We start from the raw sequence: 57,671 nt of genomic DNA, 5'->3' as shown, positions 1-57,671 counted from the left end.
TGGGGCTGCTGGCCGAGGGCGGAATCCCGGTCTCGCTCTACAACCTGCCCTTGTGCGCCTTGGACCGATCGCTTTGGCCCTACGCCGTGCAGAGCATTTCGCCTTGGAAGAACGACTACCTGCCCGCCTGTGACGGCTGCTCGGTTCGGCAGCGGTGCGGCGGCTTTTTCTCGTGGGTCACACCGGCTTGGACCAGCCGGTCCATCTCTCCCGTCCTGGAAACCTGATCATGTCCAACGCACTGATGATCGTCGGCGCCGCCACCTTGGGAACCTTGGGCACGGAGCCGCCAAAGGGCCAGTCCGACCTTTCCAGGCTCTCCGAGATGGACGGGAAATACGCGACCGTCCTGAGCACCTCGTTGAATGCAGGCCGGCACAACCTGTATGCGGGGCACCGCAGCCACAGCTCCCATCGATCACACAGTTCCCATCGCTCCCATTCGTCCGGATCGGGAAGCTCGTATCGCTCCTATACCCCGCCACCGGCGACCTATACGCCACCGCCCACCCGTTACACCACGCCAGCGACACCGGCGGCGCCCGCAGCTCCACGGCCCACTGGCACGGGCAGCAGTGGCAGCAGCCATTTGAATAGCTACCCGACCCAGAATTTGGAGCCGGCCACCCGAGCAAACTCCCGATCTGCGAACAACCTGACCTTGGAGCCCGGCACCTACGACAAGCCGGTGACGGAGGGACGGGACGCCGATGCACTGAAGCTACTCATCATGCGCGTCCAGGCAGCGCTCTACTCCAAGGGCTACGATCCGGGCGCCATCGACGGGGTCCTCACTCCTGAGACCCAATCGGCTCTGCGGATGTTCCAATTGGCCCACGGCATCCGGGCCACCGGAACGATGACGACTCCCACCCTGGACGCGCTTGGGGTACGACTCTAGCCAGCACGCAGCCACCGACGTCCCCCCGGCCTGAGTAGAGTTGAGGTTTAGAGTCCGGTGCTGATGTTATCTCTCGTGCCGGCCAACTGCGCGGCGTACTGGGCGGGCGTCAGCCCGCCAAGTGCTCGTTTAGGCCTTTCTTCGTTGTAGTCACGTCGCCAGCTTTCGATGCTGGTCCGGGCATGGAGCAACGTCGGGAACCAATGCTCGTTCAGACATTCATCGCGTAGCCGCCCGTTGAAGGACTCAACGTAAGCGTTCTGGTTCGGCTTGCCCGGCTCAATCAGGCGCAGGGCAATTCCCTTCTCGTGAGCCCACGCCATCATCGCTTTGCCACAAAATTCCTTGCCATTGTCTGTCCTGATCACGTGCGGCAAACCGCGCTGAACGGCCAATCTGTCCAGCACCCTGGCAACGCCTTGCCCTGAAATGGCCCGTTCCACCTCGATGGCCACGGCCTCGTGGGTGGCGTCGTCAACGATGGTCAGGCACTTGATTACTCGGCCTTCCGCGGTGCGGTCGAACACGAAATCCATCGACCACACCTGATTGGCGGCGGACGGGCGCAGCAAGGGGTGCCGCTCACCGACAGGCACCTTCTTGCGCTTCCTGCGACGCACCTGCAGGCCCGCTTGCTGGTACAGCCGCTCCACGCGCTTGTAGTTCACGACAAGCCCCTTCTGTCGCAACTTCAGGTGGATCATGCCCACGCCGTAACGTCGATGCCGGTGTGCCAGTGCAGCGATCTGCTCGCGCAGCTCAACGTTGTGGTCCGGCCTAGGCTCGTAGCGCAGCGCGCTGGCGCTCATGCGTGCAATCACCAACGCACGCCGCTCGCTCAGCCCTTTCTCGATCATACTCCGCACCAGCAACCTGCGCGCCGGTGCGGTCACCACTTTTTCGCAGCGCATCCTTGATGACGTCGTTCTCGAACACCTGCTCGGCCAGCAACTTCTTAAGGCGTGTGTTCTCGGCTTCCAGGTCCTTGAGCCGCTTGGCGTCGGGAACGCTCATGCCGCCGAACTTGCTACGCCACAGGTAATACGAAGCCTCACTGAAGCCATGCCGGCGGCACAACTCTTTGATCGGCATGCCCGACTGGGCCTCGCGCAGGAAGCCGATGATCTGCTCTTCGGAAAAACGCTTCTTAACGTCCAATCTCCTTGTCGTTGAGGATTGGACTCCAAACCGTCACGCTACTCAATCTCAGGGGGACGTCGGGCCTTCGAATTGGTGCGGCTCAGGCCGCCGGGGTCAGGTAGCGCCCGTCCACGGCCAGGGTGGCTTCGGGGTGACCGACAATGCTTCCCTTGGCGCTAAAGCCAAACGTTGTATCACTGCCCCGAAACTCCAGCTCGAACTGGTCAAGGCCACCAAAAATGGATTCAGAGCTGGGGTCCCATCGCTTGATGGTCAACCTCGCACTGAACCCTCCATCAGCGGTCGCCAACGTTCCTGAATACGTGTACCCGGAATCGCCACCATTGACCGCTCCCGCCTTGAACACTGCTATCCCCTCGCCCACTCCCTGCATGTTCGACGAGAAACGAACATGGTAAATGCCGTCCTTCATTGCCGCACCTCCACTGGGTTGGAGTAACCATTGGATCACCCTTGAGTCTCACCAGCCGAGACAGCAATAAGTCAGAGTTCGGATTGTGAAGGGATTGAACGCCCCCACGTGCTTTTAGATAGACTCCATCCCACGGATGTTTGACCAGCGCCTTGAGGAGTTTGACCTTGCCCAGCGTTTTCTTTTCCTACTGCCATGCAGACGAGGAGCTCCGCGACCAGCTCGAGAAGCAGCTCGCCATGCTCAAGCGCCAAGGCATCATTGAAACCTGGCACGACCGGCGCATCATTGCGGGTCAGGAGATAGATAAGACGATCAACGGGCACGTTAACAACGATGACATCATTCTCCTGCTTGTAAGTCCTGACTTCATTGCGTCGGACTATTGCTACGAAAGGGAGATGATGCGAGCACTGGAGCGGCATGAGTCCGGGGAAGCCACTGTCATCCCTGTCATTCTACGAGCGTGCGACTGGCACCACGCTCCCTTCGGAAAGCTGATGGCCACCCCCAAGGATGGCAAACCGGTGAAGAAGTGGGCCGATGCTGACGAAGCGTTCTTAGAAGTGGCCCAAGCCGTGCGCGCTGCAGCCCAACATCACGGTGCCAAGCAAACCGTACCAGGCCCCTCTAGTAGAACCTCCTCCGAGGAATTTCCTGCAACGCCCCGTCCGACGGGCTCGGACAGCAGCACCCGCCCCGTACCGGGCCGGAGGTCTAGCAATTTGCGTCTCGCCAAGGCCTTCACTCAGCGGGACAAAGATCAGTTCAAGGCTGACACTTTCGATTACATCGCGAAGCACTTCGAGAACTCGCTCAACGAGCTTGGAGCACGTAACCCCGGCTACGAAGGATCGTTTCGAAGAGTCGACGCAAACCGCTTCTTCTGCACGATCTATCACGATGGGAACGACGTCGCTCGTGCAACGGTCTACCTAGGCGGAATGCTCAAGGGCATCAATTACAGCCAAGGGGAGACGTTGGATAGCAACTCCTACAACGAGTCCCTATCGGTTGACTGCGATGATCAAGCCCTGTTCCTCACCAGCATGGGCATGTCCGCGTATGGTTCAAACCGAGGACGAAAGCTAACGCCAGAAGGAGCTGCGGAGTTGCTCTGGGAACAGCTCATTGGTCCCCTTCAAAGTCGCAGCAACCATCCAAGCAGGCGCTGACATGATTTCGACCAACGATTTTTCCGTAGGGAGTGCGAGTTCATGCACTCATCTTTCGCTCATCCTACCGAGACATGATTCAGAGACAGCCATGCTCATCGGCACGTCGCCAGCAGGCAAGATTGCAGCCTTCATCCTGACGGGCAGCCACCAGTTTGCGTGGTTCGAGGCCGAAGGGGCGAACCGCTGGACTGGGCTTGTGTTTGCTGGCGTTCGCATCGAAGTCGACGAGACGAGCGTGTTCAGCGCAGAGTATTCACGCGCTGTTCCTGGCAACCTCGTCAGAGAGGGAACAACACTGGCAGTGAGGGCTAAGGCCCAATCGTTCGGCGGTTCTGATTCGGTTGTGCTGGAAAGCAATCTGCCATCGACGGGAGATCTTTCCACCGGTTTCTCGAAGTGGCAGATCGTTCTGGGGAGTGGGAGCGAAAAGCGGGTGCTCTATCGGGCTGGTTTAGCAGCTGAAACTGTTTGAACTCTGGTTCGGGGGCAACGGGGCTGTGCCCGAAAACAGCCCCAAGCAGAAGCAGCTTGAGCACGACGCACCTTACCGGTGTCAGCATGACCGGCCTGCCCTAGCAGGGCACCTCTGCGCTTTGCCGTGCTGCGGCTTTCAAAGCCGCTGCCAGCCCGTCGGACAGGGACTGAATCGCAAGATTGTGGAAGAGCTCCCGCTCTCGCGAGCTCTTCCAGGGCCGACCCAGCGCTTCGCTGATACATAGAGGTGTGGCAGGAAGCTGGGAGTGAAAGCTTGCTAACCCCCTGATGCGGCCAGCGGGTTGCGCACCTCGGCGCGCTCGTAGTGCCGGCGAAGTGCTTGCGAGTCCCGCAGCATGTCGTCGTCGTGGATGACTTGGAACGGGTTGTAACGCAGCACCGGCTCCCGCTGCTGCTGAGCCGCCGCTTTGCGTTCCCGCTTCAGCACCAGGTCGACCGCCCTCTTCGCGTCTGTGAACGCGTGCTCGGTCGACGCCAAACCGGCCGCTTTGACTCGCTGGATGTACTTCCCGGTCACGCCCAACGCTTCGAGCTGTTGCGTGGAAAGCGCGGCCCAATCCGGCTGATCAGCAAGCGCTTGGCGCATCGGGGTGGGGATCCGGTTGGAGCGCACCATGGACGATCGCCGCAAGCTGTCGAACGCACGGTGGATGTCCTTGTCCAACAGCTGAAGGATCGGCTTGTCGGCCAGCTCGACTTCAGGGCGGGCAAACCGCGCCAGGCTGTCTTGGATGGCCCGGATGCTTGCGGGCTTGGCCTTCTTGTTGCGCACGCGCTTCTGCAGGTCTTCAACGTAGGCCGTGAAGCAGTTCGTCAGCGTGAGCCCCTTCAGCTCAACCAACTGCTCGGCTCGGGCCTCTTCCTTCGATGGATGTTCGCCCGTTTCTCGAACCACGGCCAACTTCCGCTGCGCCAGCTCGTAGGCTTGCTCTGGACCGATGTCGGTGACGCTGCCCAGGGAGAACCGACGGACCCCGGCCGGGCCTCGGACCACGACTTCGTAAGTGGTGCGGGTCGTGCCCACGTAGAAGCCAAAGCCCGTTGGCGCGCCCTGATTGCCGTCCAGGAAGCGGTAAGGCTTCCCGGCGTCTTCGGGCAGTCGAGGGGCGATAACCACCCTTCCCTGCTTGCCTTCGACGGGGCCTTTGGCCACGCTCAGTTCGCAGATTTGCCGGTAGGTCAGCTTAAACTTGGTGCCTCGGCGGCGCGGGGCCTCTGCCTGCGCCGCAACAACCGTATCCATGGTCGATCCGCTGTCTGTCCGTCGCAACATCGATTTGATCCTCTTTGATTGATCAGCGCAACCGCGGCGCAACGAAGAACCCCGTTACTTGCCGTCGGCTGCCGCGATCGACCGCTACAACCCGTAGGAAGTTCTCTTGCAAACCACTGATTCAAAAGCGAAACCGTCTGCATCGAAGGCCAGTGCAGAGCACACGCCCCTCATGAAGCAGTTCTTCGCAGCCAAGTCCGATTATCCGGACCTGCTGCTGTTCTTCCGCATGGGCGACTTCTACGAGCTGTTCTACGACGATGCGCGCAAGGCCGCGCGCCTGCTCGACATCACCCTGACCCAGCGCGGCAGCTCCGGCGGCGCGCCGATCCCGATGGCCGGTGTGCCGGTGCATGCCTACGAGGGCTACCTGGCCCGCCTGGTCGCGCTGGGCGAATCGGTGGCCATCTGCGAACAGATCGGCGATCCGGCGCTGGCCAAGGGCCTGGTCGAGCGCAAGGTGGTGCGCATCGTCACCCCCGGCACGGTCACCGACGAGGCGCTGCTGGACGAACGCCGCGACACCCTGCTGATGGCCCTGTCGCGCACGAAACAGGGCTACGGCCTGGCCTGGGCCGACCTGGCCGGTGGCCGTTTCCTGGTCAACGAAGTCGAGACCGATGACGCACTGGAAGCCGAACTGGCGCGGCTGGAGCCGGCCGAGCTGCTGGTGCCCGACGAAGAGAACTGGCCGGAGTTCCTGCGCCAGCGCACCGGCGTGCGCCGCCGCGCGCCGTGGCTGTTCGACGCCGACAGTGGCCGCCGCCAGCTGCTGGCCTTCTTCAAGCTGCATGACCTGAGCGGCTTCGGCATCGACGACAAGCCGCGCGCCACCGCCGCCGCTGGCGCCCTGCTCGGCTATGTCGAGGAAACCCAGAAGCAGCGCCTGCCGCACCTGACCTCGATCGCGATGGAGACCGCCGGCGAGGCGATCGCGATGAATGCCGCCACCCGCCGCCATCTGGAACTGGATACGCGCGTCGATGGCGACACCCGCAACACCCTGCTGGGCGTGCTCGACAGCACCGTGACGCCGATGGGTGGCCGTTTGCTGCGGCGCTGGCTGCACCGCCCGCTGCGCCTGCGCGAGGTGCTGATACAGCGCCACCATGCGGTGGAAACGCTGATCGATCGCGGCAGCGACGCCGACATCCGCGAGCAGTTCCGCCGCCTGGGCGATCTGGAACGCATCCTCACCCGCGTCGCACTGCGCTCGGCGCGCCCGCGCGATTTCTCTACCCTGCGTGACGGTCTGGGCCTGCTGCCGGCGGTGCGCGAGGTGCTGGCGCCGCTGGATTCTCCACGCCTGCAGGCGCTGCACGCCGCGCTGGGCGAACATGACGAATGCGCGCAGCTGCTGGCCAGCGCCATCGCCGAGATGCCGCCGCTGAAGCTGAGCGATGGCGGCGTGCTGGCCGACGGCTTCGACCAGGAGCTGGACGAGCTGCGCCGCCTGTCCACCCATGCCGACCAGTTCCTGGTCGACCTGGAGCAGCGCGAGCGCGAGAGCAGCGGCATCGCCACCCTGAAGGTGGGCTACAACCGGGTGCACGGCTACTACATCGAAATCAGCAAGGGCCAGTCCGACCGCGCGCCGGTGCACTACACCCGCCGGCAGACGCTGACCAACGCCGAGCGCTACATCACCGAGGAACTGAAGGCGTTCGAGGACAAGGTGCTGTCCGCGCGCGACCGTTCGCTGTCGCGCGAGAAGTACCTGTACGAGCAGCTGCTGGACACCCTCGGCGGGCAGCTGGAACCGCTGAAGCAATGCGCGGCAGCGCTGAGCGAGCTCGACGTGCTGGCCAGCTTCGCCGAACGCGCGCAGGCACTGGACTGGGCACGCCCGGAACTGCAGGCCGAGCCGTGCCTGAAGATCGAGCGCGGCCGCCACCCGGTGGTCGAAGCGGTGCGCGAACAACCGTTCGAGCCGAACGACCTGGACCTCCACCCGGACCGCCGCATGCTGGTGATCACCGGCCCGAACATGGGCGGTAAATCGACCTACATGCGGCAGAACGCCCTGATCGTGCTGCTGGCCCACATCGGCAGCTTCGTGCCGGCCAGCCGTGCGCTGATCGGCCCGATCGACCGCATCCTGACCCGCATCGGCGCCGGTGACGACCTCGCCCGCGGGCAGTCCACCTTCATGGTCGAAATGGCCGAGACCAGCTACATCCTGCACCACGCCACCGCGCACTCGCTGGTGCTGATGGACGAGATCGGCCGTGGCACGTCCACCTACGATGGCCTGGCCCTGGCCGACGCGGTGGCCCGCCACCTGGCCTACCAGAACCGCTGCTACACGCTGTTCGCCACCCACTACTTCGAGTTGACCGCGCTGGCCGACGAACAGCACGAAGGCGGCCGCAGCGGCATCGCCAACGTGCACCTGGATGCGGTCGAGCATGGCGAAGCGCTGGTGTTCATGCATGCGGTGAAGGACGGCCCGGCCAACCGCAGCTTCGGCCTGCAGGTGGCAGCACTGGCCGGCCTGCCGCGCGCCACCGTGGCGCAGGCGCGCCGTCGCCTGGCCGAGCTGGAGCAGCGTGGCGGTGAAAGCCATGCCGCCGAGCTGGCACCGCAGGCGCTGGATGCACCGCAGCAGTTCGGCCTGTTCGCAGCGCCATCCAGCAAGGCGCAGGAAGCACTGGCGGCGATCGATCCCGACGAGCTGACCCCGAAGCAGGCGCTGGAAGCGCTGTACCGGCTGAAGGCGCTGCTGTAACCGCAGCGCACGCACATGGCCTCCCGCCTGGCCGCGGGAGGCCAATTGAAAGACCCCACAAATCCGATTCTGCCTTTCAATTGACGGAATCTATCAACCTGAACGAATCATTCGATTATTCATTTCATCTGGCCCTAGCTACAGTCGAGTGAAGATGTTTCCCACGTCTTCACCGCCACCAGGAGCCAGCCGATGAGCCAGTCCGACAACAACAACGCCAAGTGCCCTTACCACAGCGCCCCGACGCCTGAGGAAGGCGCCCAGCAGCAGCGCGAGCTGAGCACCACGCCGAAGCAGAAGCACGGTGACGACCCGGTTACCCCGATGACCACGGCCTTCGGCGCGCCGGTGGTGGACAACCAGAACAGCAAGACCGCCGGCCCGCGCGGCCCGCTGCTGATGGAAGACGTGTGGCTGCTGGAGAAGCTGGCCAATCTCAACCGCGAGATCATTCCCGAGCGCCGCATGCACGCCAAGGGCTCGGGCGCATTCGGTACCTTCACCGTCACCCACGACATCAGCAAGTACACCCGCGCCAAGCTGTTCGAGAAGGTTGGCAAGCAGACCGAAATGTTCGCCCGCTTCACCACGGTGGCCGGCGAGCGTGGCGCCGCCGACGCCGAGCGCGACATCCGCGGCTTCGCGCTGAAGTTCTACACCGAAGAAGGCAACTGGGATCTGGTCGGCAACAACACGCCGGTGTTCTTCCTGCGCGACCCGCGCAAGTTCGCCGACCTCAACAAGGCCGTGAAGCGCGATCCGCACACCAACCTGCGCAGCGCGCGCAACAACTGGGATTTCTGGACGCTGCTGCCCGAAGCCCTGCTGCAGGTGACCGTGGTGATGAGCGACCGTGGCATCCCGCGCAGCTTCCGCCACATGCACGGCTTCGGCTCGCATACCTACAGCTTCACCAACGCCGACAGCGAGCGCTTCTGGGTGAAGTTCCACTTCGTCAGCCAGCAGGGCATTGAATCGCTGACCGACGCGCAGGCGCAGATCCTGGTCGGCCATGACCGCGAAAGCCACGGCCGCGACCTGTTTGCCGCGATCGAGAAGGGCGACTTCCCGAAGTGGAAGCTGTTCATCCAGGTCATGCCGGAACTGGATGCCGAGACCTACCGCGTGCATCCGTTCGACCTGACCAAGGTGTGGCCGAAGAGCGACTACCCGCTGATCGAGGTCGGCCAGTTCGAACTGAACCGCAATCCGGTCAACTGGTACCAGGACGTGGAGCAGTCGGCGTTCGCACCGAGCAACCTGGTGCCGGGCATCGGCCCGTCGCCGGACAAGATGCTGCAGGCGCGCCTGTTCGCCTATTCCGACGCGCAGCGTTACCGCCTGGGCGTCAATCACCACCAGATTCCGGTGAACGCCGCGCGCTGCCCGGTGCACAGCAACCACCGCGATGGCGCGATGCGCGTGGACGGCAACTACGGCGGCCTGCCGCACTACGAGCCGAACAGCTACGGCCAGTGGCAGGAGCAGCCGGAGTACCGCGAGCCGCCAATGAAGATCCGCGGTGACGCCGACTTCTGGAATTTCCGTGAGGACGACGCCGACTACTTCAGCCAGCCCGGTGCGCTGTTCCGCAGCTACAACCAGGCGCAGAAGGACCGCCTGTTCGCCAACACCGCCCGTGCCCTGGGCGATGCGCCGGACTTCATCAAGCAGCGCCACATCGACAACTGCAGCAAGGCCGACCCGGCCTACGGTGCCGGCGTCGCAGCAGCCCTGAAGGCGCTGGCCAGCCAGCCGTCGGACCCGTTCAAGCCGGCGCAGCCGGAAACCGACTTCCCCGCCGCCACCCCGGGCGCGGAAGACATCGAGCTCTGATCGCCCTCCCCCGCGTACGGCACGCCGCCTCCCCGTGAGGCGGCGTCGCCGTTTTAACGGTCCGCGTCGTACCTTCTGCACGCCCCATCCCAATCGAGGATTCCCCTGATGAGCCTGACCGATGAACTTCTCGCCAAATTGCAGGGCGCTCCGCTGCAGCAGGTGTCGCAGCAGCTCGGCATCAGCGATACCCAGGCCTCCGGCGCGATCAGCGCCGCGCTGCCGGTGCTGATGGGCGCGCTGGGCAACAACGCCGCGCAGCCGCAGGGGGCGCAGGCGCTGCTCGGCGCACTGCAGAACAACCACAGCGGCCTGGACCTGGGCAGCGTGCTCGGTTCGGTGCTGGGCGGCGGTGGTGGTGGTGCCGCCAGCGATGGCGCCGGCATCCTCGGCCACATCTTCGGCGGCAGCCAGCAGAAGGTGGAAACCGGCCTGGCTCAGGCCACCCAGCTCGACAGCGGCCGCACCAGCCAGCTGCTGCAGATCCTCGCGCCGATCGTGATGGCCTTCCTCGCCCAGCGCCTCGGGGGTGGCCAGGCCGATGCCGGCTCGCTCAGCCAGGCGCTCGGCCAGGAAAAGCAGCAGGTGCAGCAGCAGGGCGGCATTGCCGGTGGCCTGCTCGGCAGCGTGCTGGACCAGGACGGCGACGGCCAGTTCGGCATGGGCGACCTGCTGAAGCTGGGCGGCAACCTGCTCGGCGGCAAGCGCTGACCGATGCTGTCGCCGGGGGTGACCCGGCATGATCAGCATCGCCAGGGAAAACGCCGGGCCCTGCCCGGCGTCCTACCGGTTCCCGGCCTTCAGCCGCTGCAGGATCGGCGCGAACAACGGCGCCTGCATCGAGCGCGGCGGCACCGCTGACTTTCCCTGTTCCTGTGCCTGCCAGTACGACCACGACAGCGCCTTGTCGCCCAGTTCGTAGTCCATGCCATCCCAGCCATCTTCGCGGAAGGCGTAGAAGGCCCAGTGCACCTTGTCCTGTTCCAGCACCTGCAGCACGTCCTGCAGGTAGCGGCTGCAGTCGGGCCAGCGGCGCATGCAGCCGAATTCACCGACCACCATGCGGTTGGCCCCCACCCCGTGCGTCTTCGCCCAATCCATCGGCTGCTGCAGGTAGCTGCGTACGCGGTACTTGTCCCAGCGTTCGCTGCCCGCGCCGAATGGCACCTCTGCCGGGTAGCGGTACGGCGTGGGACGCTTCTGGTTGGGCGCGCTGGTAGCGGCGTACGGCTCGTACATGTGCACGCTGTACAGCAGCTTCGCGTCGTCCAGCGGTGCCGGCCAGTAATCAAACGCGTCCGCCGCCGCGTACCAACCGGCATCGAGCATCAGCGGCATGTCCGCATCCACCGCACGCACGCTGGCAATCAGCCCTCGGTAGAGCACGCGCAGATCGCGCGGGCCGTCCTGCACCCCGGCATACCACTTCCGCATCGCCTCACGCGGGGCGTGTTCGGCCAGCGCGGTGCCATATTCCGGTGCCGGTTCGTTGATCAGGTTGTAGGCGGCCAGTGCGGGATGCCCTTTCAGTGCAGTGGCCAGATCACGCCAGAAGCGCTGCGCAGGCAGATGGTTGTCCATCGACTGCCACAGGCGCTGGTCGACCTTGTCACCGTTCTTCTGCTTCCAGCGCAACAGGGGCAGCGACAACGGCACCAGCACCACCTTCAGGCCCGAGGCATTGGCGTCATCCAGCGCACGCCGCAGGGTGGCCACGTCGGCCTGCACCAGCCCCTGGTAATGGTCGGCATCGCCGATCAGGAAGTCGCGGCCGCCGGCGCTTTTCCACTTGTCCGGGCTCAGCCGTACCCAGGTCGCGCCAGTGGCACGCAGCGCCTGGAAGTAGGCACGGTCCGGCGGATTCTCGTTGAAGCTGTTGCCGCCGCGCTGCGGCGTATCCCAGAAGGTGATGCCGGCGGCGAACGCCGGGGCGGCGGTGGCGAGGGCCAGGCACAGCAGGCTGCGGCGCAGGAACATGAGGGTCTTCCATGAGAAGGACGATCCAACGTGCAGGGCACACACCGAACGCAGCCTGAGTGCGCGCGGCACAGCGCGTGACGCCCGGCCACGAACCGGTAGATGCCCACCTTGGTTGGCAACCGGGCACAACGCCCACCAAGGTGGGCGACTACCCTCAAAGCGCGTCCAGATCGCCCAGCGCACGTATCAACCGCCGCGCGCGCTTGTCCGGCTTGTGCTCCGGCGGCTGGAAGCCATCGCGGGCAGCGATGCGCAATGCACGCTGCTCGGCACGACGCGCCTTCGAGGCTTCGCTCTCGGCGTACAGCTGCTGCGCCGCCGGGGCCGGTCCGCGCTGGTCGCTCAGGCCCAGTACCTGGATCTCGAAATGCTCTTCACCGCGATCGATCTGCAGCTGCTCACCCACACGCACCGCGCGCGAGGATTTCGGGCGCTGGCCAGCCACGCTGACCTTGCCGGTCTCGATGGCCTGCTTGGCCAGACTGCGGGTCTTGAAGAATCGGGCCGCCCACAACCAGATGTCCAGGCGGACACTGGGCGACAGCGGGGAAAGCTCATGCATCGGTGCGTACTACTCCGGTGGCTTGTTCAGGGGACGCGGGTTGTCCGGATCAGCCCGGCAGCCGGTGCCGCCGATCAGCGGTCGAACGCCGGACGCAAGATCCTGGCGCTGACTGCCGACCAGGCATTCGGGCCGGTCGGTCGGTCGGATCTGGGTATCGCCCAGCCGGTCGTCCATCGAACATGCGGCCAGTACGACGCCGATCAAGGCCAGCGCCATGCTCCGTCCCACCCGTAGTCGTTGATGCATTGCCACATCCCGCAAACCGGCTTGGTGCTAGTGTGCGCCTCCCGGGAATCGATCACCACTCCATGGCCAAAGCGCCGCTTGACCTGACCTCCGGCCCGATCGGCCGCAATCTCCTGCTGTTTTCCCTGCCGATCCTGGCCGGCAACATCGCGCAGTCGCTGAATGGTTCGGTGAATGCGGTGTGGGTGGGGCGTTTCCTCGGCGAGGCGGCGCTGACCGCCACCGCGAACGCCAACAACATCATGTTCTTCCTGATCGGCTCGGTGTTCGGTTTCGGCATGGCCTCGACCATCCTGATCGGCCAGGCCATCGGCGCACGCGACATCGCCCAGGCGCGGCGCGTGGTCGGTACCAGCGCCACCTTCTTCATCGGCCTGTCGGTGATCATCGCCATCGCCGGCTGGTTCATGGCGCATCCGCTGCTGGCGGCGATGGGCACGCCGGCCGCCTCGCTGCCGCTGGCCGAGGCCTACCTGCAGATCATCTTCCTGGCGATGCCGACGCTGTACGCGTTTGCCTTCCTCACCGCCGCGCTGCGCGGTGCCGGCGATTCGCGTACGCCATTCCGCTTCCTGATGGTGTCGGTGGCGCTGGACATCGTGCTGAACCCGGTGCTGATCTTCGGCATGGGGCCATTCCCCGCGCTGGGCATCGCCGGCTCGGCCTGGGCCACATTGGTCGCGCAGACCCTGTCGCTGGCCGGCCTGCTGCTGTACATGCGCCACAAGCGCCACACGCTGTGGCTGGGGCGTGCCGACATGCGCCTGTTCAAGCTCGACCTGACCATCCTCAAGGCGCTGGTGCTCAAGGGCGTGCCGATGGGCCTGCAGATGGTGCTGATCTCGCTGTCGGTGATCATGCTGATGACCATGGTCAACCAGTACGGCACCGCGACCGGCGCGGGCTATGGCGCCTCGCTGCAGCTGTGGAACTACCTGCAGATGCCGGCGATGGCGATCGGTGCGGCGTGTTCGTCGATGGCCGCGCAGAACGTGGGCGCACAGCGCTGGGACCGCGTGCGCGGTACCGCACGCCAGGGCGTGCTGTTCAATTTCCTGCTGACCGGCGCGTTGATCCTGCCGCTGGTGGTGTTCGATCGCCAGCTGCTGGCGCTGTTCCTGCCGCCGGCCAGCGAGGCATTGGGCATCGCCCGCCATCTCAACCATGTGGTGATCGGCTCGTTCCTGTTCTTCGGCGTCAGCTTCGTGATCTCCGGCGTGGTGCGCTCGACCGGCGCGGTGATTCCACCGCTGCTGATCCTGGCCGGCTCGCTGTGGGGCGTGCGCGTGCCGTTCGCCGAACTGCTGCAGCCGTACTGGGGCGCCGATGCGATCTGGTGGAGTTTCCCGGTCAGCTCGTTCGTGTCGATGCTGCTGTCGCTGGCGTATTACCGCTGGGGCGGCTGGCGCAAGGCGAAGATGATCGGCAAACCTTCGCACGCCGAGCAACTGGCCACGCCCTCGGAAATTCCGGCCTGCCCGCCGTCACCAGTGGCCGACCCGGATGCGGCGCTGGAGTCAGCCCCGCCACGGTAGTGCCGGCCGCTGGCCGGCGTGCAACAGCCGGCCAGCGCCCGGCTCTACCGCTTCTTCTTTTTCGCCGCGTTGAACGTTGCGGCCTCGCGCAGCAACGCCTTGAACGCGGCGGCATTGGGCATCACGCCTTCATGGATGTCGATCGCGCGCCGCGTGTTGCCGTCCAGGCTGGCATTGAACAGACCCTTCGGGTCCGCCAGTGCCGCACCGTTGGCGAAGGTCAGTTTCACCGCTTTCCTGTAGGTCTCGCCGGTACACAGGATGCCGTTGTATTCCCACACCGGCGTGCCGCGCCACTTCCAGGTCTCCTGCACCTCCGGCAGCGCTTCATGGATCAGCGCGCGCACGCGTGCCAGCGTTTCGCCACGCCAGTCGCCCAGTTCGGCGATGCGCGCATCGATCAGTTCGGCCGCCGGGGTTCCGGCATCGGCAGGGTTGGGTGCATGCGTGGCCATCAGGTGCTCTCGTCGGGAAGAAGATCGAAACGTCGGGCTTACATGCGCTCGCCGGGCAATGCGGCCGCCTGCCGCACCCAGTCGAGGAAGCGTGCTTCATCCAGCACCTCGTCCTGCGGGAGGTGCAGGTAGCGCGTATCGGCGCTTCTGGATGGCTCGGGCGGCACCGGCTTCAATGCAGCGCCGCGGAAGAACGCGACCTTGATGTAGCGCGTGAAGCAATGGAAGCTGAGGAACCAGCCTGCGCCCGGGGCCACCGCATACATCGGCGAGTTCCATTTCACCGCTTTGTGCACGCCGGGCACGGCCTGCTCGATCAGCGCATCCAGGCGCTCGCCGATCGGTCGTTTCCAGTCCGGCATCGCCGCGATGTAGGCCTGCACCGTGGCATCGCCCTCGCCCCTGGCGATCTGCGGGTTGCCGCCGGACAGCAGCCTGGGAACGGCGGAAGGTGCGGTTCGCTTGGCAGGCATCGCACGGCACGTCCATCTGAGTGGAAAGCGCAGCCTAGCGCGGCGCCTGCCCGCCGGTCACGGCGCGCTGCGCCATCGGTTCAGTCCGTCTGGCCGGCCAGGAATTGGCGCCAGCCCGGCAGCTTGCGCTGACGCCGCAGCGAATGCATCAGCGCCGCCATCACCACGCCGAACAAGGCACCGGCCAGCAACCCGGCCGCCAGCAGCAACGCCAGCGGGCGCTCGCTGCCCTGCCACAGCATCAGCCACATCAGGCCGGTCCAGAACAGCCCGAACAACAGGCCCTGCACCAATGCATTGGTGCCGAAGCCAGCCAGGATCGGCGGCGGCAGTGCGACGCCCACGCGCCACAGCAGCCGATGCAACAGCGGGGCCGATTGCGCACGCGCCAGCCCCTTGCCGTCGAGAAAGCGCAGCGCCGACTGGATTGCGGCGGGATAGCGCGGATTGATGTCGCTCATCACCTGATCGTGACCGATGCACTGCCGGAAACGCAAACGGCCACCCGAAGGTGGCCGTCGCGGCAACAACCGAAGTTGTCTATCAGGCCTTTTCGGCCAGACGGGCAGCCTTGGCGGCAGCAGCAGCAGCCAGGTCTTCCTTGATGCGGGCAGCCTTGCCTTCCAGGCCACGCAGGTAGTACAGCTTACCGGCGCGGACCTTACCACGACGCTTCACTTCGACCGAGTCGATGATGGCGCTGTGGGTCTGGAAGACGCGCTCGACGCCGTAGCCGTGCGAGATCTTGCGGACGGTGAACGAGGAGTTCAGGCCGGCATTCTTGGTGGCGATCACAACGCCTTCGTAGGCCTGCACGCGCTCGCGGCTGCCTTCCTTCACCTTCACGTTGACGACAACGGTGTCGCCCTGGCTGAACTTCGGCAGTTCGCGGGTGATCTGGGCGGATTCGAATTCCGCGACGATGGACTTGTTCAGCTTGCTCATGGGTTACACCGATTCTTGTTCGGGTGGGTGTGTCGTTTCGACAACGTAGGCTGATGCAGTCACTGGACTGTGCTGCACGTTTGTTGTGGGTACTGCGCGCGCCGGCCGGGGCTGGCGGGAATTGGCCATCATAGCCGATAAAGCCAGCCCTGCGCTAGGGGCCGGCCTTCTGTTTCAGGGCCTGCCGGGCCTGGTCCAGCAGTTTGCGGTCGGCCTTGCCCAGTGCCTGTTCATCCAGCAGGTCCGGGCGCCGTTGGGCGGTACGGACCAGCGACTGCTGGCGACGCCATGCAGCGATGGCCGCGTGGTTGCCCGAGCGCAGCACCGCCGGCACGTCACCCAGCGGATGCTGGGCCGGCTGGCTGTAGTGCGGGCAGTCGAGCAGGCCGAGGTCGCCCTCGAAGCTGTCCTGCGCCGCCGATTCGGCGTCGTTCAGGGCGCCGTCCTGCAGGCGGGCCACGGCGTCGATGATGACCGCCGCGCCCAGCTCGCCCCCGGACAGCACGTAATCGCCGAGGGAAATCTCCTCGTCGACATTGGCTTCCAGGAAACGCTCGTCGATGCCTTCATAGCGGCCGCAGAGCAGGACCATGCGCGGCAATGCCGCCAGTTCCCGCACCTTGGCCTGGGTCAGCGGTGCGCCCTGCGGGCTGAGGTAGATCACCCGCGCCGGGGTCGGGTCGGCGTCGCGGATCGCCTGCAGGCAGGCCTGCAGCGGCTCGATCAGCATCACCATGCCCGGGCCACCGCCGAACGGACGGTCGTCCACCCGGCGGTAGTTGCCTTCGGCGTAATCACGGGGATTCCAGCCATGCAGGCTGAACAGGCCCTTCTCCTGCGCACGCCCGACCACGCCCAACCCAGCGGACTGGGCGAGGAACTCGGGGAACAGGGTGATGACGTCGAAACGCATGCTCACACTCAGAACTCGGGATCCCAGTCGACCACGACCAGGTTGGCCTCGAAGTCGACCGATTTGACGAAGTCCGGCTGCACGAACGGAATCATCCGCTCGCGGTCACCACGGACCACCACCACGTCGTTGGCGCCGGTGCTGAACAGGTGCGAGACCTGGCCCAGGGCGACGCCCTCGGTGGTCTTCACGTCCAGGCCTTCCAGGTCCACCCAGTAGTACTCATCGGGCTTCGGCGGCGGCAGCGCACTGCGCGCCACGTAGATCTCGGTGCCGTGCATCGCTTCGACGGTATCGCGGTCCTCGACGCCGGGGAAACGGGCGACCATGTGCTTGCCGCTGTCGCGGCCACGCACACCTTCAATCGTGGTTTCCACGCCGGACGGGCTGCGCACGATCCACGGCTGGTAACGGAAAATGGCGGAACGTGGCTCGGTCCAGGACTCGAGCTTGATCTCGCCGCGCACACCAAAAGCGCCGACAACCCTGCCCAGCAGGATGCGGCGCTCGATATCTTTCATCTGCTTCAACCAAGAGGGCCACGCCGAAGCGTGGCCCGTCAGGATCAGGCCGCAGCGGCCTGGGACTTGGTCGCTTCCTTGATCAGGTTGCGGACCTTGTCGGTCGGCTGGGCGCCGTTCTTGACCCAATGGTCAACGCGGGCCAGGTCCAGCTCGATGCGCTTCTCGGCGCCCTGGGCGACCGGGTTGTAGAAGCCAACGCGCTCGATGTTGCGGCCGTCGCGCGCGCTGCGCACGTCGGTGACGATGATGTGGTAGAACGGACGCTTCTTGGCGCCGCCGCGGGTCAGTCGAATCTTGACCATGGTGTTTTTCCTATTGCCCAGTCGCCAGGATGGCGAGGTAAGCGGGCGATTATAGCGGCAGAGCCGGGCCGAGCCAACCCCGGGGGTGCCCGACCTTCACGGTAGCGCCGGGCCCTGCCCGGCGGGGCTTTCAGCCCAGATCGTCCCAAGGCACCCCTGCCAGCACCGCCCTACCCTGTTCAGCCAGCGCCTGCGAACCCGGCAGGACATGCCCATCGATGGCCTCCAGCGCCCACAGGCCGCTGGCATTGCAGGCGAAGGCCGCCTTCACGCCAGCCAGGGCCGCCCGCGGGAGAGGCCGGCTGACCTGCGGGCCGGGCCAGTGCTGCTTCAGCAGGCTCTCGGCGGTACCACGCAGGGCGGGGGCGCGCGGCCAGAGCAACTGGTGACCGTCGTGGACGGCCAGGTTCCAGGTCGTGCCTTCGCTGATGCAGTCGTCGCTGCCGACCAGCAAGGCATCGTCGAAGCCCTCGGCCATCGCCGCACGCCGCTCGGCGAACAGGCCAAAAGTGCCTACATGCTTGATCTGCGGCAGCTCGCGCTGCCAGGCCACGCTGCGCACCCGCTTGGGTGCGCTCAGCGCCACCGGCGTGGAGACGGCCACCAGCACGTCCACCGGCACCGCCGCCAGCGGGCTGCGGAAATCGAAGTGGCGCGAGTACACCGTCACCCGCAGCGAGGCATCGGCCCGCGCCGCCTGCTGCAGGGCCTGCGCCATCCACGCCCGTACCTGCGCCGTATCCAGTTCGGTGCCAAACAGTTCGCGCGTGGCCTGCGACAGCCGCGCCAGATGCAGATCGAGCCCCTGCACCGCACCGCCGCGCACCTGCAGCGAGGTGAAGTGGCCATAGTTGACCAGTGCCGGCAGCAGATCTTCGACCTGCGCCGGCTGGCCGTTGCAGGTCACCGTCATCGCAGCAGCGCCTGCGCCTGTTGCCAGATGCCACGCAGCACCTCGGCGGCCGGCTGTGCCGGGGCCATCCATGCCGACTGCCCGGCCCAGGCCTGCATCGCCGCCAGCCGGTTTTCCTGCACGGCCTGCCTGCGCATCGGTGCGGTCAGCCCGCGCTGCACCGGGTACGGGCGCGGCGCAGGTGCGCCGTCCGCGGCGGCGGCGCGCACATAAGGGGTGGCCAGGCCACGGCCGAGGCGGCCACTGAAGGCACGGGTCGGCCAGGTATCCTCCGGCTCGCTGGCGGCCAGCCCATCGGCCCACGCCGAGGCAATCGCCGCTTCGGGCGTGCGCAGGAAGGCGGTACCGATCTGCACGGCACTGGCGCCGAGGGTGAGCGCGGCGGCAATGCCACGGCCATCGGCGATGCCACCGGCAGCGATGACCGGAATCCGCAGGTGATCGGCCAGGCGCGGCAGCAGCGCGAACAGCCCGACCAGCTGGCGCTCGGCCATCGCCGGATCAAAGGAGCCGCGGTGGCCACCCGCTTCCACGCCCTGCGCCACCACCGCATCGGCGCCGGCGTCCTGTGCGGCGCGTGCTTCGGACAAGGTGGTCGCACAGGCGATCCAGGCGATGCCGGCATCCTTCAGCTGCTGCACGTGGCGTGGCTGCAGCACGCCCATGATGGTCGAGGCCACTGCCGGGCGCGCCGCCAGCAGCGCGGCGAACTGTTCTTCGAAGTCGGCAGGCGTGGCATCGGCGGCGCTGGCCGGCACGTCCGGGCCCCACTGCGCAAGGAAGGCGCGGCTGGCAGCCTCGGCGGCAACATCCCGGGTCGGCGCCGGGTCCGGCACCCACAGGTTCACCTGCGCCGGACCGGTGGAAGCGGCGCGGAAGTCGTCCATCCATCGGCCGATATCGGCCGATGACGACAGCACCGCGCCCATCGCGCCCATGCTGCCGGCGTTGGCCAGCGCAGCCGACAACGGCACCGGGCAGGCGCCGGCCATCGGTGCCAGCAGGATCGGAAACTGCAATGAAAAACGCCGACAGAAGGCGTCGGCGCGTTCAAGAATCGGCGATGCGTTCACGCGACATACCTGCGGGAGAAGTCGCCGCCCAGCATACGCCAGTCGCTGCGGCCAGAACCCGAGGGGCTGGCCGCGCGAGGATCAGCGCGCCACCACTGCGTAGGTGCGCACCAGCTGGCTGTCCATTTCCTCGTTGAACTGGAAGGTGACATAGCGTGCGTCGTCGGCGGCGAATTCCGCCTCGGCCGATGCACGGCCGATTTCGGTGCCCTCGGCATCCAGCGCACGCGCAACCAGCTTGCCCTTGAAGGCCTTGTCGGCCACCACATACACGGCCGCTTCCTTGGAACCCATGCCGCGGCTCTTGCCCAGGGTCACGGTCAGGCCCCGCGCCGCCAGGCCCGGATCGGCCTGCAGCGTCACGTTCATGCGCTTGTCCACGCCTTCGCCCAAGCCAGCGACGAAATCGGCTGCGGTACCGCTGATGGCACTGCCGGCCTTCTGCGATACCGAGGTGTCGTCCTTGCAGGCGGCCAGCGCCAGCACCAGCGCCGCTGCCACGATCATCTTCTTCATGTGCATTCCCTTGTCAGATCAACTCGTAGTCAAGCAACAGGGGGCTGGCCACGCAAGTGCCGGTCCCGGCCCCCTGCGCCCTCCCCCTTTCAGGCATCAACGGAACGGCATGCCGCGGCCGCCCATGGCGCCCATCATGCCCTTCATGCTGCGCAGCATGCCCTTCATGCCGCCGCCCGCCATCTTGCTCATCATCTTTTCCATCTGCATGTACTGCTTCATCAGCTTGTTGACGTCGGCCGGGGTCACGCCCGAGCCCTTGGCGATGCGCGCGCGGCGCGAGCCGTTGAGCAGGTTCGGGTTGCGCCGTTCCTTCTTGGTCATCGAGCTGATGATGGCGATCATGCGCGGCACTTCCTTGCCCTGGCTGACCTGCTGCTTCAGATGGTCGGGGATGTTGCCCAGGCCCGGCAGCTTGTCCATCAGGCCGCCGATGCCGCCCATGTTCTGCATCTGCTCCAGCTGGTCGCGCATGTCATTCAGGTCGAACTTCTTGCCCTTGGCGACCTTCTCGGCCAGCTTGGCGGCCTTGTCCTTGTCGACCTGCTGCTCGACCTGCTCGACCAGCGACAGCACGTCGCCCATGTCCAGGATGCGGCTGGCGATGCGGTCCGGGTGGAACACGTCCAGGCCTTCCGGCTTTTCGCTGACACCGACGAACTTGATCGGCTTGCCGGTGATGTAGCGCACGCTCAGCGCGGCACCGCCACGGGCGTCACCGTCGGTCTTGGTCAGCACCACGCCGGTCAGCGGCAGCGCATCGCCGAAGGCCTTGGCGGTGTTGGCCGCGTCCTGGCCGGTCATGGCATCGACCACGAACAGGGTTTCGGCCGGGTTCACGGCAGCGTGCAGGGCCTTGATCTCGGCCATCATCGCTTCGTCGATGGCCAGGCGGCCGGCGGTATCGACCAGCAGCACGTCGACGAACGACTTGCGCGCATCGTCGATGGCGGCACGCACGATGGCTTCCGGCTTCTGGTCGGCGCTGGACGGGAAGAACAGCACGCCGACCTGCTCGGCCAGGGTCTTCAGCTGCTCGATCGCGGCCGGGCGGTAGACGTCGGCCGACACCACCATCACCTTCTTCTTGCGCTTTTCCTTCAGGTGCTTGGCCAGCTTGCCCACGGTGGTGGTCTTGCCGGCGCCCTGCAGGCCGGCCATCAGGATGATGGCCGGGGCCGGAACATTGAGGTTCAGGTCGCTGGCTTCAGCGCCCATCACCGCGGTCAGCTCATCGCGCACGACCTTGATCAGGGCCTGGCCCGGGGTCAGCGACTTCAGCACTTCCTGGCCGACCGCGCGCACCTTGATGCGCTCGATCAGGGCCTGCACCACCGGCAGCGCGACGTCGGCTTCGAGCAGTGCGATGCGGACCTCGCGGGTCGCCTCGCGGATGTTCTCCTCGGTCAGGCGGCCACGGCCACGCAGGCGCTCGATGGTGCCGGAAAGGCGCTGGGTCAGGGACTCGAACATGCGGTACGACCTGTCTGAAAACGGGGGACAATAAGGCAGACAGTATAACGGGTCCGCCCCACCTGCCGGGCTGCGACGCCGCGGCCGTCGCCACCACCGCGGGGGTATGCGAAACTGCAACGATGACAATCGTTCTCATCGCCGTCCTGCTCTACCTGGCTGCCAGTGCCCTGCTGGTGCGCGCGCTCGGCCGCGATGAAACCACCGGTTCCCCCACCTGGCTGTGGCCGGCCCTGCCGGCGATGCTGCTGCACGGCGGCTACCACGTGATGGTGGCGATGCGCACCAATGGCGGGCCGGACATGCACTTCTTCGCCGCGCTGTCGCTGGTCGGCCTGGGCATGGCCTGGCTGACCTCGCTGGTCGGCGCACGCGGGCGGATGTCGGCGCTGGGCGTGGTGGTGTTCCCGCTGGCCGCCGTGCTGCTGCTGGCCTACCACGGCTACGGCCACGAACCGAGCAAGGTGCTGGGCTGGCGCCTGGCCAGCCACGCCTGGCTGGCGCTGCTGGCCTACGCCACGCTGAGCATCGCCGCACTGCTGGCGATCATGCTGTGGCTGCAGGAGCGTGCGCTGCGCCGCCGCGAATTCCGCCCGTGGCTGCGCGCACTGCCACCGCTGGCCGACCTGGAATCGCTGCTGTTCCGGGTCATCACCGTCGGTTTCGCGCTGCTGACCCTCACTCTGGTCACCGGCGTGCTGTTCGTCGACGACCTGCTGGCGCAGAAGCTGGTGCACAAGACCGTGCTCAGCGTGCTGTCGTGGATCGTGTTCGGCGTGCTGCTGATCGGCCGCCGCCGCTATGGCTGGCGCGGCATGAAGGCGGTGCACTGGACGCTGGCGGCGATGCTGTTGCTGCTGCTGGCGTTCTTCGGCAGCCAGTTCGTGATCGAGCTGGTGTTCGGGCATTCGCGATAGCGGCGTGCCGACCCAGGTCGGCACCCACCCCAACATCACATGGTAGTGCCGGCCGCTGGCCGGCAACTGGACAGCACCCTGCGTGGATGCCGTAGGCGGTTCAGGGCACCGGCTGGGCCAGGATCTTCCGCACCGACCGGCCGCGACTGGTAACGATGTCATCGACCTGCCAGCAGCCGTTGCCCTGCCGGACCATTGGTACGCGGGTCAGGCGCGCCTGCTTCCACACGGTGTAGCGCATCTCGACCATGCCGGCGCTGGCCGAGCCCTGCTGCCAGCGGTAGTCCACCGCGCTGTCGATGTCACCGTCCTGGCCATCCAGCCAGGGGTCCGAATCGATCGTGCAGATGCCCTCCTCGCGCACCTGGCAGGCACGTTCGCCGCGCAGCGCCTTGCCGAATGCCGGGCTGACCAGCGCAGGCGGCGGCTCCAGCAGATCCCCCTTGCCCGTCGTCGCCTCGTAGAACGCGCGCGCCACGGCCACCGGCGCCTGGCAGGCCGGTGCGGCCTGCACGGCGGGGGCCAGCAGCAGCCCGGCGAACACCCACATCCCTGTCTTTCGCATAGGTCTCTCCTTGGGGTAGTGCCGGCCGTTGGCCGGCAACACAGGATCGCATGGCGCTGCAGGCCAGCGGCCGGCACTCTCCGATACCGGGCTTACAACCCGTAGCGCTCGATCACGTCCAGGTGCGGCTGGCGGTCCTGGTCACAGGCTTCGGCCAGGCGAAGCCAGCAGTGCGGATGCGGCCACGTCGCGGTCTGCTGCTGCAGGAAGCGGTGCAGCGCCAGCGGCGCATGGTCCTGTGGCTGTGCCACGGTAAACAGGATGCCCGGCAGGGTGCCCTCGTCCGCGTCCGGATCGGTCACGGTGTAGTCCGGGCGGCTGTGCGACCAGACCTGCCAACCCTGTGCTTCGGCGGCTTCAACAAAGGCGTTCCAGGCCGCTTCACCCGGGTGCGCGCCATCGATCAGCCAGCTGCGGGCAAAGCCGCCGCGCTCCAGCACATGCACCTGTGCGTAGGTCGGGATGAAGTGCTCGCGCGCTTCCTCCTCTTCCGGTGCCGGATGCACCAGCGCGGCATCGAACACCACCCAGTCGCCCACCTGCTGGGCGCGATTGGCCGGTGCGTTCTCGACGATGCGTGCGGTGACCGGGCCGCTGCGACGCGCGTAGTACTCCATCGGCTCGCCATGCTCTTCGCTGCGGATGATCACCCACCCCCACGGCTCCTCGACCACGCCGTCCTGGCTGGTCAGCTCCATGCCGATCGCCGCCGCCGAGCGACGCACCGCGTCCCAGTCGCGCGCCGCGCTGGCGGCGCTCATGTGATCCCAGTGCGCGGCGTTCGGTTCTTCCAGCAGCTCCACCAGCTGCGCATAGCAGGCCTGTGCTTCGCTGAAGCGGCCGGTTTCCATGTACATCCGCGCCAGCGTACCGCGCGCACCGTGCGAGCCCGGCGATGCCTCCAGCAGAGCCAGCGCGGCCTGCTCCAGCGCCGGCCAGTCGGACACGCGGCGTGCGCGTTGCACCTCGCACCAATGCGCGAACACCGGAACGCTACCGCGATAGACGTCGGCCAGGCGACGCAGGCCGTCGTCATCGCCCTGCTCGGTCAGCCAGCGCATCAGGGTGTAGGCCGCCGGGCCGTCTTCCTGCGCGTGCGCCTGCACGAACTGCCACAGCAGCGCGCGCGCCTCGGCCTGCGCACCGCAGGCAGCAAGCGCAGAAGCCGCCGTCTCGGCCAGTGCTTCGTCATCGGGCAATTGCGCCTGCGCCTGCAGCAGCCATTGCGCCTCGCGTTCGGGGTCACGCGACTGGTTCTGCTCGCCCTGCTCGCTCAGCCACGCCAGCAGGTCGCCCGCGGGAACCGGCAGCGGCGCCACCTCCGGCAACGCCTCGATGCGCGCGGCCAGGCCAGCCACCAGCGCCGCCGCACCGCGGTCCTGGCGCAATTGCGCCAGATGGGTGCGGGCCAGTGCCAGCTGGCGCTGCGCGACCCAGCGCGCACCGCGCTGCAGGGCCAGCTCCAGGCTCAGCGCCGCCACTTCGATCAGCAGGCGGTGCGAACCCACCTGGGCGAAGTGCTCGATGATGGTGGAGTAGCGCGTGCCCAGATCCCAGGTGTTGCGTGCCGGATTGCGCTGGCACAGCGCCGCGGCAGTGTTTGCCCACAGCCGCCAGTAGGTGGGGGTCAGTTCACTCCAGGGCACCAGCTGCTGCAGCGCTTCTTCATCGCGTCCCAGCTGGGCCAGCGCCCAGGCCTTGGACAGGCGGCGCGGCACCGTGCAGTTGGCCGGCTCGTACTCACCGGACGCGGCCACTTCGGCCTCGCGCTTCTCGATCAGCAGCAGCGCCTCGTCGGCGCGCCCCATGCCCAGCAGGATCTTGATCTGCATCTCCGGGAAGCTGTCGAACACTTCCTTGCCACAGGCCTCGATCGCATCGGACTGCACCTGCAGGTAGTCGAGCGCATCCTGGCCGCGACCATCATCGAGCAGCGCGTCGGCCTTCTCGCAGCTCAGGCACTGGAAGCAGGCCCAGCCGGGATTGATGCGCGCCAGCGTTTCATCGCACACCTCGATGCGCTCGGGCACCCAGCCCGGGCCATCGATGTTGCCGTAGCAGGCGGCCAGGTCCTGGGTCACGCAGATCGACTGCGGGCACTCCAGCGTGTCCTCGCGGTGCGCCCGCTCGAACAGCGCCACCGCTTCGCCCAGCGCGCTCTCGCCTTCCACGCGATTGCCGACGCGGTTGCGCAGCGCCCAATGGCCGACGTAGACGTCGACCCACGGGTTGTCCAGCGCCTTGCCCAGCGCGCGCGCCTCGGGCAGCAGCGCGTCGACGCGGTCGACACGCAGTTCACTCACCTCGTCGGCGAGGCGGTTCAGCAGGTGCGCGTTCTGCGCCTGGCCGGCCTGGCGCAGGTCGCCCTGCAGTTTTTCGACCCAGTTCCAGATGTCCATGGGATAAGTGCTCCTGTCTAGCGAAGGCTGGATGAGAGGGGGCGGTGCTCAGCGCAGCATCTGCTGCAGGGCACCGGCAATATCGGAGAAAGCGCCGTTGAGATCCGGGCCCGGCGTGGCGGTCGCGCGGGCCAGCGGGCGGCCCTGCGCGGCAACGATGATCTTCAGCGAGCGCAGCAGGCGCGCCGCGGCTTCGGCCTGCGGATGGCCCTCGCGCTGGGCGCGCAGCAGCGCCTGCACCGCCGGATTGTCGAGATTGAGATACAGCCGCGACGGCGCGCGCGATTCGATGCGCGCGGTGAACTGCCGCGCCAGGCGCAGCGCCGCCATCGACACACGCTTGTCGTTCTCGTCGTCTTCCAGCCGTTGCTTCAGCTCGGCCTCGCGGTCGGGCACCACCACCACCGGCAGCGCCTCCGGGCTGAAGCGCGCCGGCAGCAGCTGCTCACCGTCGCCCAGCTGCTCACGCAACCATGCCAACTGTGCTTCATCGAGGCTGTCGTCGCTGCGGAACAACGCACGGTTGCCCTGCTCGGTGCCGAGTTCGACCAGGCGCAGGCCCTTGGCCTGGGCCCAGCGCCGCAGGAACGGCACCACCGCATAGCGATGGCCATGCGCGACCGGCACGCCCATCGCGCGGAACAGCATTTCCTCGAAGCCGCCGCCGTTGTCGAGGATCACGTGCACGGCACCGCGTGCCGGCAATGCACTGGCCGGCAGGTCGCCCTGCGAGGTCGGCACGCGCACGTGTTCCAGCAGCAGGTCGAACAGGCGGTCATCACAGAGCGCCGCGCCCAGCAGCGCCTCGTTGTGACGGGTCAGTACGCGCCGCCACGCTTCCGGCTGCTGCCGCGCGATGTCGGCCAGGCCGTCAATCAGCGCTTCCAGCAGCGCGTGTTGCACGGCGCGGTACTGGTCATCGCGTTGCAGGTCTTCGCGGCTGGCGGTAGGTGTCAGCCGCGAGGATTCGATCACCCCGCCGATGAACCCGGCCCACGGCGGCAACAGGTCGCGTGCATCATCGTCCAGCAGCATGCCGCGCACGAACACCGACAGGTTGCGGTTGTCGCTGGTGCCATAGGTGGCACCGTCCTGCACCCACAGCAGGCCGGTGGCATCACTGTGGCCATCGGCACGCAGCGGCACGGTGACGATCGGTTCGAAATCGTGCTCGAAGCGCGCAGCAAACTGCAGCGCCTGCCGGCGCGCCTGCACCGGATGCAGCGCGACATCCTGCTGGCCGCGCCACGGCGGCGGCTCAGGGTTGAGCGCCTCGGCTGCGGCGCCGATGAAGATCGGCTCGGACAACAAAGCGCAGTAGCGTCCCAGCACCTCGTGCAGGCGCGCCTCGTTGGCCAGTGGCAGGAAATCCGGATGCAGCTCCAGTTCCACCTCGGTACCGACCGCACGTGCCGGCACTTCGCTGACCGTGTACTGCTCGGCGTTGCTGGACACGTACAGATGGCCAAGCGCCGGCGTCTGATAGGAGGTGGTGCGCACGCTGACCCGGCGCGCCAGCACGAACGCCGACAGGAAGCCCAGGCCGAACATGCCGATCAGGCCGTCGTCGTCCTCGCCACCCTGGCGCAGGCCACGGGTGTAACCGACGCCGACGGTGGCGAGGTAGTCATGGATTTCCTGGCGGGTCAGGCCGGCGCCGGTATCGGTGATGCGCAGCACGCCGGCACCGGCATCGACCTGCACCGCGATGCGCGAGGGTACGTCGACGCCGGGCTGCTCGATGCGGCGACGGATGATCGAGTCGTGCGCGTTCTGCACCAGTTCGCGCAGCGCCACCATCGGGGTGGAATACAGGTGCTTGCCCAGCACCGTCATCAGTCCATTGAGATCGACCCCGGCGCGACGGATTTCGGCGTTGGGGGCGGTGAGCGCGGTGTCCTGCATGTAATCGTTTACTCCTGGGCACGGAAAGGCGCCAGAGGGCGCCTTCGTCGAGCGGGAAAAACTAGCACAGCAAGCCTGACCAGTGCCGTGTCGGCCGCCGCATCCACGTAGAGTCGAGCTTGCTCGACTGCTGTTCTACCGGCAGTCGAGCAAGCTCGACTCTTCAGAACCTGCATCACGCCGCGTCGATGGCCTCGGACAACCGCTCCACCGCGATCACTTCCATGCCCTTCACCGAGCCGCCCTTGGGCGCGTTGGCCTTGGGCACGATGGCGCGCTTGAACCCATGGGTGGCGGCCTCGCGCAGGCGGTCTTCGCCATTGGGCACCGGACGGATCTCGCCGGACAGGCCGACCTCGCCAAAGGCAATCGTCTTCTCCGCCAGCGGCCGGTCCTGCAGCGAGGACAGCACCGCCAGCAGCACCGGCAGGTCGGCGGCGGTTTCCTGCACGCGGATGCCACCGACGACATTGACGAACACGTCCTGGTCGCCGACCAGCACGCCGCCATGACGGTGCAGCACCGCCAGCAGCATGGCCAGGCGGTTCTGCTCCAGGCCAACGGCGACACGGCGCGGATTCGACAGCGGCGAGGCATCGACCAGCGCCTGCACCTCCACCAGCAGCGGCCGGGTGCCCTCGCGGGTGACCATCACGCAGCTGCCCGGCTGGTGGGTGCTGCCCCCGGACAGGAAGATCGCCGACGGATTGGAGACCTCCTTCAGGCCCTTGTCGCCCATCGCGAACACGCCCAGCTCGTTGACCGCGCCGAAGCGGTTCTTGAACGCGCGCAACAGGCGAAAGCGGCTGCCGCTCTCACCCTCGAAGTACAGCACCGCATCGACCATGTGCTCCAGCACGCGCGGGCCGGCGATGCCGCCCTCCTTGGTCACGTGGCCGACCAGGAACACGGCGGTGCCGGTCTCCTTGGCGAAGCGCACCAGCCGTGCCGCGCTCTCGCGCACCTGGCTGACCGAGCCGGGCGCGGCGGTCAGGCTTTCGGTCCACAGGGTCTGCACCGAATCGGCCACGATCAGCCGCGGGCCGGCCCTGGACGCATGCTGCAGGATCGATTCGACCCCGGTCTCGGCCAGCGCATTGACGCCGTCCAGCGGCAGTTCCAACCGGTGTGCACGGCCGGCCACCTGGGCCAGCGATTCCTCGCCGGTGACATACAGCACCGGCAGCTCCGCCGCCATCTTGGCCACCGCCTGCAGCAGCAGGGTCGACTTGCCGATGCCCGGATCGCCACCCACCAGCACCACCGCACCTTCGACCAGGCCGCCGCCCAGCACGCGGTCGAACTCGCCGATGCCGGTGGAAACCCGACGGTGCTCGGTCTGCTCGACATCCTTCAGGGCGGTGATCTTCGGCGGGTCGATCTTGCCGGCCCAGCCGGCCCGGCGCGAGGCCGGCGCCTTGGCCGCCGCCGCGCTCTCCAGCACGATCTCCGACAGCGCGTTCCAGGCATTGCACTCGGTGCACTGGCCCTGCCACTTGCTGTATTCGGCGCCGCATTCATTGCAGACGTAGGCGGTGCGGGCTTTGGCCATCGGATGATTTCCAGCAACGGGAACAGGCGTGGCAGGATAGCCGAGCCGGGTCGCAGGTGCTGCGACCGCTCAAGTCCCGCCCACCCGCGCCGATAGGGGTCGCGGGCGTGCGCCTTGCGGGCGCCCCTCCTTTCTCCCACTGGATTCAACATGACTGGCAGTTACAGTCAGAGCCTGGTTGCCATCTCGCTGCTGGTGGCCATTCTTGCTTCGTACACCGCGCTGGACATGGCCGGCCGCCTGGCCACCGCCGAAGGCCGCGTGGCCCGCTGGTGGCTGGCCGGGGGCGCGGCGGCGATGGGCCTGGGCATCTGGTCGATGCACTTCATCGGCATGCTGGCCTTCGACCTGCCGATTCCAGTCGGCTACGACCTCGGCATCACCCTGTACTCGCTGGCGGTCTCCATGGGTGCCTCGGCCTATGCGCTGTGGCTGGTGTCGCGGCCCAGCCTGCCGTGGCGACGGCTGCTGGCCGGCGCGGTGCTGATGGGGCTGGGCATCGCCACCATGCACTACCTGGGCATGGCGGCGATGCGCATGCAGCCCGGCATCGATTACCACCCGGGCTGGTTCGCCGCATCGATCGCGGTGGCCATCGGTGCCGCCGGCGCCGCGCTGTGGATCGCCTTCCGCCTGCGTGCCGAGCAGCGCAACACCCTCCTCCTGCGCGCGCTCGCTTCGCTGGTGATGGGCCTGGCCATCGTCGGCATGCATTACACCGGCATGGCCGCAGCGCGCTTCCCCGAAGGCAGCATCTGCGGCGCGGTCGGCAGCGGCGCCATCGACACCCGCTGGCTGGCGGTGCTGGTGATCGTCACCACCGTGGCCACGCTGGGCATCGCGCTGGTTGCCTCGCTGTTCGACCGGCAGATGCGCGTGCGCACCGGGCTGCTGGCCGATTCGCTGGCGCGCGCCAACAACAAGCTGATCCAGGCCGCGCTGCACGATCCGCTCACCCAGCTGCCCAACCGCATGCTGCTGCAGGACCGCATCGAGCAGGCCATCGAGAAGGCGCGCCGCCGCGGCCACACGGTGGCGGTGATGTTCTGCGACCTGGACGGCTTCAAGGCGGTCAACGATGCCTACGGCCACCAGCTCGGTGACCGCCTGCTGGTGGCGGTGGCGCAGCGCATCGGCGGCCTGCTGCGGCCGCAGGATACCTTCGCCCGCCTCGGCGGCGACGAGTTCGTGATCGTGCTGGCCATCGACATTCCCGACGATGCGGTGGTGGTGGCCGAACGCATCATCGCCGCGGCCGGCGAGCCGTTCACGCTGGATGCGGCCGAACTGCAGGTCAGTGCCAGCCTCGGCATCGCACTGTACCCGGACGATGCCGGCAACGAGCGCGAACTGATGGCGCACGCCGATGCGGCGATGTACCACACCAAGGAAACCGGCCGGAACGGCTACACCTTCTTCACCCCGTCGATGCAGCTGAGTGCCAACCGCCAGCTGCGCCTGCTGCAGGACCTGCGCAAGGCCATCGCCCGCGACGAACTGATCCTGCATTACCAACCCAAGTTCCCGGCCGCCGGCGCACCGGCCACCGGCGCCGAGGCGCTGCTGCGCTGGCAGCACCCGGAGCTGGGCCTGCTGGCCCCGGATGTGTTCATCCCCATCGCCGAGCGCAGCGGCCTGATCCTGCCGATTGGCGACTGGGTGCTGGACCGTGCGTGTGCGCAGCTGCGTGCGTGGCACGACGCCGGGCACAGCGAATGGTCGATGGCGGTGAACCTGTCGCCACTGCAGTTCGCCTCGCCCGCTCTGCTGGACAGCGTGCGCGAGGTGCTGCAGCGGCACCGGATCGAACCGGCACGGCTGACCCTGGAGATCACCGAGACCACGGCGATGAAGGACGTCGATGCCAGCCTGGCGATCCTCAACGACCTCACCGCGATGGGCGTGCACATTGCCATCGACGATTTCGGCACCGGCTATTCCAGCCTGCTGTACCTCAAGCGCATGCCGGCCACCGAATTGAAGATCGACCGCGCCTTCGTGCACGACCTGGAATGCAATGACGAGGATGCCGCCATCGTCTCGTCAATCATCGCGCTGGGCCGCACCCTGCAGCTGCAGGTGGTGGCCGAAGGCGTGGAGACCCAGGCGCAGCGCGAGTACCTGAGCGAACTGGGCTGCGACCAGCTGCAGGGGTACCACCTGGGCCGGCCGATGGAGGCCGAGGAGTTCCTGCGCAAGGTGGCGGGGTAGAGCCGGGCGCTGGCCGGCAATTGCGGGGAGCCGGCCAGCGCCCGGCACTACCGCATCAAACAAAAAGGCCGCCCGGGGGCGGCCTTTCTGCGTGGCAACGTCGCGAGGACGTCAGTGCATCATGTGCACGTTCATGTTGTGCATGACCCACAGGGTACCGACCACGATGATGCCGATCACCACCACGGTGAAGGCCGCAGCGTTGACGTTCCAGCGGCTTTCCGAAGAGCGGTCCAGGTGCAGGAAGAACACCAGGTGGACCAGCATCTGCAGCACCGCGGTGATCGCGATCACCACACCGTTGACGGTGCGCGAGAAATCACCCGACATCACCATCCAGAACGGGATGACGGTCAGCACCACCGCCAGCACGAAGCCGATCAGGTACGACTTCACGGTGCCATGGCTTTCGCCGCCGGTGCCGTGGTCGTGTGCATGGTTGTCATGTGCCATTACAGCGCTCCATTGAGGTAGACGACGGAGAACACGCCGATCCAGATCAGGTCCAGGAAGTGCCAGAACAGGCTCAGGCACGCCATGCGGGTCTTGTTGGTCGGGGTCAGGCCGTACTTCTTCAGCTGCACGAACATCACCAGCAGCCACAGCAGGCCGGCGCTGACGTGCAGGCCGTGGGTGCCGACCAGGGCGAAGAACGCCGACAGGAAGGCACTGCGGTCCGGACCGTAGCCCTGATGGATCAGGTGCTGGAATTCCCACACTTCCATGCACATGAAGCCGAAGCCCAGCAGCCAGGTGATGGCCAGCCACAGGTACATCTGGCCCATCTGCTTGCGGTGCATGGCAATCATGCCCAGGCCGAAGGTCAGCGACGAGGTCAGCAGCAGCGCGGTTTCCCACGCCACGAACGGCAGCTCGAACAGGTCCTTCGCGCCGGGGCCGCCATCGGTACCGCCGGACAGCACCACGTAGGTGGCAAACAGCGAGGCGAAGATGAGGCAGTCGCTCATCAGGTACACCCAGAAACCGAAGACGGTGTTGCCGCCGGTGTCGTGGTGCTCGTGGTCGTCATGGCCATGGGCCGCCGCATGCGCGGCGTGCCCGTGGCTCAGGGTCGAGGTATTGGTGCTCATGCCTTCAGCTCCGACTTCACCAGGCCCTGGGCTTCCAGGTGCTTGCGGTGTTCGTTCTCGATGCGTTCCACCTCGGCGGCCGGGACCCAGTAGTCCACGTCCTGGTCGAAGGTGCGGTAGATGAACGTGGCGATCATGCCGACGAAGCCGACGATGGCCAGCCACCAGATGTGCCAGATCATCGCGAAGCCGAACACCAGGCTGAAGGCACCGATGACAACGCCCGTGCCAGTGTTGCGCGGCATGTGGATGTCGGTGTACTTGGCCGGCTTCGGCCAGGCTTCACCACGCTGCTTGCGCTCCCAGAAATCGTCCAGTTCGGTGACTTCCGGCAGGGTGCCGAAGTTGTAGAAGGCCGGCGGCGAAGAGGTTTCCCACTCCAGCGTACGGGCATCCCACGGGTCGCCGGTCAGGTCGACGGTCTTCTTGCGGTCGCGGATCGACACGGCCACCTGGATGATCTGGCACAGGATGCCGGCGCCGACAATGAAGGCACCGCAGGCAGCCACCAGCAGCAGCGGCTCATACGCCGGGTTGACCGTGCTCTGCAGACGACGGGTCATGCCCATGAAGCCCAGCACGTACATCGGCATGAAGGTCACGTAGAAGCCGATGAACCAGCACCAGAACGCGCACTTGCCCCAGAACTCATTGAGGCGGAAGCCGAACATCTTCGGCCACCAGTAGGTGATGCCGGCGAACATGCCGAACACCACGCCGCCGATGATGACGTTGTGGAAGTGGGCGATCAGGAACAGGCTGTTGTGCAGCACGAAGTCGATCGCCGGGATCGCCAGCATCACGCCGGTCATGCCGCCGATGGTGAAGGTGACCATGAAGCCGATGGTCCACAGCACGGGCGTGGTGAACTGCACGCGACCGCGGAACATGGTGAACAGCCAGTTGAAGATCTTCACGCCGGTCGGGATCGAGATGATCATCGTCGTGATGCCGAAGAAGGCATTGACGTTGGCACCCGAGCCCATGGTGAAGAAGTGGTGCAGCCACACGATGAACGACAGCACGCCGATGCAGGCGGTGGCGTAGACCATGCCCTTATAGCCGAACAGCGCCTTGCGCGAGAAGGTCGCGATGACTTCGGAGAACACACCGAACGCCGGCAGGACCAGGATGTACACCTCCGGGTGGCCCCAGATCCAGATCAGGTTGATGTACAGCATGGCGTTGCCGCCACCGTCATTGGTGAAGAAGTGCGTACCCAGGTAACGGTCCAGGGTCAGCAGCACCAGGGTGATGGTCAGCACCGGGAAGGCGGCGACGATCAGCACGTTGGTCACCAGGGCGGTCCAGGTGAACACTGGCATCTGCATCAGCTTCATGCTGGGGGTACGCATCTTCAGGATGGTAATGAAGAAGTTGATACCGCTCAGCGTGGTACCCAGGCCTGCGACCTGTAGACCCCAGATGTAGTAGTCCATGCCGACGCTTGGACTGTACTCGATGCCCGACAACGGCGGGAACGCCAGCCAGCCGGTGGCAGCGAACTCACCGATCCACAGCGACAGCATGATCAGCACCGCGCCGGACACGAACAGCCAGAAGCTGAGCGAGTTGACGAACGGGAACGCGACGTCGCGCGCACCGATCTGCAGCGGCACGGCCAGGTTCATCAGGCCGGTGATCAGCGGCATCGCCACGAAGAAGATCATGATCACGCCGTGGGCGGTGAAGATCTGGTCGTAGTGGTGCGGCGGCAGGTAACCCTCGGACCCGCCGACGGCGAGCGCCTGCTGGGTACGCATCATGATGGCGTCGGAGAAACCGCGCAGCAGCATGACGAAGGCGACGATGAGGTACATCACGCCGATCTTCTTGTGGTCCACCGAGGTGAACCACTCCTTCCACAGATAGCCCCACAGCTTGAACTTGGTGATCAGGGCCATCACGCCCAGGCCACCCAGCACCGCGCCGACCAGGGTGGTCAGCACGATCGGATCGTGGGGGATCGACTCAATAGAGAGTTTTCCCAACATGTTCATTCTCCCGAACCCGCGTGGCCGGCATGGCCTGCGTGTTCGTGTTCGTTGGCATCCAGGTTTTCACCCGATTCCTTGGAATCATGCGCGTCACTGGGGGCGTGGCCCTCGTGCGCTTCATGGCTGGCGGCATCAGCAGCGGCGGCACCGGCGTGTTCGTGCTTCATGCCGTAGTGCTTGTTGTCGCCCATGTGCTTGGCGATGACCCAGTTGAACAGGCCCTCTTCGGTCTTGCCGAAGTAGGTGACCGGGTACCACTCGGCGTTGCGTGCTTCACCCAGTGCCTTGAACGAGGCCTTGTCCAGGGTCTGCTCGCCGGCACGGACCTGGCCCAGCCACTGGCGGTATTCGGCATCGGTGACCGAGTAGGCGGTGAAGTGCATCTTGGCGAAGCCCGCGCCGCTGTAGTGCGAGGACATGCCCGGGAATTCACCGGTCTCGTTGGCGATCAGATGGAGCTTGGTCTCCATCGCGGCCATCGAGTAGATCATGCTGCCCAGGTGCGGGATGAAGAAGGCATTCATCACCGTGTCGGACGTGATCTTGAAGTTCAGCGGCGTGTTGACCGGGAACTTGATTTCGTTGACGACCGCCACCTTCTCTTCCGGATAGATGAACAGCCACTTCCAGTCCAGCGAGATCGCCTCGATGGTGACCGGCTTGACGTCCGATTCCAGCGGCTTGTACGGGTCAAGCGCGTGCGACGAACGCCAGGTCAGGACCGCCAGCACCAGCACGATCATGCACGGAATGGACCACACCACCACCTCGATCGCCGTCGAGTGGGACCACTTCGGCTCGTAACGGGCCTTGGTGTTGGAGGCGCGATACTTCCACGCGAAGGTCAGGGTCATGATGATGACCGGGATGACGACCAGCAGCATGAGCACGGTGGCCGTGATCAGCAGGGTCTTCTCATCCTGGCCGATCTGGCCCTTCGGACTGAGGATGGCCACGGCATCGCAGCCGGTGAGCATCACCAGCAACGACAGCAGCAGGCCCGGGCGCAACCAGCGCCCAAGGGTTTTCAACGGAATCATCGGTCGATCCAATTGCGAGGGAATGCCGTTCCCCGTCCTGCCTGTTCCGGCCAAAGCCGGTCCCACCGGTCCGGGGACAGGCAGGGAGGTGGGGTCGAGTCAGCCCTACAATTTTAGGCCGTCACCCACCATTTAAGAAAGGCATTGACAATGATCGAGCGCAGGAAAGGCGCCGATCTGGCTGCGACACGTTGTCGCACCGCGTGCGCGCGGGCTGTCCAGCCACACGGGCACGCAGCGTAGCATCGGGCCCGGCCACGCCAAAGCCACCGGACCGGCAAAGCCTACTGAACGTGTTCAGCCACGCGCGAAAGCTCAGGACGGCCGGACTTCCCTGCACACCAGTTCAGCCAGTTCGCGGCATGCGAAGAACAGCCCCTCGACGACGCCCTCATCCAGATGCCGGTCGGGCGTGGCCATGGATTCGCAGCGACTGGCCGCATGCAGCATCTCCACCGCCGTCAGCATGCCCACCGCCGCGCGGTCGATCCTGGCCAGGGACTGACGGCGGCCGTCTGACAGGTTCTCTTCGGGCCACAGCATGCCATCGGACCCTTCGCCATCGCGGATGCGCTTGAGGCAGCCCTGGAAGGTGCTGAGGTCAAAGGCGGGGTTGTCGTCGTCGTTGGTGGGCTCATCGACGGGGAATGGCGGAATCTTGCGAGTGGTCATGACGTCGGCTTCCGTGGCTGTACTTAACACTGCCACCGCGCGGAAGCGGGGTGGCGGACGGTGCGGGTTGCAAACCGGGCATAGCTAAACCGGCGGGTCCGAAGACCCCCACGCACCGCCCGCCATATAGGCCGACGGATTGCCAGCCGGCACCGCTTTTTGGGGCGGTGCCGGCTGGCAAGCGTTTACAGCTATGGTCGGGTTTGCACGCCCGGCCACCCTTTTTCGGTGGCGCGCCATGTTGTTTACGCCTGCGCCTTCGATTCAATGAGAAAAATCCGAAAGGTCCGGATGCATCGAAAGGAGCGGTACGAATTGTTGCATGCGCGGTAGATGGCGAGGGCGACATGAGAAGACGCGAGTGCGCTGATGCTTAGGCGCACGCGACGCACAGAGTCGTAAATGACACAGGAAGCACTGAAGCTCGTGACGCATCTCGCTTGCGAATAGTTGTATAGAGCAGCCTGGTCGACCGCACGAACAACGAGTAGAGCGGTTTGATTTGACGCAACCGGCCGACTAGGCGTGCAGAACGCGACTGGTGGTTCGCTTCAGTCTTGCAGGTCACATGCCGGCATCATTGGGATGTCGGTCACCACCCGCAGAAAACCCCCTCCCCAATTGGGCAGGGAGCGTCTCCAAGCCCCACCAACAATGCGCATTCATTCAGTCCCCTCCCAAGGCCCATCAACCATTCTGCCCCGCCATATGCCTTCCAGTCCGGGTGCAACAACGATTATCTTAGCCGTGAGATCGCCATCTGATCCTGTCATAAGCATCCCTTCCTCGAGAGCCAGATTCTCTCTTCTCAGGTCCTCCAGCGTCCCCGTGAGGTTGAGCCTCAGGAAACCATCAGGATCTCTATTGTTGAAATCGACAAATATTCTGAGCTCAGACATCTATGGCCTCTGCAACCTTTCAAGTACCGGAACCGGATTGGATACGGTAGGGGAAAACAATCGACTGGCTGCTTCCGGCTCAAACCCCACAACTACCGTCGGGTGATCCTTCAATTTTGCCATCTAGCGGTGTCGGAATCGCGCTCCCCTTGGAATCGGAATAGATCGTGCCAGTTGCCCTCTCCTCTCCGGCGTTCGATTCACTTTTCGGAGGCGGCTTATCTCTGGCAATTGACCCATCATCTTGCAGTGCGGGTAGTCTAGGTGATTCCTCAGACTTCGATATTAGCCATGTCCGGCCCGCCTAGGCACAGCAGCGAGAACGATGCGTTTGGTGAGGGTGTATGACATCAAGCAGATTGCCCGCAAGTGGCGATAAGCGCAACCTAGTAGAGGATGCGAGGCGGCGTTTGAATGCGGATCGTCTGCGACCAACTTGCTCCGTTAGCTTGTATATCGATGCCCCCCTTCATTCCACTGCTCCAGACAATTCAGTCAGCCAGCATTTTCTAGCTGTGACTGCAGGCATCGGAAGGCCGTGACGCACTCGGGAACCCCCTCTGAAAAGTCATCAAAAAAGAACTCTTTGTGAAAAATATCTGGCCAAATAAGAACGTCACCATCACGAATTGCGACCCGCCAAAGCTCCGGAATCGCACCATCGGGCACCTCGAATATACCTATGGGTGCGAAGGCTAGATTCCCGCAATCATCGACCAGCTGACAAATAGTCGCCCCCGCCCTATACACAGTCGAACTACGGTGCAAACTAAGCCCATAAACCGTGTACTCCCTTCCGCGAGCCACGAACAGCTTCGGCTTCGCCTTACCCTCTGCACCAAGGTCAGCGAGAACGCTCTCCCAACCATTAATAACTTTAACTCGCATTTGACTTACTTCCCCTCTTCAATCAATTTTTTTTGACTCAACAACTTGTCCACTCGTCTGATTTCGATAGGCGTGCGTAGAAAACTGTTGGCCATCTGGCGCCTTATGCGATCGATTGGCTTTGGCGGTACAAGCCATGGGCTGGCACTACTTGTGCGGATCACCCTTCCATCCGACGACCCCGCCCCCCCGCGCCAGCGACGCACGAAAAGAAAAGCCCCGATCAGAATCGGGGCATTCACTGCGATGAGTACCCGAAGTAGAAATCGAATCTGCGACTCGCCGCCTGCAATTCGACATCAGCAACTATTCACCCGCTCGACGCATCAGGCGAGTCCGGGATGGATGCGACGAAATCAATGATCTCTTCGATCTCCAGGCCTCGTTGATTAGGCTCATCGTCAGCTCCCAAGCCGGTCTCCAACAGCTCCCGCAGCAAGGCATCGACCAGCAGCTCGCGATCACTTTCAACCAGGTTCATAAAGCCTACTTCAGGCAATTGAAAGCTGTGCTTCGCTGCGATTTCAATCAACAGAGAATGCAGACGGGAGGAGATATACCTTGTCATTTCACTTCACCTTCGGGTCTCTCAACCCATCGCTGTTTCTTGGAATGATAGTTATGACTTTCCCTTCTCCATTCAGGACTACCTTCGCATCCTTCCCGGTATAGGCAATCTTGCCACCGGCCTGCTCGGCGACCTTCGCAGGTTCTTTGACCGCCGATAGTATGGCCTTTGCAGAGACACCTCTGCCCCCATCGCGGGAGATTGCCTGATTCAACCCATGCTTCGTGTAACCAGTGATCTTTCCAGCCACCGCGCCAGAGGTACCCGTAACCCCAGCAGCTCCCGCACCAATTTCGGCTGCCGTGGCAACTGCTCCTGGATTTGCCATTGCCGCCAGGCCTACCTCTGCCAGCACTGGAGCGGCCAGAACTGCAGTCAGTGCAGCACCAATTGCCGGCCCAAGTCTGTCGCTGGGATTTCTGGGCGCCGGAGTAATCGGCTGCCCATTCGTGGCGTCGTTAACTACTTTGAAGGCTACGCCACTCTCCCGCCCATCCGGGTCCGTGAACTTGTAGGGATTCCCGTTCGCATACCGATACCGGTTGAACTGCCCAACAGGCTGCTCATATGCCGTCACCGGATCCACCGACAGGAAGACCCCCAACTGCGGATCCATGTACCGCTGCTGCATGTAGCTCAGCCCAGTGGTCGAGTCACTCACATGCCCGGTGTACCCCGGCCCGTCCGTAACCTCTCCGCCCACTACGGCCCCGTAGGCCTCGTAGTCATAGCGCTTGATCACGTTGCCGCCGGCATCGCTCTCGGCCACAACCGAGCCGAGTGCATCGGTATGAATGTAGGTGACAATCTGCGCCTTAACAGGAAAGCCAATTGAGACCTACATCAGCAACACAAATGACGCAGTGAACCCGACAAACCCCTTCACAGCACACCTTCTAGCATTGAATTTCAGAAAGACCGGAATAAAACAACAAATTCACCCCGAGGTTCAAAGAAGAAATGTAAGCGCAATCACTTTAGCCCATCAGCTCCTGCTATCAACTTCCTTGAGCTGCTGGATCCATATCTGCGACCAACCCGAGCACCCCGCCGAATTGCAGGCCTGAATCTGCAGTTGTCCCGAACAGTCCAGAGACTGAGGGAAGCCGCCCGTCTGCTGCTTGGTACTCAGACCCGACACACCAGCTCCAAACGAACCTACGACGCCCCTCTCGTTACGAACCTCGTATCGGTCCGCGCTGGAGACCAAACCCCAATTGACGTAACAGCTGTACGCTGTCCTACGCACGCCATAGTTGATTGTGCGCACCCCATTCGAGAATGCAGGAACCGATGGCGGAAGCAGAACACTGATCACCACCTCGCGCGACAGCGGCCCGCATCCCGCACGGTTGCACGCCTGAACGGCATAGCCCCATTGCCCAGTCCAGCGTCCGCTCACCGTGAAGTTCATTGCGGGGGTGGCATGGATAACGCCCAGTCCGCCGCCTGGCTGTCGCTCGTAAACCTGATACGTGTCAGTGGAAGGGATGCCATCCCAGCTGACTGTGTAGGAACTGCTGTTCGTGCTTTCGGGCACCCAGACGGAAGGAGCAAAGGTGGGGATCACTGTCACACTCAACGAAATCAATTCGGAGGAAGCAGAACAGCCGCCCTCACTGCATGCCTGAACGCGGTAACGGTAACCACCCGTCTGCCGCCCGGACAGAGTGGCTGTCAAGCCCGGCCCTTCATAGATTCGCGTCCATGCCCCGGCATTGAAGCTCTCGTCAAGTTGGTACGTCGAAGCTCCCGAAGATGCGGCCCAGGTGATCGCAAAGCTGCTGCTGAGGCGCTCACCCGGATCGGCAAGTACCGGGGCCGCTGGTGCGTAGACCACTCGAACGCTTCCCCCGGTTTTGTACACACTGCAACCATATGGATTGCAGGCCATGACACGATAGCCATAGGTGCCAACAGGGCGACCTGCAAACTGGCGACTCATTTCCGGGCCGCGATACACTTCCAGCCAGTTGCCACCGGACACTGCCTCCTCCAGCACATAGGATGTTTCGCCTGTCGCCTTGGGGGTAGGAGCAGACCAGCTGATCGTATAGCTTCCGGCGACTCCAAGATCTGGCACTGAGATGTCACCAGGCGATGTCGGTGGCAGCTCAACAAAGATCGAGGCCGCGGGTCCCCACTCGCTACAACCCGCCCCATTACACGCGCGGGCGCGGTAACTGTATTGGCCGCGTGCACGGTTGCTGACGACCAGGCTGCGTGACTGACCTTCATACACGCTGCCCCACTCGCCACCCGAGCGCTCGTCAAGCTCATATCGGGAGGCGCCCTTCACTTCAGACCACTGCACAGTGAATCCCCCGTTGGTCGAGTAACCAGGTAGCGCGACGATCGGAGAGGTCGGATGAGAAGGAGAGCTCAAGCGCGCAACCAGACTGCCGTTGAGGTGGATGTAACTACTTGCCTCCGCCTCACGCGCGTTTCTCTGGAAGCGCAGGATTCCACTACTGTCATAGAAGGACATAATGTCGCCACGGGCAAGGTCGCTGCTCTGGATCCGGCGACCATGTCCGTCGTAACGATAGCGCTCCGTTCCTAGCGCTTGGCGCAGCCGATTACCGCGATCGAAGTCGAAGGACTGTCCGTTTTTGAGCGAGAGATTGCCCTGAGTGTCATACGCCAAGCCGACCACTGTCGCACCGTCTTCCTGGTTAACAATGTTCGTCAGGCGATTGGAGGCGTCGTACAGATAGCCGCGATTGCGGCCAGCAATCTGTACGGAAGTCAAATTGTCCAGTACGTCATAGCTGTAGCGCGCCGCTCCAAACGTGACAGAGCTGGCATTGATCAGGCGATCCTGGCCGTCGTAAGCCATGTCACGATTGCCCCGAGCACCCGCCAGACCATCGCTGATCGCAAGAACGTTCCCATTGCTGTCGTAGTCATAGCTATCATCGAGCACGCTCTCTGAAGACGAAGCGTCCAAGCTGCGCTCAGGCAGGCCTCGCACGTTCTGATGCAGCGTATGAAGCAGCCCATTGCCATACTGGAAGCTCGACATTGCCCCGTTGGGATAATAGCTGACGTGAGTGGCGTAAGTTCCAGCTCGTGTCGGCTGCCCCAGCGCGTTTGGCGCGTACTCGATGCTCTCACCGCCTGGGTACTGGTGACTGGCGAGATCGCCGTTTCTGCTGTAACCGTAGCCGAGCGAGAGCACCTCGGCTCCTGTCTGTTCGAGGCTCTCTCCGATGATCAATCCACGCTTGTTGTATTGATAGAGATTGGTAGCTATCACCCCATCGTTCTTTGTCGTGATCCGACGGACAGCCCCTGACGGCCAGTACTCCCATTGCTGGTCTCCATTCCCATCGGGAAAGCGAACCGTGCTCAGGCGACTCATGGCGTCATAGCTTCGTTCAACCCGCGCCGGGGTACCTGACGCCTCACTGATATTGCAGTTGCTCGCATCGCCGAGCGCCAACCCACTAGCAGACCAGGCCATATTCCCTGCAGCGTCATAACTCATGACGGTTGCGCCCGTTTCAGGTTCGATGCTCTTGCAAAGGCGCTGCCGCTCGTCATAGACGTAGCGACGAGTAATCGCTTTCGCTGCGCCAGCATCACGACGCCGGATTGATTGTGGCTTGCCGAAGCTGTCCCGCTCAATGTCCACGAACGCCCCTTCCGGCAGGACGACTTGAACTGCGAAATCCGTTGAGGGCTGATCCCATGCCATGAAGGAAGTGGTAACCGCGTGGCCGCGTGCATTTGTCGAGCGGGTCTGTCCTCCGGACAGATATTCAGTTCGCACGCCTAGCAAACCCAGCTCGCTATCCTGCTGCTTCAGAACCTGACGCCCCAGCGCGTCATAGCTGATGGATGTGCCCAGCGGAGTCTGATCAATGCTGGTCAAGCCTCTGGTGGGATAGGACTCATAGCGTAGGCGCCCCATCGTGTCGAAACGTCGCAGCACCTGACTCAACGTGGCTTCTGAACTTGTTGCGTCAAACGACTCCAACACCAACGGCTGCCACAAGGCGTCAAAGTAAGTCACCTTTCTGGAGTCGCCCGTACTGACCGTCTGTCGCCAATGCCCAGACGAAATGCCGTACTCAGTGGTATCTACGGGCGAAAAATCAATAGTCGTATCGTTCCATGCCACAGAGTCGGTAGACGGCCAGACAATCCGGGTCAGACGGCCCATCGCGTCATACTGATAGCTCGTGACGGCGGAATTTCTACCCGTGGTAGAGGTCATCCATCCGTTGTCGTCCACTACTGAGGACTCGCCGCTTCCATCTGGATAGGTAATGGTCTGCGGGGTTCCACGTTTCCAATTGCCCGCCACCGTCGTATGACCAAGTGCATCCGAGACCGTAACGGGTGTGCCTTCGGCCGAGTACGTTACATGCTGAACCAGTCCGCCGAACTTGTAGGACCTGGAAGGAAGATCAGCGCCATCGAACTCGGTTCGGAAGACTTCGGTGTTCTCGGGCGCCAGTTGCTGGACGCGTTGAACCTGACCCAGCACCCAGCGCACCCGATTGTCGTGATAGACAACCTGCTCCGTCTGATCGTACCGACCGTAGTTCAGCGAGTTGGACCTGGCTATCGACGTGGGACGAGCGAGCGAATCGAATGCCGTGACGCTGTTCACGTAGGTCTCGCCGTCCTGCCAGATGGCGGTCTCCTTTCTGGGCCGAATGAAGGCGGACGTGGCATCAGCGCTTCCCCCGAAGCTATCACCATAGGTCCAAGGGAAGGGCTGGCTGACCATTTCCGCGTCTTCCACATAATCGTAGGTCTCACTTCTGACCTTGCTGCCCTGGGCATCCCAAGTATCGACCCCAAGCAGACGACCATCGTTGTAGTAGAACAGCGTTCCAAAATGATAGGTAAGCCGTGTACCGTCTGGCTGGAAGACGTTGACGGTCTTCTCCTTCTCACACGTGCTACACGGAAGTTCCATTACGTCCACCCGGCCCCCGGTGGGATTCTGGGCTGTGTAACGCCACTGCTGTGTCTCCAGGCCCGGACCCTCGATGGTCTTGGTTTTGAGTGAGAAAACCTCGAAGTAGTTCGGCGTCACCAGTCGCCAGGCCTCGCGGGAGCGCTCGCGCACGCAGGAGGACTTGAGCACTCCTGTACGCCTGTGCCGACTCAGCTCGAATTCAAACGTGCCAATAGCGCCAGATGGGTGCTCGGCCCGGAGTGTGAACTCTGACTTCGGATAAGGTGCAGAAGGACACAGACGCAACTCCCCGCCGCTGAAGTCCAACCCTGTGTACTGAGGCGCCAATGTGCCGGAGTAACTGTACTTCCAGCTCCGCCCATCAGGCTGAACGACTTCCGCGAGTCGGTCCTTCTTGTACGGATAGTTGTTATCTGTGTTCTCGATGTAGCCGTAGCTCCACGTACGGCCGTTGGCCGTCACGGCGCTGATGTTGTTGCCGCTATAGTGAATCTGGATCAGACGACCATCGTTGGCGGCTATTTCGCTCAGGCGGGTGCCGGCATATCGGTACTCTACCCAGTTTCCAAATCGGTCCTCCACCTTGCTTGCGGCAAGAAAGACCTTCGAGCGAGGTACCAACGCGCCATGCTTGTTGATGCGGCCCGCGCTCTTTTCGATCATCACGTCGAACGTGTAGCGGGTTCCTTGTGGGGTAAGCAGAACGAAGCCTTCGCCGCCGCCGTTGGCAACGCCCGACTTGCAGCTGAAACTCATGAAATCGCGCGCTGTCCACCGATAGGTGGCGCCATCCTGTGGCAGGGCAAGCTGATTCTGCCCAACGTAGAGCATCTGGCGATCGCCCTCACCCGGAAGGTGCAGACTGTTTCCGGACCATATCTCGTCAAGGTCGTAGTAGTCCGAGATCTTGGGATACCAAGGGTCACTGCATCGGCCCACCGACCCATTGCCGGAATCATTCCACTTCCATGTGGCCGTGAAAACACCATAGAGATAGGGAACTTCGATGTCCCATTCACCGAATCCTCCAAAGAACTCCATCTCCTTCTTCGACTCCACCCGCAAACGACGCCGCAGCTGGACAGGCAAGGAACTATTGCCCGGAAGATCGACATCAACGATGGAGAATTCCGTCGAGACGTCATAGAGACTGACCTGGTCGCCAAACAACTCGGACTTGAGTGGAGCCACCATTTCAGCAGCACGTATCCGCTCGTTGTACTCCTGCCATGGATACCGTCCGCCTGCAGATTGCGCTGCAGCACCATCCGCCGCGAGCAAGGCCCCGGAAGAAAGCAGAATAACGACCAACCAGGAGGCACTCTTCATCCACATTGCACGACAATCCACTCTCAAACTCCCTTTCCTGCTTTGACGTCGTAGATACCCAGCGCAGGCGCAACGACGGTAACGGCCTTGTTCAAGCGGGCATCATGCCGCTGCAGCACTGGCTCAACATTGCACTGAGATCATCTGACCATCCCGACACACACGACGATGACTGACGCCCTACCTAACGCCGTCCTCTTCTATCAAAATCAACTCAGTTCAACAATGAGACTTTTCTGATTCTGCCCAAAGTGTGAGAGAGGACCAGGCACTCTTCCGAACTTTGTATTGGCGGCGCAGATCTTCAGCTCCAAACGCGCCAACACAATGTGTGTCCTGCCTTCGAACCTGTGCATACCTCCAACCCTTGAAAGGATCTTGAGACAAAGTGGGGTCTTCATTGCAGATGAATAAGGATCGAGATGCTGAAGCACCTCGATCGGACCAATGCGCCACTCCGCGTCAGAGTTCGCCCAATACGTCAAACGACGCAGACGCCGGAAGGATCTTGCAAGCACGCCGGGGCGCGAGGTGCCCGGGCTGCTGGCCATCGGCAGGCACTACCGGAACGTCACCCTTCTACCGGCCATGGGCGGATGCTGCCGAAAAGCATGCAAACAGAGACCCCCGACCACAACAGAAGATTTTCATACAACTGGTACCGGAAATAGGCGACGAACCTGCGACCTACTCACTGTCAGCCGGCAGACATGACTGAGAAGATTAGGCATACCCCGCGAGAGAGTCAGCCCGCCCCCTCAATCGATACGAAAACGTATTCATCTGCCGGAAATTGCCACGAACAGGGGGCGGCATCTCCCGGCAAAGTCAAGAGCAGTGCACCCGGCACGTCCATCGCAACGACCGAAAGGATACGGTCATCAGAGAAGTGTAGGCGAATACCAGAGTCAACGATCAATCCAGCACCTTGCCATCGAACGACTTCAACACACGTAACGTCAAGCGCTTCCGAAAGCTCTAAATTGACCCACTCACATTTCGATTCGACCAGAGCACTCGACAAGATCTCAACATTAATAGTTCCAAATTCATCCCACCCCTGAACAACGGTACTGGAAGATGTCAGTTCAAGAGACACATTGGAATCAAAGTTCAAGATTACTTGCCAAGCTAGGCTCGCACTCTGCGTAGAGGGAACCCTGCAGCTCAGAAGCCGACGCCCCTGGAGCAGCTGAGCCACCTCACTCGGCCTCGCTCCATCCCACTGCATCGGCAAATAACGAGTGCCGCCCGGAAGTACATCAATCGTAGTGTAGGGTTTCATGTGGCTTGTCACCATTTGCCGGGATGTCGATACTCTTGCCGCCTGAGCTGTTCGTCTCGCGACCAAAAACGCCATTCTCTCCGATCTGTGCTCCGGGAGGTGCGCTATCCCCGCGAACTGTGGGTCTGGTATCTCCGGCGAGCGTTTTGAGATCATCGTCATAGTTGCCGGTACCACCGAACTCCGGCTTCAGATTTCCGCTCGTATGGCGGCTGCCACTTTTGTTCGGACCCGCCAAGGGGCTACCCTGATCACCCACGAGATCAGTTGGAAGGGCCGGAGTCCTGGCACCACCCTTATCTGTTCCCGCTCCGTCTGAGCTGCCAGCCTCACTCTTTTGGAACAGCCTTTTTACGCTTCGATCTATCGCTTGCCCTGCCTGCTGACGTTGCTCAGGCGTCGTACTCAGATAGTAGACCGTCGCAACTACAAGCGGACCGATTACAACCGGTGCAAGGATGGTCGGGTTGCGCCCATCCGGATCCGTGAACTTGTAAGGATTCCCGTTTGCATACCGATACCGGTTGAACTGCCCCACAGGCTGCTCATACGCCGTCACCGGATCCACCGACAGGAACACCCCCAATTGCGGATCCATGTACCGCTGCTGCATGTAGCTCAGCCCAGTGGCCGAGTCGCTCACATGCCCGGTATAGCCCGGCCCGTCCGTGACCTGACCGCCTACCACGGCACCGTAGGGCTCGTAGTCATAGCGCTTGATCACGTGGCCGTTGGCATCGCTCTCAGCCACAACTGAGCCCAAGGCATCCGTGTGGATGTAGGTGACCGTCGTCTGGGCGATAGCAGATGGCGACAGGCCAAGGCCGATCAGCAGCACAGAACATAGCCAGGCACCTAAGGCACCCACCTTCCGAATTCGATCTTCAAATCCCTTGAAGCGGGTCGACACAGCGCTCTCGGCTCCCTCAGACCTATGCATCCTACCTATCCCTGGAACAACCCTGAAGCAAGAATGGGTATTCATAGCACGAGGATTGGAGTCGTGCGTCCGAACCGCGGCATTCGTGCCAGAGACGTCATTTCACGTCGGTCTATGAACTAAACGCTAAGCCTCTGGGAGCCTGGAGGTGGAGCGAATTGAGCGACACGACAATTCCGCGCAGCCAGCCATGGGCTGGCACTACTGGGGTTGCCGGCCAGCGGCCGGCACTACCAGAGCCACAAACAAAAAGCCCCGGCCAAGGCCGGGGCTTTTCAGTACAACTGGTGCCGGAAACAGGAGTCGAACCTGCATTTCACCTCAGTTCCGGATCTTTCGGCCCAGCGATATTTCTGGTCCTGAACATCCTGCCCAGATTCTCCTCAAATACCTCACCATCTTCAATGTAGAGCTGAACTTCGGGATCGGATAATAACCGGATGTCCAGCACCCAAATTTGTGGCGCGTCAGCAAGCGCGTCGCATAGATCACCCGTAGACACCTCCAATGGGCCGTTCACCATCCGCTCTCGAAGATGACTCAGTATCGCTTTTGACTTCGCTCCCGACGGGACATCTAAATGCGATAGCAACCAAATATCATTCGTACTGAAGCTCTCTCTTAGCACCTCAACTACCCTATCTCCCGTGATTGGGAAGGCCCACGCTTTTACCGTCATGACTATCCGCCTCCATTAAGCGGCCGCGCGGGGCCGCGTGAAGGAGTGCCCCCGGTAGCACTCGGCTCATAAGGATGTTCGTGCGGGTTCGTATGACTGCCCGGCCGGCCGTGGTCAGTAAAATCAATAGTCTTTACCGGCCTCCCCTGACCGTCGAATTCTCTCGCCTGGTCGTACTTTCCATTTCTACCATCCCGCTGGCCCAGTTGCGTATGCGGGCCAGCTGCATCCGATTCTGGTGCAGGCTCACCATTGGGCTTCGTGGGTAATGGTCTGTCCGGGAAACGATTGGGTATTGGCTGCCCGTCTCGCCCCCGACGAACCGTATCCCTCCCAGCGGGACGTTCAGTCGGTCTCGACGTTGGCCTTCCGCTTGGTCCGCTATCGCGATTCCCCCCGGATGTGTCCTCACTGCGTTGAATGTTTCCACCGGGGCTGGGAACCGGGATGGGGAGGATATAAGGGGCAGGCACCCGGATGGCCTGCCGCCCATCCGGGTCCATGAACCTGTACGGATTCCCGTTTGCATACCGATACCGGTTGAACTGCCCTACGGGCTGCTCATACGCCGTCACCGGATCCACCGACAGGAAGACCCCCAATTGCGGATCCATGTAACGCTGCTGCATGTAGCTCAGCCCAGTGGCCGAGTCGCTCACATGCCCGGTAAAGCCCGGCCCGTCCGTGACCTGACCGCCTACCACGGCACCGTAGGGCTCGTAGTCATAGCGCTTGATCACGTGGCCGTTGGCATCGCTCTCAGCCACAACTGAGCCCAAGGCATCAGTGTGGATGTAGGTGACCGTCGTCTGGGCGATAGCAGATGGCGACAGGCCAAGGCCGATCAGCAGCACAGAACATAGCCAGGCGCCTAAGGCACCCACCTTGCGAATTCGATCTTCAAATCCCTTGAAACGGGTCGACACAGCGCTTGCAGCTCCCTCAGACCTACGCATCCTTCCGATCCCTGAAATAATCTTGAAGCAAGAATGGGTATTCATAGCACGAGGACTGGAGTCGGGCGTCCGAACCGCGGCATTCGTGCCAGAGACGTCATTTCACGTCGGTCTATGAACTAAACGCTAAGCCTCTGGGAGCCTGGAGGTGGAGCGAACTGAGCGACACGACAATCCCGCGCAGCCAGCCATGGGCTGGCGCTACTGGGGTTGCCGGACGGCGGCCGGCACTACCAGAGCCACAAACAAAAAGCCCCGACCAAGGTCGGGGCTTTTCATACAACTGGTGCCGGAAACAGGAGTCGAACCTGCGACCTACGCATTACGAATGCGCCGCTCTACCAACTGAGCTATTCCGGCGGAGCCCGCGATTTTACGGGCTGGGCGCCCCGGCGGTCAATCCACCCGGCTCAGCCCGCCTCCACCCGGTTGGCACAGGGCCGCCCGGCGGCGAAATCGGCCAGGTTGCCCAGCGTGATCGCCGAGATCTCCTGCAGCGCCTCCACGGTGAAGAAGCCCTGGTGGCCGGTCACCAGCACGTTGGGGAAGGTCATCAAGCGCTGGAAGGCTTCGTCGTCAATGATCTCGCCGGACAGATCCTGGAAGAACAGCGCGCTTTCCTGTTCGTAGACGTCGATGGCCAGATGGCCGAGCCGGCGCGACTTCAGCGCGCGGATCACCGCGTGGGTGTCCACCAGTGCGCCGCGCGAGGTGTTGACCAGCATCGCGCCGGGCTTCATCCGCGCCAGCGAGGCGTCGTTGATCAGGTGCTGGGTGTCGGGTGTCAGCGGGCAATGCAACGAGACGATGTCGGCACGCGCCAGCAGTTCGTCCAACGCCACCATGTCTCCCACCCCGGCAAAGGCCGCCGACGGATACGGGTCGTGCCCCAGCACGGTGCAGCCCATGCCCTTGAAGATGCGCGCAGTGGCCAGGCCGATCTTGCCGGTGCCGACGATGCCGACGGTGCGGCCATGCAGGGTGCGGCCAAGCAGGCCATCGAGCATGAAGTTGCCTTCGCGCACCCGGTTGTAGGCGCGGTGGGTCTGCCGGTTGAGCGTCATCACCAGCGCCAGCGCATGCTCGGCCACAGCTTCAGGCGAGTAGGCCGGTACCCGCGCGACGAACAGGCCCAGTGCCTTCGCCGCAGCCAGATCGACATTGTTGAAGCCTGCGCAGCGCAACAGCACGGCACGCACACCCAAGGCATGCAGCGCGTGCAGTACCGGCGCATCAAGCCGGTCATTGACGAACACGCAGACCGCAGCGCAATCCTGTGCCAACGCGGCGGTATGCACGTCCAGCGCAGCATCGAAGTAGACGAACGTGTACCCCTGCCCGTCCGCATCACGCTGGTTGGCTTCGTACAGGAAGCGGCGGTCGTAAGGGCGGGCGCTGAAGACGGCGATCTGCATGGAAGGACCTGGGGTGGAATGCCCTGCCGACCATACCGCAGCCACGCGCGCCGGTGGGGATGGCACCGGCGATGCAGGCATCGCCGGTGCCCCGTGCCGCTTAGAACCGGTAGCCCAGGCCCAGCATCACGCCGTTCTGGATCTGCCCGTCGCGGCGCTCGCCCACGTAGTCGGCCATGATCGACAGGCGTTCGCTGGCGCGGCTGGTCACACCCAGATTCCAGGCCAGCACCTGCTCACCCACGGCCTGGCTGCTGGCGCCGAACACCAGGTCCGGGGCGGCGGCGAAGCCGGTGCTGTAGCGGGCCTGCGAATCGCCCAGTTCCTTCTGCCAGACCACTCGGGCGCGCGGGGTGATGCGCTCGCCGTTGTTGCCTTCGAAGGTCTTGAACAGCTGCAGGCCGGCGCCGACGCGGATGCTCTCCAGGCTGCCGCTGCGGCCAACCAGTGCTCCCGCGCCCTGCCCTTCATTGAAGCGCGTGGCCGAGGTGCGCGCGTAATCCACCACCGGCAGCAACGGCTGGATCACCAGCCCCGTGCCGGTGGTGAACGAGAACGCGTGCTCGACCCGCGCGGAGATTGCATCGTTGTTGTACTTGGCGCGCAGCGGCTGCTGCAGGCCATCGATGCCACTGACGCTGCGGCGAGTGTCGTGGCGCAGGTCGGTATAGCGCACCGCCGCCGACAGGTAGCCGCGCGAGTAGGTCGCGTCCAGGTAGCCGCCCACGTCCAGCGCGCGCACGTCACCGCTGAAGTCGGAGCCGTCGCGGCCCTTGGTCGACATGTCGGCTGCCGCCACGCTGACGCCGAGGGTGACGCGGTCATCAGCTAAGCGGGTATCGGCCCCCACCACGATGCCACCGATGTTGTGGCTGAGGCCGGCCACGCCGCCCTCCGCATCGATGCGGCCATGGCTGGCGAAACCGCGCGCCCACAGGCCGCGGCTGCGCCCGGCCTCGCTGCCGCTGGCCGCACCGCCGGCGGCCGGCTCGACCAGATGCATCGCCAGCTGGTTGAACAGGCTGCCGTGGCGCATGCCCGGCTGCGACGACACCGACTGCGCGGCCTGCGAGGCCAGGCCATCGGCATCACCACCGCTGCGCATCGCGGCCTGGTGCTGCTGCACCACGTTGCCGATGCTGCCGACCAGCGCGTTGTCGGCCAGCCGCAGGCTGGCATGCGCATCACCGCGCAGGGCACCGGCCTGCTGCGCGATCACATCACGGTCGGCGAACTGCAGCGCGCCCAGCAGCGATTTCAGGTTACCGTCCTGGCGGGCGGAGGCGGTCGCCAGCGCGCGGCCCAGCCCGTCGCCGGAGGTGGCGTTGGTGAACAGGCCCAGCTGATCGAAGCCGGGGTTGGCCGTCAGCCACAGGCCATCGGCGGTCTGCTTCACGTTGAAACTCAGCAGCGAGTTGTGGCGCGGGCGGAACACGTCGCCCGCGGTGATGCTGGCGCTGTAGCCGGTGTCGCCCAGGCGCACCACGTCTTCGAAGCCGCCCTGGTAGATCGGGCCCTGCACCAGGTCACGGCGGAAGTCCTGGCCGTAGTAGCCCTGCGCCACATTCAATTCGAGGAAGGCGCCCTTGGAGATCACCAGCGCACCGTCGGTCGGTTCGTCATCGAAGAACGTGCCCACGCGCAGTCGGCCGGTGGCGGCGCCGCCGTTCTCGGTGACGTCGAACAACAGTTTGCCGCCCGGCATGATGTTGACGTAGCCGTGGGTGACCAGGTCGCCGCCGCGCGGCATCAGCGTGCCAAACACGCGCAGGCGGTTGAAGCCGTCCTCGCGCCAGGAGGGGCCGGAGCCGCTGCCCAGTGCATCAAGATCCATCGCGGTGCCGGCTACGTCGCCATGGCCGACCAGCATGCCCGCGCCCAGCACGCGCACTTCCGACGCACGCAGCGCGCCGCCTTCCAGTGCGATGGTGCCGTTGTCGACCAGCATGAAGTCGGCGCCGGTGGTGGCGGCGGTGCGCCAGGTGGCACCGTTGCTCACGCGGATCACGCCCATGGCGTTGTCGAGCGTGGATACGTCCAGGTCGGCCAGGCGCAGCTTGGACAACAGCAGCGCCTGGATGCCCGGATCGTTGAGGTAGTCCTGCACCGAATCCGGGCCGATGCCCTGCGGGCCACGGCTTGAAGCGTTGTAGATGCTCTGCGCCAGGTTGATGTAGCTGGACTGCCAGTCGGTGTTCCAGCGCGCGAAATCGTCGTCGACGAAGGTCTGCAGCTGCCGCCCGGTGCGCAGGTAGCCGGGGTTGATGTCGCCGCTCACGTTCGCGCTCACGTTCAACGTGTCGCCAGGATCGCGATAGCCGTTCGCGGTGATGATGTTGTTGCTATGGATGTCCTGGCCCGGGAACGATTCGAGCTTGCTGCCAGTGCCATCCGGGTCGAAGGTGACCGAGGCGCCGGTGGTGCGCGCCGGGTCGCGGAACACCAGCAGGCCATTGGGCTGCACGACCTCGTACATGGCCTTGTGCAGCAGGCCCGCATCCATGCCGCCGCCGTAGTTGCCGGTGTAGATCTGGGTCATGCGCGGCGACGGCGTATAGATCACCTTGCCGCCGCTGCTGGCCGCGTGGATCTGCACCGAATCGACGATCGGCAGGTCGCCGGCCAGATAGCGCTCAACGCCACCGGACTGCATGATCGAGCATGACGAGATGCAGTGGCCGGACACGATGGTGTTCAGGCCGGCGGTGCGGATCACGCCCTGCAGCCACTCGCCGGCGATCAGCGCGCCGCCATTGGAGGTGCGCAGCACCACTTCGCGGATCGGCCGGCCCTCGGCCTGCGCCTTGGCCAGCAACGCCGGCAACGACACCACGTCGGCGTAGGTCACCCCGCCACTGAGGAAGATGCGGTCGCCCTGCACGTGATAACTCATTGCCATGACGTCATCAGCTGCCGCGAGGGCGCCGACGCCGATCAGCCCGGCCAGGGCCAGGCTCAACTTCGAATGCTTCATACGTTCTCTCTCCACCCGCAACACGCGGGTAAGGGGTCAAACGTCAGAGCGGCGCGAACTCCCCCAGCCAACCCGCCGCGCAATGATGAATGCATTCACAATGAGGATGGGGTGCCGCACACTCTTCCCCATCCGGTCATCGTCGCGTAAAACTCGATGACGCATCCGCCAATGTCTGCCGAGGCCAGCCCTGTCCGCTCCGTCCCCCCTGATCCACCACGCGCCGGAGCCGCCGGTGCCAGCGGATGCCTTCATCGCGTTCGTACGCGAAGAACGTGCACCGCTGTGTGCGTTCCTGCGCACGCGGGGCGTCGGGCCGGAGGATGCAGAGGACATCGCGCAGGACTGCATGGAGCGGCTGATCCGCTATCGCGCACACGGCGCCGACGAGCTGCGCCTGCTGCTGTATCGTATCGCCCGCAACCGCCTGGCGGATCGCGGCCGCTCTGCGCATTCGCGACCGCACCTGCCGTTGGCCGAGCATGATGGCAGCGACCAGCCCACCAGCCAGTCGCCCGATCCATTGCGCCAGGCCGAGTCCGGGCAAATGCTGTCCCTGCTGCGGCAGGCCCTTTTCAAACTGCCCGAGCGCGCGCGCGAGGTGTACCTGCTCAACCGGATCACCGGCATGAGCTATACGCAGATCGCGCGGCACTGTGGAATTACTGCCAAGACCGTGGAAAAACATATCGCCCGTGCCCTGCAGGGCCTGCGCCAGGAGTTGGGACCGGATCCGCTGCACAACGACAGGGATGTGGAATGAACCGTCAGCGGCACACGGAAGACGCCTCGCTGTTTGAACGCGCCAGCGCCTGGGTGGCGCGGCTGGAAGCGCCGGACTGCACGCCGGCCGAACGCGAAACGTTCGAGGACTGGCTGGCCGAAAACCCGGCCCATGTGAAAGCATGGGTGCAGGCCGAGAACCTGTTCCAGCAGGGCCAGGGGCTGGCGGCAGACCCTTGGCTGCGCACCGCTGCGGCCCGTGCGGCGCGACCACCCCGCCGCCGCTGGTTGCCGGCGTTCGCGGCCGCCGCCGGCATCTGCCTGGCCATCGGCGTGGGCTGGATGCTGGCCGTGGACGGCAACCCCACGCCGCAGCGCTATGCCAATGACAGCCATGAAACGCAGCGGCTGACCCTGGCCGACGGCAGCGTGGCCACGCTCGACGCGGGCACCACGCTGCACGCCCGTTTCGGCTGGCGCCATCGCGAGCTGGACCTTGAACGTGGGCGCCTGCAGCTGCAGGTCGCGCCGTCGAACAAGGCGCTGCAGCTGCGCGCCGGCACCAGCACGATCCGCGATATCGGCACGACCTTCCAGGTTGAACGCCTGCGCGATGGCCTGGTGGAAGTCGCACTGCTGGAAGGCGCGGTGGAAGTGAGCAACGGTGCCGCCCAGCACACCCTGGCACCGGGCCAGCAGCTGCAGGTACTGCCTTCCGGGCGCATCCAGCCGGGCCCGGCACTGTCGTCCACGGCGGCCGCCGAGGGCTGGCTGCAGGGACAGCTGGTATTCGACGCCACGCCGCTGTCGATCGTGGTCGAACGGATGAACCGCTATGGCCGCACACCGCTGGTGATTGCCGATCCGGAGATCAGCAACCTGGCGGTCAGTGGCACGTTCCGCGCAGGCGACGCACAGGAGTTGCTGTCCGCGCTGGAACTGGGCTGGTCCGTCGCTGGCCAGACGCGCCCGGATGGCGCGCTGGAACTGCGCCGCACCTACTGAGGAGGCCTGCAGTGATGGCAGGACCGGGTGCGCTGCAGTGGGGGCTGCTCCGCCCCCTGCTGTGCCTGGCGCTGTTGGCCACTGCACTGCCTGCGGCCACGGCCAGCGAATCGGCGGCCACGCATGCCTACCGCATCGATGCCGGCCCATTGCCGTCGGCGTTGCAGCAGTGGGCCCGGCAGAGCGGCATCGCGCTGCTGTTCGACGCCCGTGAGCTGGCAGGACTGCACAGCGACGGCGCGAACACCCGGACCGATCCCGCCACCGCCCTGAAGCAGCTGGTTGCCGGCATGCCGGTGACGATCCTGCGCACGCCTTCGGGTGGCTTCGTGGTGCGCCGCGTCGGTGCGGCCCCGATTGCCACAACACCCACGCCTAAGGCCGTGGTGGCTCCCCGCCACGATGCCCCCCGGCCGCCGCCGCAGGTGGAACTGGCACCGATCCACGTCACCGGCAGCCGCCTGCCACGCACCTCGGTGCAGACCACGCTGCCGGTTACCACGATCGATCGCGCCGACATCCTGCGCAGCGGCTACGGCAGCCTGTTCGACCTGCTGCGGCACCTGCCCGGCATGAACGGCCTGCCGGCGATGAGCAGTGCGCGCAGCGGTGACTCGCAGTACCTGCCGGTCGGTGCCGCAGCCACCACCAGCCTCGACGGCATGGGACCGCGCGCCACCCTGTTCCTGGTCAATGGCCGGCGCCTGCCGCGCTACCCGATGGTGTCGCTGGAGCAGGGAGGGCTCACCGACCTGGGCGGCATTCCGCTCAGCTTCGTCGAACGCATCGAGCTGGTCCGTGGCGGTGCCTCGGCGATCTACGGCGCTGACGCCATGTCCGGCGTGGTCAACATCATCCTGCGTGACCAGGCCCATGGGCCCGAAGCCATGCTGCAGACCGGCCTGAGCAGCCGGGGCGACGCCGCGCAGTATCGCCTGCAGGCGGCCACCGGCGGCCTGCGCGGCAACGGCGATCGCTGGTTTGTCGGCGTCGACCTGCACCGTGTCGACCACCTGGCCGGCGACCGCCGCGACTGGCATGCAGAGACCTCGCAATATCTGATCGGTGCGTTCGGCGCTGGCCGCTACTGGCCTGCACGGCGCTGCGAAGGACCATTGAAGCGGCGCAATGGCGCCTGCTGGTTCGACAGTGCGCGCCCACGCTCGCTGCAGCCCGCTTCGGATACCGCGTCGGCCTACCTGCGCTATCGGCATGAACGTGGCGAAGGGCGCTACACCTATGCCGAAGCCCGCGCCAGCCACAACCGCCAGCGCTTCGACCTCGGCCCCACCGCGGTTTCCCTCGCCCTGTACGGAATCACCTTCAACACCGTGCTGCGCGAAGCCGGCAACGTGCGTCCACACGTGCGCGCCACCGACGCCGACGTCACCTTCGGCATCGGCCGCGACCAGGGCCGGCGCAGCTGGGATGCCGGGCTCAGCGCACAGCGCAGCGATGTCAGCCTGTCCACGCCGGGCACCGTGCGTGCCACCCCGTTGATCGAGGCCGCGCAGTCGCTTCGGTTCCTGCCCGGATTCGACATGCTGCCCAGCGACGAAACGGCGTCCTGGTTCCCGATGATCCGCAACCGTGGCCTTACCGAACAATGGCAGGGCTGGTGGGGCATGCAGCGCGAACTCATGCCATTGCCGGGGGGCAATGCGCAGCTGGCCACCGGCATCGACCTGCGCCATGAGCGCTGGACCTCGCACCCCGATGCGCTGCTGAGCCAGGGTGACCTGGCGCTGGGGCTGCCACAGCAGCGGCGCCGGTTGTCGCGGCAGAGTGGTGGCGCCTACGCCGAACTCGGCCTGCCGCTGGCACCTGCGCTTCGCATGGACCTGGCTGCGCGCTGGGACCGTGACGGTGACTACACCGCGCTCTCGCCACGGGCCGGCCTGCGCTGGACGCCGTCGCCGCAATGGTCATTCCTGCTGGCCAGCGGGCGTGGCTACCGTGCCCCCAGCCTGTTCGAGCAACGGCGCCCGCCCGGCCAGTTCGGCACCCTCACCCTGCCCGCTTCGGATGCGCTGCCGCCGTGTGCGCAGAGCGCAGCGGATGGCCGCTGCAGGGTGACCGCAGACGTGGAAGAAAACACCATGCTGAAGGCGGAAAGCTCGCGCAGCCATTCACTGGCCGCGACCTGGTCTCCGAATGATGCGTTCTCGCTGTCGCTGACCCACAACATCGTCGAGCTGCGCAACGAGATCCTCGCGCTGCAGCCCAACGATGCGGTCTGGAACCGCGATACCTGGCAGCTGGACGAACAAGGCAGGCTGCGCAGCCTGCGCCTGTCCTTCGACAACATCGGCCGCACCACCTCGCGCAACTGGGTGCTGCGCGGCGAGTACCGCATCGACACCGGCAGCAACGGCCAATGGCTGTTCTCGCTGGATGCACTGAAACAGCAGGAGCTGCGCCGCCAGGTCGACCACGAACCCGCGATCGACCTGCGCGGCCATGTGACGCCGGAGACGGCGGCGGTGCTGAACGTACAGTGGCAGAACAGCCACTGGGACATCGCCCTGCGCGGCAACCAGGTGGGTCGCACCCGCGCCTGGCTGCCCGGTGCCGAGTGCCCGCAGGATCAGGTTGAACAGAACCACTGCATGAACCCCCGCCAGCTGCGCTGGAACCTGCATCTTGCACGCCGGCTCGGCCCGCGCATCGTTGCCGCGCTGGACGTGCACAACGTGCTCGACACGCAACCGGTGAACTACCTGGTCGGCAATGGCGGGCAGATGCCCGGGCTGGACGACCCCCTCGGCCGCTACTACCTGCTGACCCTGCAGTTCCGCTGAGCGCAGCACCGAAAAAGGGGACGGAGG

General features: G+C 64.6%; 48 protein-coding genes and 1 tRNA gene (1 of these 49 cut by a window edge). 13 read left to right on the top strand and 36 right to left on the bottom strand.

The features are described 5' to 3' along the window. Window positions 1–227: the end of a His-Xaa-Ser system radical SAM maturase HxsC gene (gene hxsC / locus AC5P7U_RS07970; RefSeq protein ID WP_197563293.1), read on the top strand. The gene continues 943 nt to the left of window position 1, outside the view; 227 of the gene's 1,170 nt are visible here — the last part of the coding sequence; its start codon lies beyond the left edge, outside the window; the stop codon is at window positions 225–227. 2 nt (window positions 228–229) lie between these two features. Then, window positions 230–901, top strand: a complete 672-nt coding sequence (gene hxsA, locus AC5P7U_RS07965) for a His-Xaa-Ser repeat protein HxsA (RefSeq protein WP_197563295.1) — start codon at window positions 230–232, stop codon at window positions 899–901. 47 nt (window positions 902–948) lie between these two features. Here the strand turns inward: hxsA and AC5P7U_RS07960 are convergent. Together AC5P7U_RS07960 and AC5P7U_RS07955 are read right to left on the bottom strand one after the other, a co-directional pair. Beyond that, a protein-coding gene (locus tag AC5P7U_RS07960; RefSeq protein WP_414554979.1) for an IS3 family transposase occupies window positions 949–1,993 on the bottom strand; the annotation gives its coding sequence in 2 pieces (ribosomal slippage) (window positions 949–1,801 and window positions 1,800–1,993; 1,047 coding nt in all). Window positions 1,994–2,141: 148 nt separating this feature from the next. Further along, window positions 2,142–2,474, bottom strand: a complete 333-nt coding sequence (locus tag AC5P7U_RS07955) for a GrlR family regulatory protein (protein WP_006425535.1) — start codon at window positions 2,472–2,474, stop codon at window positions 2,142–2,144. Window positions 2,475–2,641: 167 nt separating this feature from the next. Here AC5P7U_RS07955 and AC5P7U_RS07950 point away from each other — a divergent pair, with 167 nt between their 5' ends. Together AC5P7U_RS07950 and AC5P7U_RS07945 are read left to right on the top strand one after the other, a co-directional pair. Continuing rightward, window positions 2,642–3,649 carry a toll/interleukin-1 receptor domain-containing protein gene (locus AC5P7U_RS07950; RefSeq protein ID WP_006425533.1) on the top strand — a complete coding sequence of 336 codons (1,008 nt, stop codon included), beginning with the start codon at window positions 2,642–2,644 and terminating at the stop codon, window positions 3,647–3,649. A 1-nt stretch (window position 3,650) separates the two neighbouring features. After that, window positions 3,651–4,124 (top strand): hypothetical protein, encoded by a 474-nt coding sequence (locus tag AC5P7U_RS07945; protein ID WP_197563299.1) that lies wholly within the window; start codon window positions 3,651–3,653, stop codon window positions 4,122–4,124. 279 nt (window positions 4,125–4,403) lie between these two features. Here AC5P7U_RS07945 and AC5P7U_RS07940 read toward each other — a convergent pair whose 3' ends face one another. Next, window positions 4,404–5,390, bottom strand: coding sequence for a hypothetical protein (locus tag AC5P7U_RS07940; protein ID WP_197563301.1), 987 nt, complete (start codon window positions 5,388–5,390; stop codon window positions 4,404–4,406). 202 nt (window positions 5,391–5,592) lie between these two features. On the opposite strand from AC5P7U_RS07940, the gene mutS reads away from it, so the two are divergent. From mutS to AC5P7U_RS07925, 3 genes are all read left to right on the top strand, one after another. Beyond that, the gene (gene mutS / locus AC5P7U_RS07935) at window positions 5,593–8,148 is read left to right on the top strand and encodes a DNA mismatch repair protein MutS (protein WP_495220979.1); all 2,556 of its coding nucleotides are present in this window, start codon (window positions 5,593–5,595) and stop codon (window positions 8,146–8,148) included. A gap of 192 nt (window positions 8,149–8,340) precedes the next feature. Further along, window positions 8,341–9,984: a catalase gene (locus AC5P7U_RS07930; RefSeq protein ID WP_458222131.1), complete on the top strand. Its 1,644-nt coding sequence runs from the start codon at window positions 8,341–8,343 to the stop codon at window positions 9,982–9,984. 108 nt (window positions 9,985–10,092) lie between these two features. Further along, window positions 10,093–10,695, top strand: a complete 603-nt coding sequence (locus AC5P7U_RS07925; protein ID WP_006425388.1) for a DUF937 domain-containing protein — start codon at window positions 10,093–10,095, stop codon at window positions 10,693–10,695. Window positions 10,696–10,767: 72 nt separating this feature from the next. On the opposite strand, the gene AC5P7U_RS07920 is transcribed toward AC5P7U_RS07925, so the two are convergent. The 3 genes from AC5P7U_RS07920 to AC5P7U_RS07910 form a co-directional block, all read right to left on the bottom strand. Next, a complete protein-coding gene (locus AC5P7U_RS07920; protein ID WP_495220976.1) occupies window positions 10,768–11,961 on the bottom strand; it encodes a glycoside hydrolase family 5 protein in 1,194 nt (397 codons plus the stop codon). A 157-nt stretch (window positions 11,962–12,118) separates the two neighbouring features. Further along, on the bottom strand, window positions 12,119–12,526 hold the full coding sequence (locus AC5P7U_RS07915; protein WP_006425385.1) for an RNA-binding S4 domain-containing protein: 408 nt from the start codon (window positions 12,524–12,526) through the stop codon (window positions 12,119–12,121). A gap of 9 nt (window positions 12,527–12,535) precedes the next feature. Continuing rightward, window positions 12,536–12,775, bottom strand: a complete 240-nt coding sequence (locus AC5P7U_RS07910) for a hypothetical protein (protein ID WP_049456159.1) — start codon at window positions 12,773–12,775, stop codon at window positions 12,536–12,538. A gap of 62 nt (window positions 12,776–12,837) precedes the next feature. On the opposite strand from AC5P7U_RS07910, the gene AC5P7U_RS07905 reads away from it, so the two are divergent. After that, window positions 12,838–14,310, top strand: a complete 1,473-nt coding sequence (locus AC5P7U_RS07905; protein ID WP_495220973.1) for an MATE family efflux transporter — start codon at window positions 12,838–12,840, stop codon at window positions 14,308–14,310. Between the two features lie 44 nt (window positions 14,311–14,354). Here AC5P7U_RS07905 and AC5P7U_RS07900 read toward each other — a convergent pair whose 3' ends face one another. The 11 genes from AC5P7U_RS07900 to ffh form a co-directional block, all read right to left on the bottom strand. After that, window positions 14,355–14,765, bottom strand: coding sequence for a DUF1801 domain-containing protein (locus AC5P7U_RS07900; RefSeq protein ID WP_197564958.1), 411 nt, complete (start codon window positions 14,763–14,765; stop codon window positions 14,355–14,357). A 38-nt stretch (window positions 14,766–14,803) separates the two neighbouring features. After that, on the bottom strand, window positions 14,804–15,238 hold the full coding sequence (locus AC5P7U_RS07895; RefSeq protein WP_495220970.1) for a DUF1801 domain-containing protein: 435 nt from the start codon (window positions 15,236–15,238) through the stop codon (window positions 14,804–14,806). Window positions 15,239–15,318: 80 nt separating this feature from the next. After that, window positions 15,319–15,699, bottom strand: a complete 381-nt coding sequence (locus AC5P7U_RS07890) for a DUF6404 family protein (protein WP_197564960.1) — start codon at window positions 15,697–15,699, stop codon at window positions 15,319–15,321. Between the two features lie 82 nt (window positions 15,700–15,781). Continuing rightward, on the bottom strand, window positions 15,782–16,183 hold the full coding sequence (gene rplS / locus AC5P7U_RS07885; RefSeq protein ID WP_005408597.1) for a 50S ribosomal protein L19: 402 nt from the start codon (window positions 16,181–16,183) through the stop codon (window positions 15,782–15,784). A gap of 154 nt (window positions 16,184–16,337) precedes the next feature. Continuing rightward, window positions 16,338–17,096 (bottom strand): tRNA (guanosine(37)-N1)-methyltransferase TrmD, encoded by a 759-nt coding sequence (gene trmD, locus AC5P7U_RS07880; protein WP_197564961.1) that lies wholly within the window; start codon window positions 17,094–17,096, stop codon window positions 16,338–16,340. 8 nt (window positions 17,097–17,104) lie between these two features. Beyond that, window positions 17,105–17,617 (bottom strand): ribosome maturation factor RimM, encoded by a 513-nt coding sequence (gene rimM / locus AC5P7U_RS07875; RefSeq protein ID WP_495220967.1) that lies wholly within the window; start codon window positions 17,615–17,617, stop codon window positions 17,105–17,107. A gap of 44 nt (window positions 17,618–17,661) precedes the next feature. Then, a complete protein-coding gene (gene rpsP, locus AC5P7U_RS07870; protein WP_005415733.1) occupies window positions 17,662–17,922 on the bottom strand; it encodes a 30S ribosomal protein S16 in 261 nt (86 codons plus the stop codon). Window positions 17,923–18,052: 130 nt separating this feature from the next. Further along, the gene (locus AC5P7U_RS07865) at window positions 18,053–18,835 is read right to left on the bottom strand and encodes an aminotransferase class IV family protein (RefSeq protein ID WP_495220965.1); all 783 of its coding nucleotides are present in this window, start codon (window positions 18,833–18,835) and stop codon (window positions 18,053–18,055) included. Further along, complete coding sequence (locus tag AC5P7U_RS07860; protein ID WP_495221014.1) at window positions 18,832–19,950, bottom strand: NAD(P)H-dependent flavin oxidoreductase; 1,119 nt, start codon at window positions 19,948–19,950, stop codon at window positions 18,832–18,834. The genes AC5P7U_RS07865 and AC5P7U_RS07860 overlap by 4 nt, the downstream gene beginning before the upstream one ends. A gap of 39 nt (window positions 19,951–19,989) precedes the next feature. Continuing rightward, window positions 19,990–20,424, bottom strand: a complete 435-nt coding sequence (locus AC5P7U_RS07855; RefSeq protein ID WP_006425235.1) for a hypothetical protein — start codon at window positions 20,422–20,424, stop codon at window positions 19,990–19,992. 96 nt (window positions 20,425–20,520) lie between these two features. Then, complete coding sequence (gene ffh, locus AC5P7U_RS07850; RefSeq protein WP_005408591.1) at window positions 20,521–21,897, bottom strand: signal recognition particle protein; 1,377 nt, start codon at window positions 21,895–21,897, stop codon at window positions 20,521–20,523. A 122-nt stretch (window positions 21,898–22,019) separates the two neighbouring features. Between ffh and AC5P7U_RS07845 the strand changes: the two genes are divergently transcribed. After that, a complete protein-coding gene (locus AC5P7U_RS07845; protein WP_049456167.1) occupies window positions 22,020–22,814 on the top strand; it encodes a cytochrome C assembly family protein in 795 nt (264 codons plus the stop codon). A gap of 100 nt (window positions 22,815–22,914) precedes the next feature. Here the strand turns inward: AC5P7U_RS07845 and AC5P7U_RS07840 are convergent, their stop codons facing one another. The 4 genes from AC5P7U_RS07840 to radA form a co-directional block, all read right to left on the bottom strand. Beyond that, on the bottom strand, window positions 22,915–23,379 hold the full coding sequence (locus AC5P7U_RS07840) for a YqhG/Tai3 family protein (protein WP_495220963.1): 465 nt from the start codon (window positions 23,377–23,379) through the stop codon (window positions 22,915–22,917). Window positions 23,380–23,471: 92 nt separating this feature from the next. Then, window positions 23,472–25,778 carry a tetratricopeptide repeat protein gene (locus tag AC5P7U_RS07835; protein ID WP_308309005.1) on the bottom strand — a complete coding sequence of 769 codons (2,307 nt, stop codon included), beginning with the start codon at window positions 25,776–25,778 and terminating at the stop codon, window positions 23,472–23,474. 48 nt (window positions 25,779–25,826) lie between these two features. Beyond that, entirely contained in the window at window positions 25,827–27,683 is a 1,857-nt protein-coding gene (locus tag AC5P7U_RS07830; protein WP_495220961.1) for an ATP-binding protein, read from the bottom strand. A gap of 175 nt (window positions 27,684–27,858) precedes the next feature. Next, complete coding sequence (radA, locus tag AC5P7U_RS07825; RefSeq protein WP_133934124.1) at window positions 27,859–29,235, bottom strand: DNA repair protein RadA; 1,377 nt, start codon at window positions 29,233–29,235, stop codon at window positions 27,859–27,861. Window positions 29,236–29,385: 150 nt separating this feature from the next. Here radA and AC5P7U_RS07820 point away from each other — a divergent pair, with 150 nt between their 5' ends. Next, a complete protein-coding gene (locus AC5P7U_RS07820) occupies window positions 29,386–31,446 on the top strand; it encodes a putative bifunctional diguanylate cyclase/phosphodiesterase (RefSeq protein WP_049456171.1) in 2,061 nt (686 codons plus the stop codon). Between the two features lie 111 nt (window positions 31,447–31,557). On the opposite strand, the gene cyoD is transcribed toward AC5P7U_RS07820, so the two are convergent. From cyoD to AC5P7U_RS07745, 15 genes are all read right to left on the bottom strand, one after another. Beyond that, window positions 31,558–31,899, bottom strand: coding sequence for a cytochrome o ubiquinol oxidase subunit IV (cyoD, locus tag AC5P7U_RS07815; RefSeq protein WP_005408584.1), 342 nt, complete (start codon window positions 31,897–31,899; stop codon window positions 31,558–31,560). Then, the gene (cyoC, locus tag AC5P7U_RS07810; protein WP_006425005.1) at window positions 31,899–32,537 is read right to left on the bottom strand and encodes a cytochrome o ubiquinol oxidase subunit III; all 639 of its coding nucleotides are present in this window, start codon (window positions 32,535–32,537) and stop codon (window positions 31,899–31,901) included. The genes cyoD and cyoC overlap by 1 nt, the downstream gene beginning before the upstream one ends. After that, the gene (gene cyoB, locus AC5P7U_RS07805) at window positions 32,534–34,531 is read right to left on the bottom strand and encodes a cytochrome o ubiquinol oxidase subunit I (RefSeq protein ID WP_414556010.1); all 1,998 of its coding nucleotides are present in this window, start codon (window positions 34,529–34,531) and stop codon (window positions 32,534–32,536) included. The genes cyoC and cyoB overlap by 4 nt, the downstream gene beginning before the upstream one ends. A 2-nt stretch (window positions 34,532–34,533) precedes the next feature. Then, window positions 34,534–35,574 (bottom strand): ubiquinol oxidase subunit II, encoded by a 1,041-nt coding sequence (gene cyoA / locus AC5P7U_RS07800; protein ID WP_049456172.1) that lies wholly within the window; start codon window positions 35,572–35,574, stop codon window positions 34,534–34,536. Window positions 35,575–35,889: 315 nt separating this feature from the next. After that, window positions 35,890–36,246 (bottom strand): hypothetical protein, encoded by a 357-nt coding sequence (locus AC5P7U_RS07795; RefSeq protein WP_008267900.1) that lies wholly within the window; start codon window positions 36,244–36,246, stop codon window positions 35,890–35,892. A 662-nt stretch (window positions 36,247–36,908) separates the two neighbouring features. Next, complete coding sequence (locus AC5P7U_RS07790; protein WP_197564689.1) at window positions 36,909–37,145, bottom strand: hypothetical protein; 237 nt, start codon at window positions 37,143–37,145, stop codon at window positions 36,909–36,911. Between the two features lie 1,198 nt (window positions 37,146–38,343). Continuing rightward, window positions 38,344–38,601 (bottom strand): hypothetical protein, encoded by a 258-nt coding sequence (locus tag AC5P7U_RS07785; protein ID WP_197564690.1) that lies wholly within the window; start codon window positions 38,599–38,601, stop codon window positions 38,344–38,346. Between the two features lies 1 nt (window position 38,602). Continuing rightward, window positions 38,603–39,397: an RHS repeat-associated core domain-containing protein gene (locus AC5P7U_RS07780; protein WP_495221013.1), complete on the bottom strand. Its 795-nt coding sequence runs from the start codon at window positions 39,395–39,397 to the stop codon at window positions 38,603–38,605. 189 nt (window positions 39,398–39,586) lie between these two features. Continuing rightward, window positions 39,587–44,866, bottom strand: a complete 5,280-nt coding sequence (locus AC5P7U_RS07775) for an RHS repeat protein (protein ID WP_197564691.1) — start codon at window positions 44,864–44,866, stop codon at window positions 39,587–39,589. Between the two features lie 745 nt (window positions 44,867–45,611). Then, window positions 45,612–45,983 (bottom strand): hypothetical protein, encoded by a 372-nt coding sequence (locus AC5P7U_RS07770; protein WP_197564692.1) that lies wholly within the window; start codon window positions 45,981–45,983, stop codon window positions 45,612–45,614. A 145-nt stretch (window positions 45,984–46,128) separates the two neighbouring features. Beyond that, the gene (locus tag AC5P7U_RS07765; protein ID WP_495220957.1) at window positions 46,129–47,061 is read right to left on the bottom strand and encodes an RHS repeat-associated core domain-containing protein; all 933 of its coding nucleotides are present in this window, start codon (window positions 47,059–47,061) and stop codon (window positions 46,129–46,131) included. A 711-nt stretch (window positions 47,062–47,772) separates the two neighbouring features. Continuing rightward, the gene (locus AC5P7U_RS07760) at window positions 47,773–48,726 is read right to left on the bottom strand and encodes an RHS repeat-associated core domain-containing protein (RefSeq protein WP_495221011.1); all 954 of its coding nucleotides are present in this window, start codon (window positions 48,724–48,726) and stop codon (window positions 47,773–47,775) included. A 284-nt stretch (window positions 48,727–49,010) separates the two neighbouring features. Continuing rightward, window positions 49,011–49,086, bottom strand: a tRNA-Thr gene (locus AC5P7U_RS07755). Between the two features lie 50 nt (window positions 49,087–49,136). Beyond that, window positions 49,137–50,141: a 2-hydroxyacid dehydrogenase gene (locus AC5P7U_RS07750; protein WP_414555821.1), complete on the bottom strand. Its 1,005-nt coding sequence runs from the start codon at window positions 50,139–50,141 to the stop codon at window positions 49,137–49,139. Between the two features lie 100 nt (window positions 50,142–50,241). Further along, window positions 50,242–53,115 carry an autotransporter domain-containing protein gene (locus tag AC5P7U_RS07745; RefSeq protein ID WP_495220955.1) on the bottom strand — a complete coding sequence of 958 codons (2,874 nt, stop codon included), beginning with the start codon at window positions 53,113–53,115 and terminating at the stop codon, window positions 50,242–50,244. A 235-nt stretch (window positions 53,116–53,350) separates the two neighbouring features. Here AC5P7U_RS07745 and AC5P7U_RS07740 point away from each other — a divergent pair, with 235 nt between their 5' ends. From AC5P7U_RS07740 to AC5P7U_RS07730, 3 genes are read left to right on the top strand one after another with little or no spacing between them, the layout of a single operon-like run. After that, window positions 53,351–53,878, top strand: coding sequence for an RNA polymerase sigma factor (locus AC5P7U_RS07740; protein WP_414555825.1), 528 nt, complete (start codon window positions 53,351–53,353; stop codon window positions 53,876–53,878). Continuing rightward, on the top strand, window positions 53,875–54,843 hold the full coding sequence (locus AC5P7U_RS07735; RefSeq protein WP_414555827.1) for a FecR family protein: 969 nt from the start codon (window positions 53,875–53,877) through the stop codon (window positions 54,841–54,843). The genes AC5P7U_RS07740 and AC5P7U_RS07735 overlap by 4 nt, the downstream gene beginning before the upstream one ends. Window positions 54,844–54,857: 14 nt before the next feature. Continuing rightward, window positions 54,858–57,644, top strand: a complete 2,787-nt coding sequence (locus AC5P7U_RS07730; RefSeq protein ID WP_414555829.1) for a TonB-dependent receptor plug domain-containing protein — start codon at window positions 54,858–54,860, stop codon at window positions 57,642–57,644. The last annotated feature ends 27 nt before the right edge of the window (window positions 57,645–57,671 follow it).

The organism is Stenotrophomonas sp. YJH_SMC_57, assembly GCF_059369755.1.
Note: the sequence above shows the minus strand (reverse complement) of the source record. Positions and strands in the feature narration are given on the sequence as shown.

What these genes read in the sequence shown, in the direction of transcription:
- hxsA (WP_197563295.1), top strand. Translation starts at nt 230, where the DNA reads ATGTCCAACGCACTGATGATCGTCGGCGCCGCCACCTTGGGAACCTTG.
- AC5P7U_RS07955 (WP_006425535.1), bottom strand. Translation starts at nt 2,474, where the DNA reads ATGAAGGACGGCATTTACCATGTTCGTTTCTCGTCGAACATGCAGGGA.
- AC5P7U_RS07945 (WP_197563299.1), top strand. Translation starts at nt 3,651, where the DNA reads ATGATTTCGACCAACGATTTTTCCGTAGGGAGTGCGAGTTCATGCACT.
- AC5P7U_RS07940 (WP_197563301.1), bottom strand. Translation starts at nt 5,390, where the DNA reads ATGGATACGGTTGTTGCGGCGCAGGCAGAGGCCCCGCGCCGCCGAGGC.
- mutS (WP_495220979.1), top strand. Translation starts at nt 5,593, where the DNA reads ATGAAGCAGTTCTTCGCAGCCAAGTCCGATTATCCGGACCTGCTGCTG.
- AC5P7U_RS07930 (WP_458222131.1), top strand. Translation starts at nt 8,341, where the DNA reads ATGAGCCAGTCCGACAACAACAACGCCAAGTGCCCTTACCACAGCGCC.
- AC5P7U_RS07925 (WP_006425388.1), top strand. Translation starts at nt 10,093, where the DNA reads ATGAGCCTGACCGATGAACTTCTCGCCAAATTGCAGGGCGCTCCGCTG.
- AC5P7U_RS07920 (WP_495220976.1), bottom strand. Translation starts at nt 11,961, where the DNA reads ATGTTCCTGCGCCGCAGCCTGCTGTGCCTGGCCCTCGCCACCGCCGCC.
- AC5P7U_RS07915 (WP_006425385.1), bottom strand. Translation starts at nt 12,526, where the DNA reads ATGCATGAGCTTTCCCCGCTGTCGCCCAGTGTCCGCCTGGACATCTGG.
- AC5P7U_RS07910 (WP_049456159.1), bottom strand. Translation starts at nt 12,775, where the DNA reads ATGCATCAACGACTACGGGTGGGACGGAGCATGGCGCTGGCCTTGATC.
- AC5P7U_RS07905 (WP_495220973.1), top strand. Translation starts at nt 12,838, where the DNA reads ATGGCCAAAGCGCCGCTTGACCTGACCTCCGGCCCGATCGGCCGCAAT.
- AC5P7U_RS07900 (WP_197564958.1), bottom strand. Translation starts at nt 14,765, where the DNA reads ATGGCCACGCATGCACCCAACCCTGCCGATGCCGGAACCCCGGCGGCC.
- AC5P7U_RS07895 (WP_495220970.1), bottom strand. Translation starts at nt 15,238, where the DNA reads ATGCCTGCCAAGCGAACCGCACCTTCCGCCGTTCCCAGGCTGCTGTCC.
- AC5P7U_RS07890 (WP_197564960.1), bottom strand. Translation starts at nt 15,699, where the DNA reads ATGAGCGACATCAATCCGCGCTATCCCGCCGCAATCCAGTCGGCGCTG.
- rplS (WP_005408597.1), bottom strand. Translation starts at nt 16,183, where the DNA reads ATGAGCAAGCTGAACAAGTCCATCGTCGCGGAATTCGAATCCGCCCAG.
- trmD (WP_197564961.1), bottom strand. Translation starts at nt 17,096, where the DNA reads ATGCGTTTCGACGTCATCACCCTGTTCCCCGAGTTCCTCGCCCAGTCC.
- rimM (WP_495220967.1), bottom strand. Translation starts at nt 17,617, where the DNA reads ATGAAAGATATCGAGCGCCGCATCCTGCTGGGCAGGGTTGTCGGCGCT.
- rpsP (WP_005415733.1), bottom strand. Translation starts at nt 17,922, where the DNA reads ATGGTCAAGATTCGACTGACCCGCGGCGGCGCCAAGAAGCGTCCGTTC.
- AC5P7U_RS07865 (WP_495220965.1), bottom strand. Translation starts at nt 18,835, where the DNA reads ATGACGGTGACCTGCAACGGCCAGCCGGCGCAGGTCGAAGATCTGCTG.
- AC5P7U_RS07855 (WP_006425235.1), bottom strand. Translation starts at nt 20,424, where the DNA reads ATGAAGAAGATGATCGTGGCAGCGGCGCTGGTGCTGGCGCTGGCCGCC.
- ffh (WP_005408591.1), bottom strand. Translation starts at nt 21,897, where the DNA reads ATGTTCGAGTCCCTGACCCAGCGCCTTTCCGGCACCATCGAGCGCCTG.
- AC5P7U_RS07845 (WP_049456167.1), top strand. Translation starts at nt 22,020, where the DNA reads ATGACAATCGTTCTCATCGCCGTCCTGCTCTACCTGGCTGCCAGTGCC.
- AC5P7U_RS07840 (WP_495220963.1), bottom strand. Translation starts at nt 23,379, where the DNA reads ATGCGAAAGACAGGGATGTGGGTGTTCGCCGGGCTGCTGCTGGCCCCC.
- AC5P7U_RS07835 (WP_308309005.1), bottom strand. Translation starts at nt 25,778, where the DNA reads ATGGACATCTGGAACTGGGTCGAAAAACTGCAGGGCGACCTGCGCCAG.
- AC5P7U_RS07830 (WP_495220961.1), bottom strand. Translation starts at nt 27,683, where the DNA reads ATGCAGGACACCGCGCTCACCGCCCCCAACGCCGAAATCCGTCGCGCC.
- radA (WP_133934124.1), bottom strand. Translation starts at nt 29,235, where the DNA reads ATGGCCAAAGCCCGCACCGCCTACGTCTGCAATGAATGCGGCGCCGAA.
- AC5P7U_RS07820 (WP_049456171.1), top strand. Translation starts at nt 29,386, where the DNA reads ATGACTGGCAGTTACAGTCAGAGCCTGGTTGCCATCTCGCTGCTGGTG.
- cyoD (WP_005408584.1), bottom strand. Translation starts at nt 31,899, where the DNA reads ATGGCACATGACAACCATGCACACGACCACGGCACCGGCGGCGAAAGC.
- cyoC (WP_006425005.1), bottom strand. Translation starts at nt 32,537, where the DNA reads ATGAGCACCAATACCTCGACCCTGAGCCACGGGCACGCCGCGCATGCG.
- cyoB (WP_414556010.1), bottom strand. Translation starts at nt 34,531, where the DNA reads ATGTTGGGAAAACTCTCTATTGAGTCGATCCCCCACGATCCGATCGTG.
- cyoA (WP_049456172.1), bottom strand. Translation starts at nt 35,574, where the DNA reads ATGATTCCGTTGAAAACCCTTGGGCGCTGGTTGCGCCCGGGCCTGCTG.
- AC5P7U_RS07795 (WP_008267900.1), bottom strand. Translation starts at nt 36,246, where the DNA reads ATGACCACTCGCAAGATTCCGCCATTCCCCGTCGATGAGCCCACCAAC.
- AC5P7U_RS07790 (WP_197564689.1), bottom strand. Translation starts at nt 37,145, where the DNA reads ATGTCTGAGCTCAGAATATTTGTCGATTTCAACAATAGAGATCCTGAT.
- AC5P7U_RS07785 (WP_197564690.1), bottom strand. Translation starts at nt 38,601, where the DNA reads ATGACAAGGTATATCTCCTCCCGTCTGCATTCTCTGTTGATTGAAATC.
- AC5P7U_RS07775 (WP_197564691.1), bottom strand. Translation starts at nt 44,866, where the DNA reads ATGAAGAGTGCCTCCTGGTTGGTCGTTATTCTGCTTTCTTCCGGGGCC.
- AC5P7U_RS07760 (WP_495221011.1), bottom strand. Translation starts at nt 48,726, where the DNA reads ATGCGTAGGTCTGAGGGAGCTGCAAGCGCTGTGTCGACCCGTTTCAAG.
- AC5P7U_RS07750 (WP_414555821.1), bottom strand. Translation starts at nt 50,141, where the DNA reads ATGCAGATCGCCGTCTTCAGCGCCCGCCCTTACGACCGCCGCTTCCTG.
- AC5P7U_RS07745 (WP_495220955.1), bottom strand. Translation starts at nt 53,115, where the DNA reads ATGAAGCATTCGAAGTTGAGCCTGGCCCTGGCCGGGCTGATCGGCGTC.
- AC5P7U_RS07735 (WP_414555827.1), top strand. Translation starts at nt 53,875, where the DNA reads ATGAACCGTCAGCGGCACACGGAAGACGCCTCGCTGTTTGAACGCGCC.
- AC5P7U_RS07730 (WP_414555829.1), top strand. Translation starts at nt 54,858, where the DNA reads ATGGCAGGACCGGGTGCGCTGCAGTGGGGGCTGCTCCGCCCCCTGCTG.